At 72.1% G+C, this 56,347-nt stretch carries 52 protein-coding genes, 1 tRNA gene and 1 riboswitch (1 of these 54 cut by a window edge); of the genes, 19 read left to right on the top strand and 34 right to left on the bottom strand.

The window, feature by feature from the left end:
• The 6 genes from AB0D99_RS27485 to AB0D99_RS27460 all read right to left on the bottom strand — a co-directional run.
• Positions 1–212, bottom strand: the 5' portion of a protein-coding gene (locus AB0D99_RS27485) for a glycosyl hydrolase (protein ID WP_362367768.1). Its footprint begins 850 nt before the window's first position; the window shows 212 of its 1,062 coding nt (coding positions 1–212); it begins with the start codon at positions 210–212; the stop codon falls past the left edge of the window.
• Positions 209–625, bottom strand: coding sequence for a hypothetical protein (locus AB0D99_RS27480; RefSeq protein WP_362367765.1), 417 nt, complete (start codon positions 623–625; stop codon positions 209–211). Before AB0D99_RS27480 ends, AB0D99_RS27485 begins: the two co-directional genes overlap by 4 nt.
• A 30-nt stretch (positions 626–655) precedes the next feature.
• The gene (locus AB0D99_RS27475) at positions 656–2,539 is read right to left on the bottom strand and encodes a hypothetical protein (protein WP_362367762.1); all 1,884 of its coding nucleotides are present in this window, start codon (positions 2,537–2,539) and stop codon (positions 656–658) included.
• A gap of 126 nt (positions 2,540–2,665) precedes the next feature.
• Positions 2,666–3,472 carry a polysaccharide deacetylase family protein gene (locus AB0D99_RS27470; protein WP_362367759.1) on the bottom strand — a complete coding sequence of 269 codons (807 nt, stop codon included), beginning with the start codon at positions 3,470–3,472 and terminating at the stop codon, positions 2,666–2,668.
• Entirely contained in the window at positions 3,469–4,860 is a 1,392-nt protein-coding gene (locus AB0D99_RS27465) for a glycosyltransferase (protein WP_362367756.1), read from the bottom strand. Before AB0D99_RS27465 ends, AB0D99_RS27470 begins: the two co-directional genes overlap by 4 nt.
• A gap of 75 nt (positions 4,861–4,935) precedes the next feature.
• Positions 4,936–6,039 carry a GNAT family N-acetyltransferase gene (locus AB0D99_RS27460; protein ID WP_362367753.1) on the bottom strand — a complete coding sequence of 368 codons (1,104 nt, stop codon included), beginning with the start codon at positions 6,037–6,039 and terminating at the stop codon, positions 4,936–4,938.
• A gap of 260 nt (positions 6,040–6,299) precedes the next feature.
• Between AB0D99_RS27460 and AB0D99_RS27455 the strand changes: the two genes are divergently transcribed.
• A complete protein-coding gene (locus AB0D99_RS27455) occupies positions 6,300–6,944 on the top strand; it encodes a phosphotransferase (protein ID WP_362367750.1) in 645 nt (214 codons plus the stop codon).
• Here AB0D99_RS27455 and AB0D99_RS27450 read toward each other — a convergent pair.
• The 5 genes from AB0D99_RS27450 to hutU all read right to left on the bottom strand — a co-directional run bounded on the left by AB0D99_RS27450 (position 6,925) and on the right by hutU (position 13,643).
• On the bottom strand, positions 6,925–7,953 hold the full coding sequence (locus AB0D99_RS27450) for a S66 peptidase family protein (RefSeq protein WP_362367747.1): 1,029 nt from the start codon (positions 7,951–7,953) through the stop codon (positions 6,925–6,927). The genes AB0D99_RS27455 and AB0D99_RS27450 overlap by 20 nt on opposite strands.
• A gap of 185 nt (positions 7,954–8,138) precedes the next feature.
• Positions 8,139–9,386, bottom strand: coding sequence for an imidazolonepropionase (gene hutI, locus AB0D99_RS27445; protein WP_362367744.1), 1,248 nt, complete (start codon positions 9,384–9,386; stop codon positions 8,139–8,141).
• Between the two features lie 26 nt (positions 9,387–9,412).
• A complete protein-coding gene (locus tag AB0D99_RS27440; protein ID WP_362367740.1) occupies positions 9,413–10,780 on the bottom strand; it encodes a formimidoylglutamate deiminase in 1,368 nt (455 codons plus the stop codon).
• Entirely contained in the window at positions 10,771–11,961 is a 1,191-nt protein-coding gene (locus tag AB0D99_RS27435) for an allantoate amidohydrolase (RefSeq protein ID WP_362367825.1), read from the bottom strand. The genes AB0D99_RS27440 and AB0D99_RS27435 overlap by 10 nt, the downstream gene beginning before the upstream one ends.
• A 17-nt stretch (positions 11,962–11,978) precedes the next feature.
• Complete coding sequence (gene hutU / locus AB0D99_RS27430) at positions 11,979–13,643, bottom strand: urocanate hydratase (protein WP_362367737.1); 1,665 nt, start codon at positions 13,641–13,643, stop codon at positions 11,979–11,981.
• 103 nt (positions 13,644–13,746) lie between these two features.
• Between hutU and AB0D99_RS27425 the strand changes: the two genes are divergently transcribed.
• From AB0D99_RS27425 to AB0D99_RS27395, 7 genes are all read left to right on the top strand, one after another.
• Entirely contained in the window at positions 13,747–15,066 is a 1,320-nt protein-coding gene (locus tag AB0D99_RS27425; protein WP_362367734.1) for a diaminopimelate decarboxylase, read from the top strand.
• A 41-nt stretch (positions 15,067–15,107) separates the two neighbouring features.
• Positions 15,108–15,572, top strand: a complete 465-nt coding sequence (locus AB0D99_RS27420; protein WP_362367731.1) for an SRPBCC family protein — start codon at positions 15,108–15,110, stop codon at positions 15,570–15,572.
• A gap of 220 nt (positions 15,573–15,792) precedes the next feature.
• Positions 15,793–17,175 (top strand): APC family permease, encoded by a 1,383-nt coding sequence (locus tag AB0D99_RS27415; protein ID WP_362367727.1) that lies wholly within the window; start codon positions 15,793–15,795, stop codon positions 17,173–17,175.
• Between the two features lie 153 nt (positions 17,176–17,328).
• On the top strand, positions 17,329–17,730 hold the full coding sequence (locus tag AB0D99_RS27410) for a hypothetical protein (RefSeq protein ID WP_362367724.1): 402 nt from the start codon (positions 17,329–17,331) through the stop codon (positions 17,728–17,730).
• Positions 17,731–17,741: 11 nt separating this feature from the next.
• Positions 17,742–18,485: a transcriptional regulator gene (locus tag AB0D99_RS27405; protein WP_362367721.1), complete on the top strand. Its 744-nt coding sequence runs from the start codon at positions 17,742–17,744 to the stop codon at positions 18,483–18,485.
• 41 nt (positions 18,486–18,526) lie between these two features.
• Positions 18,527–18,919: a roadblock/LC7 domain-containing protein gene (locus AB0D99_RS27400; protein WP_362367718.1), complete on the top strand. Its 393-nt coding sequence runs from the start codon at positions 18,527–18,529 to the stop codon at positions 18,917–18,919.
• Positions 18,920–18,955: 36 nt separating this feature from the next.
• The gene (locus AB0D99_RS27395; RefSeq protein WP_362367715.1) at positions 18,956–19,327 is read left to right on the top strand and encodes a hypothetical protein; all 372 of its coding nucleotides are present in this window, start codon (positions 18,956–18,958) and stop codon (positions 19,325–19,327) included.
• A gap of 34 nt (positions 19,328–19,361) precedes the next feature.
• Here AB0D99_RS27395 and AB0D99_RS27390 read toward each other — a convergent pair whose 3' ends face one another.
• A complete protein-coding gene (locus AB0D99_RS27390) occupies positions 19,362–20,201 on the bottom strand; it encodes a MurR/RpiR family transcriptional regulator (RefSeq protein ID WP_362367712.1) in 840 nt (279 codons plus the stop codon).
• A gap of 121 nt (positions 20,202–20,322) precedes the next feature.
• Between AB0D99_RS27390 and AB0D99_RS27385 the strand changes: the two genes are divergently transcribed.
• Positions 20,323–20,739: a hypothetical protein gene (locus AB0D99_RS27385; RefSeq protein ID WP_362367709.1), complete on the top strand. Its 417-nt coding sequence runs from the start codon at positions 20,323–20,325 to the stop codon at positions 20,737–20,739.
• Positions 20,740–20,998: 259 nt separating this feature from the next.
• On the opposite strand, the gene AB0D99_RS27380 is transcribed toward AB0D99_RS27385, so the two are convergent.
• The gene (locus tag AB0D99_RS27380) at positions 20,999–22,396 is read right to left on the bottom strand and encodes a cystathionine beta-synthase (protein WP_362367706.1); all 1,398 of its coding nucleotides are present in this window, start codon (positions 22,394–22,396) and stop codon (positions 20,999–21,001) included.
• Positions 22,397–22,500: 104 nt separating this feature from the next.
• On the opposite strand from AB0D99_RS27380, the gene AB0D99_RS27375 reads away from it, so the two are divergent.
• The 3 genes from AB0D99_RS27375 (at position 22,501) to AB0D99_RS27365 (ending at position 26,057) form a co-directional block, all read left to right on the top strand.
• Entirely contained in the window at positions 22,501–23,529 is a 1,029-nt protein-coding gene (locus AB0D99_RS27375) for an SGNH/GDSL hydrolase family protein (RefSeq protein WP_362367703.1), read from the top strand.
• A gap of 181 nt (positions 23,530–23,710) precedes the next feature.
• Positions 23,711–24,931 carry an acetyl-CoA C-acetyltransferase gene (locus tag AB0D99_RS27370; RefSeq protein WP_362367700.1) on the top strand — a complete coding sequence of 407 codons (1,221 nt, stop codon included), beginning with the start codon at positions 23,711–23,713 and terminating at the stop codon, positions 24,929–24,931.
• Between the two features lie 289 nt (positions 24,932–25,220).
• Positions 25,221–26,057, top strand: coding sequence for a hypothetical protein (locus AB0D99_RS27365; RefSeq protein ID WP_362367697.1), 837 nt, complete (start codon positions 25,221–25,223; stop codon positions 26,055–26,057).
• A 14-nt stretch (positions 26,058–26,071) separates the two neighbouring features.
• Here AB0D99_RS27365 and AB0D99_RS27360 read toward each other — a convergent pair whose 3' ends face one another.
• Positions 26,072–26,401: a hypothetical protein gene (locus AB0D99_RS27360; RefSeq protein ID WP_362367694.1), complete on the bottom strand. Its 330-nt coding sequence runs from the start codon at positions 26,399–26,401 to the stop codon at positions 26,072–26,074.
• 100 nt (positions 26,402–26,501) lie between these two features.
• Between AB0D99_RS27360 and AB0D99_RS27355 the strand changes: the two genes are divergently transcribed.
• Together AB0D99_RS27355 and AB0D99_RS27350 are read left to right on the top strand one after the other, a co-directional pair.
• On the top strand, positions 26,502–26,732 hold the full coding sequence (locus AB0D99_RS27355) for a DUF4287 domain-containing protein (protein ID WP_329119757.1): 231 nt from the start codon (positions 26,502–26,504) through the stop codon (positions 26,730–26,732).
• Between the two features lie 138 nt (positions 26,733–26,870).
• Entirely contained in the window at positions 26,871–27,434 is a 564-nt protein-coding gene (locus tag AB0D99_RS27350) for a TetR/AcrR family transcriptional regulator (protein WP_362367690.1), read from the top strand.
• Between the two features lie 74 nt (positions 27,435–27,508).
• Here the strand turns inward: AB0D99_RS27350 and AB0D99_RS27345 are convergent, their stop codons facing one another.
• Together AB0D99_RS27345 and AB0D99_RS27340 are read right to left on the bottom strand one after the other, a co-directional pair.
• A complete protein-coding gene (locus AB0D99_RS27345; RefSeq protein WP_362367687.1) occupies positions 27,509–28,393 on the bottom strand; it encodes a Bax inhibitor-1/YccA family protein in 885 nt (294 codons plus the stop codon).
• A 131-nt stretch (positions 28,394–28,524) separates the two neighbouring features.
• Positions 28,525–28,606 (bottom strand) — tRNA-Leu (locus tag AB0D99_RS27340).
• 399 nt (positions 28,607–29,005) lie between these two features.
• On the opposite strand from AB0D99_RS27340, the gene AB0D99_RS27335 reads away from it, so the two are divergent.
• On the top strand, positions 29,006–29,776 hold the full coding sequence (locus AB0D99_RS27335; RefSeq protein WP_362367684.1) for an ABC transporter ATP-binding protein: 771 nt from the start codon (positions 29,006–29,008) through the stop codon (positions 29,774–29,776).
• Between the two features lie 147 nt (positions 29,777–29,923).
• Positions 29,924–32,461, top strand: coding sequence for an FtsX-like permease family protein (locus AB0D99_RS27330; protein ID WP_362367681.1), 2,538 nt, complete (start codon positions 29,924–29,926; stop codon positions 32,459–32,461).
• A 73-nt stretch (positions 32,462–32,534) separates the two neighbouring features.
• On the opposite strand, the gene AB0D99_RS27325 is transcribed toward AB0D99_RS27330, so the two are convergent.
• From AB0D99_RS27325 to AB0D99_RS27270, 12 genes are all read right to left on the bottom strand, one after another.
• Entirely contained in the window at positions 32,535–33,845 is a 1,311-nt protein-coding gene (locus AB0D99_RS27325) for a cyclopropane-fatty-acyl-phospholipid synthase family protein (RefSeq protein WP_362367678.1), read from the bottom strand.
• 200 nt (positions 33,846–34,045) lie between these two features.
• Entirely contained in the window at positions 34,046–35,428 is a 1,383-nt protein-coding gene (locus AB0D99_RS27320; RefSeq protein WP_362367676.1) for an NAD(P)/FAD-dependent oxidoreductase, read from the bottom strand.
• 369 nt (positions 35,429–35,797) lie between these two features.
• Positions 35,798–36,712 carry a Ppx/GppA phosphatase family protein gene (locus AB0D99_RS27315; RefSeq protein ID WP_362367673.1) on the bottom strand — a complete coding sequence of 305 codons (915 nt, stop codon included), beginning with the start codon at positions 36,710–36,712 and terminating at the stop codon, positions 35,798–35,800.
• On the bottom strand, positions 36,709–37,248 hold the full coding sequence (locus AB0D99_RS27310; RefSeq protein WP_362367670.1) for a DUF501 domain-containing protein: 540 nt from the start codon (positions 37,246–37,248) through the stop codon (positions 36,709–36,711). Before AB0D99_RS27310 ends, AB0D99_RS27315 begins: the two co-directional genes overlap by 4 nt.
• 151 nt (positions 37,249–37,399) lie before the next feature.
• A complete protein-coding gene (locus AB0D99_RS27305) occupies positions 37,400–37,873 on the bottom strand; it encodes a septum formation initiator family protein (protein WP_362367667.1) in 474 nt (157 codons plus the stop codon).
• Between the two features lie 110 nt (positions 37,874–37,983).
• Positions 37,984–39,270 carry a phosphopyruvate hydratase gene (gene eno / locus AB0D99_RS27300; protein WP_362367665.1) on the bottom strand — a complete coding sequence of 429 codons (1,287 nt, stop codon included), beginning with the start codon at positions 39,268–39,270 and terminating at the stop codon, positions 37,984–37,986.
• Positions 39,271–39,611: 341 nt separating this feature from the next.
• Positions 39,612–40,319, bottom strand: a complete 708-nt coding sequence (locus AB0D99_RS27295; RefSeq protein WP_362367662.1) for a transglycosylase family protein — start codon at positions 40,317–40,319, stop codon at positions 39,612–39,614.
• A gap of 3 nt (positions 40,320–40,322) precedes the next feature.
• Positions 40,323–40,497: riboswitch (cyclic di-AMP (ydaO/yuaA leader) on the bottom strand.
• Between the two features lie 258 nt (positions 40,498–40,755).
• Positions 40,756–41,682, bottom strand: a complete 927-nt coding sequence (locus AB0D99_RS27290) for a transglycosylase family protein (protein WP_362367659.1) — start codon at positions 41,680–41,682, stop codon at positions 40,756–40,758.
• Positions 41,683–41,861: 179 nt separating this feature from the next.
• The gene (locus AB0D99_RS27285) at positions 41,862–43,115 is read right to left on the bottom strand and encodes a cytochrome P450 (protein ID WP_362367656.1); all 1,254 of its coding nucleotides are present in this window, start codon (positions 43,113–43,115) and stop codon (positions 41,862–41,864) included.
• Positions 43,116–43,189: 74 nt separating this feature from the next.
• Entirely contained in the window at positions 43,190–44,167 is a 978-nt protein-coding gene (locus AB0D99_RS27280) for a nucleoside triphosphate pyrophosphohydrolase (RefSeq protein ID WP_362367653.1), read from the bottom strand.
• Between the two features lie 30 nt (positions 44,168–44,197).
• A complete protein-coding gene (locus tag AB0D99_RS27275) occupies positions 44,198–44,839 on the bottom strand; it encodes a SurA N-terminal domain-containing protein (protein WP_362367650.1) in 642 nt (213 codons plus the stop codon).
• A gap of 82 nt (positions 44,840–44,921) precedes the next feature.
• Complete coding sequence (locus AB0D99_RS27270) at positions 44,922–45,917, bottom strand: glycosyltransferase family 2 protein (protein WP_362367822.1); 996 nt, start codon at positions 45,915–45,917, stop codon at positions 44,922–44,924.
• 125 nt (positions 45,918–46,042) lie between these two features.
• On the opposite strand from AB0D99_RS27270, the gene AB0D99_RS27265 reads away from it, so the two are divergent.
• Entirely contained in the window at positions 46,043–48,451 is a 2,409-nt protein-coding gene (locus AB0D99_RS27265; RefSeq protein WP_362367647.1) for a YfhO family protein, read from the top strand.
• On the opposite strand, the gene AB0D99_RS27260 is transcribed toward AB0D99_RS27265, so the two are convergent.
• Entirely contained in the window at positions 48,444–48,971 is a 528-nt protein-coding gene (locus AB0D99_RS27260; protein WP_362367644.1) for a GNAT family N-acetyltransferase, read from the bottom strand. The two genes, AB0D99_RS27265 and AB0D99_RS27260, sit on opposite strands and share 8 nt — an antisense overlap.
• Before the next feature lie 136 nt (positions 48,972–49,107).
• On the opposite strand from AB0D99_RS27260, the gene AB0D99_RS27255 reads away from it, so the two are divergent.
• Complete coding sequence (locus AB0D99_RS27255; protein WP_362367641.1) at positions 49,108–49,989, top strand: NAD(P)-binding domain-containing protein; 882 nt, start codon at positions 49,108–49,110, stop codon at positions 49,987–49,989.
• 55 nt (positions 49,990–50,044) lie between these two features.
• On the opposite strand, the gene AB0D99_RS27250 is transcribed toward AB0D99_RS27255, so the two are convergent.
• The 4 genes from AB0D99_RS27250 to AB0D99_RS27235 all read right to left on the bottom strand — a co-directional run bounded on the left by AB0D99_RS27250 (position 50,045) and on the right by AB0D99_RS27235 (position 54,872).
• Positions 50,045–50,431, bottom strand: coding sequence for a hypothetical protein (locus tag AB0D99_RS27250; protein WP_362367638.1), 387 nt, complete (start codon positions 50,429–50,431; stop codon positions 50,045–50,047).
• 121 nt (positions 50,432–50,552) lie between these two features.
• A complete protein-coding gene (locus tag AB0D99_RS27245) occupies positions 50,553–52,061 on the bottom strand; it encodes a protein kinase (protein ID WP_362367635.1) in 1,509 nt (502 codons plus the stop codon).
• Positions 52,058–52,657 (bottom strand): hypothetical protein, encoded by a 600-nt coding sequence (locus AB0D99_RS27240; RefSeq protein ID WP_362367632.1) that lies wholly within the window; start codon positions 52,655–52,657, stop codon positions 52,058–52,060. Before AB0D99_RS27240 ends, AB0D99_RS27245 begins: the two co-directional genes overlap by 4 nt.
• Positions 52,658–52,802: 145 nt before the next feature.
• Positions 52,803–54,872, bottom strand: coding sequence for an N-6 DNA methylase (locus AB0D99_RS27235; RefSeq protein ID WP_362367629.1), 2,070 nt, complete (start codon positions 54,870–54,872; stop codon positions 52,803–52,805).
• 130 nt (positions 54,873–55,002) lie between these two features.
• Here AB0D99_RS27235 and AB0D99_RS27230 point away from each other — a divergent pair, with 130 nt between their 5' ends.
• Positions 55,003–55,692, top strand: coding sequence for a hypothetical protein (locus tag AB0D99_RS27230; RefSeq protein ID WP_362367626.1), 690 nt, complete (start codon positions 55,003–55,005; stop codon positions 55,690–55,692).
• Positions 55,693–55,783: 91 nt separating this feature from the next.
• Here the strand turns inward: AB0D99_RS27230 and AB0D99_RS27225 are convergent, their stop codons facing one another.
• Positions 55,784–56,107 carry a hypothetical protein gene (locus tag AB0D99_RS27225; protein ID WP_362367623.1) on the bottom strand — a complete coding sequence of 108 codons (324 nt, stop codon included), beginning with the start codon at positions 56,105–56,107 and terminating at the stop codon, positions 55,784–55,786.
• Positions 56,108–56,347: the final 240 nt, after the last annotated feature.

Genomic DNA, 56,347 nt, shown 5'->3' with positions numbered 1-56,347 from the left:
ACGGGCCGGGTGAGCGAGCTGTCGTCGTCGTACGGGATGTAGGCGCCCCACCAGGCTCCGCAGGGCAGGACGAGGTCGGCGTCGGGGGCGCAGGGGTCGTCGCCGTCGGCCTGGGTGGCCCAGACGCCCGTCCCGGCGGCGAGCGCGGCGACGGCGGCCAGGGCGATCGCGGTGTGGGCCCGTCGCCGCGGCTCGGCCCGGCGGCGGTTCACCGCCGGTCACCGGGCTTTCGTTTGGCCCGGGCGCGGCTGCTCCCGCGCTCGGCGGCGCCGCGCGTGGCGGCGGGCAGCGGCACGCCCGGCAGCGCGGCGACGACGGTCACGAAGGCGGCGAGGGCGACCAGGAACGCGGTGGTGGAGAACGCCTCCACCAGGAAGAGCGAGGTCGCGGCGAGCGTGGCGAGCGAGAGGCTGACGGGCGCGGCGAGCGCCAGCGCCTCCAGCCTGGCCCCCGGCCGCAGTCCGCCGCGCTGCGGGTGGAGCAGCGCGAGGCCGGGCGCGAGGGCGACGAAGGCGAGGACGGGGATCCAGCGCAGCGGGGAGCCGCCCGGCAGCGCGGTCGCACCGAGCGCGAGCCAGCCGGAGGCCGCCAGGGCCGCTCTGAGCCGGAGGTGAGGGTGGACCATGGCGTACTCCTGGTGCTCGGGTGCGGTCGGTCAGGACGCGGTGGACGGCGGCCGGTACTCCAGGACCAGCCCGTGCTCGCTCTCCTCCACGACGCGGAAGAGCGGGGAGCGCTTGAGGTCCTCGCGCAGGGTCCGGAAGCTGCCGGGCGGCAGATAGCCCTCGCCGATCACGGCCTTCTCCTGGGTCGGGGTGAGGACGACGAACGCGGGGCGGCCCTCGGGGATGCCCCGGGCGAGATAGCCCGCCGGGTCCTTCAGCATCGTGAGGTTCTCCGGCACTTCCTGCTCGGTGAAGAACCAGCGCTCGTAGTGGTCGTAGCGGTAGTAGGCGCCGGGGAACGAACCGGTGGTGGCGAGGATCAGGGCACCGTCCGGTGCCCGGTCGTAGGCGCGTCGGGTGAGGGCGAGTTCGGCCGGCGGGGCGTAGTGCATCCCCTCCTTGCCGTAGTAGGACGGGAGGAAGCCGGCCAGCAGGGCGGTGACGGCGAGGGGCAGCGCGACGGCGGCGGTACGGCGCGCGAGCACGGCCTTCCGGCCGACGGCGCCCGCCGCGGGGACGAGCGCGGCCGCGGCGAAGAACGCGGTGCCGGGGAGCCCGAAGAGGTAGACGCGGAAGAGCATCTCGCCGCCGTAGTCGTTGACGGCGAACATGGGTACCGGAGCGGCGGCGGCGAGCAGCAGCGGCAGGGCGCTGCGGACGAGTCGGCGGCGCAGCAGGACGGCCGTGCCGGCGAGGGCGGCGAGCGCGAGCACCATGACGATGTTGGCGGTGCCGACCAGCTCGGGTCCGGGTCCGGTGGGCTCTCCCGCGTATCCGGCACGGGAGTTGGAGAGCAGGTCGCCGGCCGAGTCCTTGAGGGTGCTCATGGTCTCCAGGAAGAGCACCCGGCCCATGGTGAGGTCCCAGGCCAGCATGATGAGGCCGGTGACGACGAGCAGCCCGATGTTGCGGTAGCGGCGGGTGAGGCAGAGCGCGAACAGGGTGGCGCAGAGCATCACCGGGGTGAGTTGGTGCGAGGCGTTGACGGTCCCGATGAGCGGGGCGACGATCAGGACGCAGATCGCCCGCTGTCGGAGCGTCGTGGGCGGCGGGACGGCGGCAGCGGCCGGATCGAGCGTGGCGCGGTCGCGCAGCCGTCCGGCCGAGCCGGGCCGGACGAAGTGCCGGACGACGACGGCGAAGACGGTCAGATAGAGCAGGTACGAGAAGCCCTGCGGGGAGAGGTAGTCCTGGCCCACCCAGTTGGCCAGCTGGAAGATCCACACCCCGGTCCACACCAGCCGCCAGTCGTCGGTGAAGGTGCGGTAGATCAGCAGCAGCACGGGGAGGGTCAGCAGGCCGAGGGCGATCGGCGCCCAGTTGATGAACGAGGCCGCCGTCTCCACGCCGAAGGCCCGTACGAGCGCCGCGTCGAGCGAGAAGAAGCCGGGCCACTGGTCGTACGCCGACATGCCGCCGGACAGCTCCCGCCGCGGATACACCGTGCCCTCGGCGAGCAGCCGGCTGATCACGGCGTCGTGCTTGGACGCCCAGGCGTAGCGCACGGAGTCGTAGAGGACCGCCGGGGGCGCCTTGAGGGCCACGAGCATGGCGGCGCTGTAGGCCGCCGGCCACCACGGCGCGGTCCCGGCCCGCCGGAGCGTGACCAGGAAGCCGCAGGTCAGAACGGCCAGCGAGGCGTAGTACGCGAGCGGGAACCGGTCGAGGAGCCCGTAGTCACCGATGTCGCGGAAGCCGATCCGGGGCAGTGCGTACAGCCAGAGCGCGGCGGCCACGGCCAGCGGCAGGGCGCTGAAGACGGTCTGCGGGCCCGGGAGGGAGCGGAGGCGGGCGGGCTCGGCGTCCGGCCGGCGGGCGTCGGGAGGCGACGGCACGCCGCTTCCGGCGGCCGGCGCGGTCACATGTTGCTGCACGGTGGCACTCCCCCCACGAACCTCACGAACCGTCCCCGATGGTGAGGCCCGGGACCGGGTCTCACCCTTCCTTCCACCCAACACCCGTATCGCATAAGCGAGTTGGCGGCCAGATGGCCGTCCTGGTCAGCCTGCGAACCCCGGCCCGTTGAGCAGCGCGCGGGCCCTGCGGTACATCCGCCAGCCGACCGTCGGCAGCGAGTCCGGATACGGCGCCGCCCTGGCTCCGCGCCCCTCCATCCAGTTCTCGACGTCGGCGACGGTGTGGCCGCGGCGCAGGATCAGCCGGGCGATCCGGTACGGCTCGTCGGTCTCGGAGCTGAGGGCGTGCCGGACGGCGGCCGCCGAGACGTATCCCGCGGCGGCGGCGGCCCGGCGCACGGCCGGGCTGTTGTAGCCGTGCGGGTAGGCCAGGTGACGCACCTCGTGCCCGAGCACGTCCTCCAGCACGGCCTTCGACTCGCGCAGCTCGCGCCGGAGCTCCCCCGGCCCCAGGGTGTCGAGCTGCGGGTGCGTGACCGTGTGACCGCCAATCTCCATCCCGTACTGCTCCAGGCGCGGCGCCTGCCTGAGCGTCATCATCGGCGCGGGCGGCAGCAGACAGGCCCGGCCCGGGGTGATCGCCCCGGTGGTCAGATACGCGGTGGCGGGCAGTTCACGGGCGGCGAGCGCCTCGGCGGTCGGGCCGGGCAGATCCGCGAAGCCGTCGTCGAAGGTGAGGACGACGGGCCGGGGCGGCAGTGCGGCGCGGCGGGTGAAGTGGTCGGCGAGGGCGCCGACGGTGACGGGGGTGCGTCCGCTGCCGACGATCGCGTCGAGCTGTGCGCCGAACTCCTTCGGCGTGACGGTGAACTCGGCGATCCAGGCGGGCGGGTCGTCCATGACCGCGTGGTAGAGGAGGACGGGAATCCGGGTGTGGGCGGGCGCGCTCATCTCGCGCCTCGCGTCCGGAGACGGGCCTTGGCGTAGCCGATCGGTCCGTAGATCATTCCGCGTCGCTCCAGTCGGGAGAGGCTGCGAGGCCAGGGGTGGGTGGGGGTGCCGTGGTCGCCGGGGACGGCCTGGTCGGCAAGGCCGGCCGGGTGGGCGTGGCCGGGCGAGTGGGCGTGGTCGGGCGAGTGGGCGTGGTCGGCCGGGACGGCCTGGACGCCGGGCGCGGCGCCCTCGGCGGGGCCGCCGCGGCCTCCGGCGCCGCCCGGGTCCTGGGCGGCCACCCGGTGGGCGGTCATCCTCCTGGCGTGCACCAGCCCGCGGGGCAGCCGGGCGAGGAGCGCGGGCAGCAGCGACGGACGGCGCACGAGGACGGCGGTGAGGTAGGCCGTGAGGCCGGCGCCGTAGCCGTACGCCTGGTTCCGCAGGTCCTGCCAGGTCTCGCGGTGGTGGTGCCACACCAGGGCCTCGGCGGTGTAGCGGAGCCGGAACCCGGCCGCGAGCACGGCCACGAAGGCGTACAGATCGTCCCCTCCCCGGGCGGGCGTACCGGTGCCGGTTGCCGGGTCGAAGCCGCCGACGGCCTCCAGCGCCCGGACCCGGAAGGCCATGTTGGCGCCGGAGCCGAAGCTGCCCGCGGTGAACGGGAAGAGCGGCTCGTCGGCGGGCGGCCGCAGCGGGTCGTACACCCGGGGCGCGAAGCCCTTGGCGAAGCCGCCGTGCGATTCGAGGAGGATCTGGGCCGGGGTGCGCAGCCGGGCGGGCAGGATGAGGCCGGTGACACAGCCGAGCCGCGGGTCGGCCGCGAAGGGCGCGGTAAGGGCGGTGAGCCAGTGCGGATCGGCGACGACGTCGTCGTCCGTGAAGGCGACGACCTCCCCGCGGGCGTGGGCCACGCCGGTGTTGTGGGCGACGGCGAGTCCGGGGGTGTCCTCGCGGACGTAGCGGACGCGGTCGGCGTACTTCCGGGTGACGAGCTCCTCGGTCTCCCGCGTGGTGGGCGCGTTGTCCACGACGAGGAGCTCGTGGTCGGGATGGTCCTGGCCGAGGAGCGAGTCGAGGGCCCGGGCGAGCCGGTCGGCGCGCTCGCGGGTGGCGACGACGACCGTGGTGCGCGGCGGCGCGACCCCGGGCGCCTCACCCTCCTTCGCCCCGTCTCCGTGGTGCACGAGCCGGGGTCGGGCGAGCGCGGCCAGCACCTCGGCCGCGTCGGCTCCCTCGGGGACGTGTCCGAGCACGGTGGCGGCGGGCCGGCCGCGGAGCCGCACGAGCGCGTAGACGCCCCCGGCGACGACGGGCGGGCCGCCGGGGACGGGCCGGAACGAGAGGACGGGCCCGTCGGGCGAGCCGAGATCGAGATCGGCGACGGAGAGCGCCTGCGTGCGGTTCATTCGGGTTCCCCCGCGGAGGTGGGCGGACGGCTCGACGGATCGGCGTGGGCCTGCTCGGGGACCGGGGGCCGCGGGCTATCCACCGGCCCGCAGACGGGCGAGCCGGTTGAGTGTGCGACGGCCCCGCGCGGCGAGCGCCGGCCGGTTCCGTACGAAGCTGTGGGCGCGGCGGAACGGCTCGCGGGAGAGCCAGGAGAGCCCGGCGCGCACCCCCGTGCGGGCCACCGACCCTTCGCACACGGTCAGTTCGCCGGTCTTCAGGGCGTCCTTGTACTCGGCGGCGCCCCGGCCGAGGTCGAGCATCCCGATTCCGGCCGCCGCGGCGGCCTCCGCCATCCGCAGGTGGAGGATCAGCCCGGGCGAGTACTTGGCGAACTCGGGGTCGTAGGAGGGGAACCAGCAGGAGAGCACGGTGCGGGAGCGCAGCCCGAAGTGGGCGGCGACGGCCCGGTCACCGGCGTACAGCACCGACAGGACACCGGAGCAGTCGGGCGTGCGCAGCTCGTGCAGCCCGCGGACCAGCGCGCTGATCCACTCCTTGGCGAAGCGGTCGCGGCGGCCGGTCCTGCGGTACTGCGCGGACTTCCACTCCATGAGGGTGCGCAGGGCGGCCGGGTCGCGCTCGTCGAAGACGAACCGCGTGGCGCCCGCCTGCCGTCCCAGCCTGCGCTCCTTGGCGAGCGTGGTCCTGAGGAACTTCGGCGACCGGGCGCGCAGCACGGCCTCGTAGGCGGCGTAGCCCTCACCGACGTCGATGACGGGGGAGGCGAACGCCTCGGAGGCGGCCCCCTCGAACATCCGCTGCCCGGCTTCGAGGTTGTCGAACTCCCAGGCGGAGAGGCCGCAGACGCGCAGCAGCGCGCGGGCCGACGGCCTCAGTCCGGGCCGTAGGACGGCTCCCTGGCAATCGGAGACCCCGAGCCCGATGGCCCGGCCGCGCCCGAGCGGGCCCTTCTCGTACGGGAAGAAGCCGACGGGCTCACCGTCCTCGCACCAGACGGCCACCCGTGCCCGGGGCCGTACGGCGGCGACGGACCGGGTGAACTCCGGTCCCATGAAGGGATTGTCGGGTGCCCCGGACTTCCCCCTGAGCTCACGCCACGCGTCGGTCTCGCGCGTGGTCAGCTCCCCCGGTTTCACGATCTTCAGGCCGGTGACGGCGTGTGTACGGGATCGCATGCGGCGGACCCGCATGCGGACAGCACTTTTACGGACAGCGCTCAACTCTCCGACCCCCCGGTCTTCCCCCCTGAGTCCTGCCGGTACAGGACGGTACCGGTCGAAAACCCTCCGGGACAGGGCTACTCGTCCTTTCTGTGACCGATCCGTGAAGGAGTGTGCAGGAGGGTAATTCCTGGTGATCAAGAGACCAATGGGGCATGTCAGAAGGGGAGTTCGGCGGATCCGGGCCCGGCGCCGCACCCTCTAGAGTGCGGGGCATGCTGATAGGTACGGGAAGGTCGGCGGACGTCTTCGCGCTGGACGACGCATGGGTGGTGCGCCGCTACCGTGACGGCGAGGACGCGACGCACGAGGCGGCGGCGATGGAGCATCTGGCCGGCCACGGCTTTCCGGTGCCGCGGGTCCGTTCCGCAGCGGGGCCCGAGCTCGTCATGCGGCGCCTGACCGGCCCCTCCCTGCTGGACGCGCTGCTCGCGGGCACGGTCACGCCCGAGGAGGCGGGGACGATCCTGGCCGGTCTGCTGCACCGGCTCCACGGCGTTCCGTCCGCGTCCTCCGCCCCGCTCCTCCACCTCGACCTGCACCCGGGCAACGTGATGCTGACCCCCGAGGGGCCGTACGTGATCGACTGGTCCACGGCGGAGGAGGGCGATCCGGCGCTGGACTGGGCGATGTCGGCCCTCATCCTGGCGGAGGTCGCGGTGGCGCCGGTCCCGTACGCCGACGGGGCGCGCGCGGGCCTGGCGACCCTGCTGTCGCTCGCGGACACGGGCCCCCTGCCGCTGGAGAGGGCCCGGCACCGGCGGGCGCTGGACCCGCACCTGGACGCGTCCGAACTCGCCCGTCTGGACGAGGCGACGGCGCTGGTGGCGTCGTTGGAGGTCAGTCCAGCGTCTGGATGATCTCGCTGCGCGTGCCGGTGTGCACGACGCGGCCGCGCGCCCCGTTGACGAGGGGCAGGTACGGCGGGACGTGGCCGCACTCGACGTCGGCGATGATCGGCACGTTCAGGGAGCCGAGGGCGTCCATGACTGCTTCGTGCTGGGTGAGGGAGGCGGCGTCGGGCGCGGAGGTCCGGCCGACGAGAACGGCGTTCGCCCGCTCGAAGAAGCCGGCGAGCCGCATCCCGTGCAGGTACCGGCAGATGCTGAGGGCGCCGTCGCCGCACGACTCGACGTACACGATGAGCCCTTCCGGCGCGTGCTCCCGGGCGAAGGCCGGGACGTCGAGGTACGGCGTACCGGCGGCGTTGCACACCGTCTCGATGCAGCCCCCGATCAGACGGCCCTCCACGTCCACGTCGCCGTCACCGTCCAGGCGCGTCCACGTGCCGGGCGTGTCGAGGCTGAACTCGCTGATGTCGGGCCGGAGTTCCCAGTCGTCCCAGCCGGAGGAGCGATGCCGGCCGGGCGGCACCTGCGTGAAGGGACGCCCCTGCGGAGCGGCGGCGATGTCGAGCCACGTGAGCAGCCCCTCGGGCGCCCGGTAGGGGGTGTCCATCAGGTTGTTGCCGTGCAGGGTCGCCACCCCGGTGAGCAGGGTGAGCGGTGTCATGAGGGTCGACATGTCCGAGTAGCCGACGAGCCAGGTCGGCTCCGCATCGCGCAGCCGCCCCCAGTCGAGCAGCGGCAGCAGGTCGATCGCGGTCTCCCCGCCCCACGGCGGCACGACGGCCCTGATGCCGGGATCGGTCAGCATCTCCGTCAACTCGGCCGCCCGCGCGGCGGCGGAGGCGCTCACGTGTCCCGTACCGTCCATGCAGGCCCCGACGACGACCTCGTACCCGCGCGCCTCGACGTGCCGGATCGCCGCGTCGAGACGCTTGCCCAGCTCCTTCGAGACCCCGCTGGAAGGGGAGGTGACGCCGATGCGGTCACCGGGACGGAGGGGGCGCGGATATCGAACAGTCATACGCCGGATTCTGACACGGCCCGCCCCGACGGCTCGACGGGATTCCGCCGGGGCTCTACGGCCGTCCCCGACGGGCCCACGGCCGCCTCGTGCGGGCCGTCGGGCGCGGGCCGTCGGGCGCGGGCCGTCGGGCGCGGGCCGTCGGGCGCGGGCCGTCGGGCGCGGCCGGGCGGGTACGAGGGTGATCAGACCACGCGGACTCCGCGGCGCCAGACCTGGGTCACCAGGGGGACGCCGGGGCGGTAGGCCAGGTGGACGTGGGACGGGGCGTCCAGGAAGGTCAGGTCGGCGAAGGCGCCCGGGGTGAGGCGGCCGACGTCCGTGCGGCGGAGGGCCGCCGCACCGCCCGCCGTGGCCGACCAGACGGCTTCGTCCGGGGTCATCCTCATGTCCCGTACCGCGAGGGCGATGCAGAACGGCACCGACGAGGTGAAGGAGGAGCCCGGGTTGCAGTCCGTCGACAGGGCCACCGTCGCGCCCGCGTCCAGGAGGCGGCGGGCGTTCGGCCACTCGGCCCGGGTGGAGAACTCCGCGCCCGGGAGGAGGGTGGCGACCGTCGACGAATGGGCCAGCGCGTCCACGTCGTCGTCGGTCAGGTGCGTGCAGTGGTCGGCGCTCGCCGCGTCCAGCTCCACGGCGAGCTGGACGCCCGGGCCGTAGGAGAGCTGGTTCGCGTGCACCCGCGGGTGCAGGCCCTTCGCCATGCCCGCGGTGAGGATCGCCCGCGCCTGGTCCCCGTCGAACGCCCCCTTCTCGCAGAAGACGTCCACCCAACGGGCGTACGGCGCACAGGCGTCGAGCATCTCGCCGGTCACCAGGGCCACGTACGCGGCCGGGTCGTCGGCGTAGTCCGGGGAGACGATGTGGGCGCCCAGGTAGGTGACCTCGTCCGTGTGCGCGGCCGCGATGCGCAGCGCGCGGGCCTCGTCCTCGACCGTGAGGCCGTAGCCCGACTTGGTCTCGAAGGTGGTCGTTCCCTGGGTGAGGGCCTCCCGCAGGTAGCGGGCGACGTTCGCCGACAGGGCCTCGTCGGAGGCGGCGCGGGTCGCCGCCACCGTCGTGCGGATGCCGCCCGCCGCGTACGCCTGGCCGGACATCCGCGCGTTGAACTCCGCCGTGCGGTCGCCGGCGAAGACGAGGTGCGAGTGGGAGTCCACGAAGCCGGGGATCACCGCCCGTCCCCCGGCGTCGACCCGGTTGTCAGTGGCCGGTGCTTTGCTGGATTCACCGACCCAGACGACGCGGTCGCCGTCCATGACGACGGCCGCGTCCTGGATCAGACCCAGGGGACTTCCATCACCGAGGGAGGGATCGTTCGTGACCAGGCTGGCGATGTTGACGATGGCGGTGGCCGCCGTGGCCACGGCGCTGTTCGCGCTCGTGGGGGCGGAGCTCGCCGCCGTGCTGTTCGTCTCCGCGGGGCCCGTGTTCATGGTGAGGGGTGTCTCCTTCAGGCGCTTCAGCCGCGCAGTGCGGCGATCGATTCCGCGAGGGCGCGGGGCACGTCCGGCACGGACTGGTGGACCCCGTCCCGTACGACATGGCGGCCGCCCACGACGGTGTGCCGCACATCCGCGGCCGACGCTGCGAATACCGCCGTCTCGGCTGCCAGACGCGGCACCGGTCCCGCTGTCCTGACCGAGTCCAGGGCGATCGTCGTGAAGTCGGCGAGCGCCCCGGTCTCCAGGGTGCCCGCGTCGCCCCAGCCGAGCGAGGCGTGACCGTCCGCGGTCGCGGCCCGCAGCAGGGCCGCCGCCGTCCAGTGACCGCGGGTGCGGGAGCGGAGGCGCTCGTTCAGCTCCATCGCCCGGGCCTCCTCCAGGAGGTCGATCACGGCGTGGCTGTCGCTGCCCAGCGAGAGCGGAGAGCCCGCGCGCTGGAGGGCGACGGCCGGGCCGATGCCGTCGGCGAGGTCGCGTTCGGTCGTCGGGCACATGCAGGTGCCGGTGGTGGAGGAGCCGATGAGCGCGATGTCCGCGTCGGTGAGGTGGGTGTTGTGGACACCGGTCGTCAGCGGGCCGAGCACCCCGTGGTCCGCGAGGAGTTGGGTGGGGGTGCGGCCGTGGGCGGCGAGGCAGGCGTCGTTCTCGGCCGTCTGCTCCGAGAGGTGGACGTGCAGCGGGGCGCCCCGTTCGCGCGCCCAGTCCGCCACGGTCGACAGCTGGTCCGCCGGGACCGCGCGGACGGAGTGGATCGCCGCCCCGATCCGTACGCCGTCCCCGCCCTCGCGCTCCTTGAGCAGCGAGACGCGCTCCGCCCAGGCGTCGGCCGTGCCGTCGGAGAAGCGGAGCTGGTGCCGGTCGGGGGCGGCGCCGAAGCCGGAGGAGAGGTAGGCGGTGTCGAGGAGCGTGATCCGGATGCCCGCGTCGGCGGCCGCCTGGATCAGGGCCTCGCCCATCGCGTTGGGGTCGGCGTAGGGGGTGCCGCCCGGCGCGTGGTGGAGATAGTGGAACTCGCCCACGGCCGTGATGCCGGCGAGCGCCATCTCCGCGTACACGGCGCGGGCGAGGGCGTGGTAGCTCTCCGGGGTGAGCCGGGACGCCACCTGGTACATCACCTCGCGCCACGTCCAGAAGGTGCCGGAGCCGACCTGGACGGTCCCGCGCAGGGCGCGGTGGAAGGCGTGCGAGTGGGCGTTGGCGAGGCCCGGGATCGTCAGGCCGCGCAGGACGACGGCGCCCGGCGGCGGGGTCTCCACCCCGGTGCGTACGGCGGTGACGCGACCGTCGCTCCCCGCGGCGGCTCCGCCGGTCGACACCGTGAGCGCCACGCCCGGCTCGACGTTCGTGTCGAGCCAGGCGTACTCCAGCCAGTACGTCACCTGCACGCGAGACCCTCCAGTACGTCGGCCAGTGCGAGGACCCCGGCGACGCAGTCGTCCTCGGCCGCGAATTCGGCCGGGGAGTGCGAGACGCCCGTGGGGTTCCGTACGAACAGCATGGCGGTCGGGATCGACTCGGACAAAATGCCCGCGTCGTGTCCGGCACCCGTACCGAGGACCGGGGTCTTCTCCCCCAGCACGGAGGCGATCTCGTCCCGCAGCGCGTGGGCGAACTCCACGACCGGCGTGAAGGACTCCCGTACGACCGTGAGGTCGATGCCGTGCCGGTCCGCGTAGTCGCGGGCGGCGGTCTCGACGCCCGCGACGACCGTGTCCAGGGAGCCCTGGTCGGCGGCGCGCGCGTCCAGCCAGCCGCGGACGAGGGAGGGGATGGCGTTGACGCCGTTCGGCTCGACCGCGATCTTGCCGAAGGTGGCGACGGCGCCCGCGAGTTCGGCCTCGCGGCGGGCGGCGAGGACGGTCTCCGCGTAGGTGAGCATCGGGTCGCGGCGGTCGACGAGGCGGGTGGTGCCCGCGTGGTTGGCCTCGCCGGCGAAGTCGTACCGCCAGCGGCCGTGCGGCCAGATCGCGGAGGCGATGCCGACGGAGTCGCCGCTCAGGTCGAGCGCCCGGCCCTGTTCGACGTGGAGCTCGACGAAGGCGCCGATGCGGGCGAGCCGCTCCTGGTCCGGGCCGATGGTCTCGGGGTCGTACCCCGCCGCCTCCATCGCCTGGGGGAGGGTGGTGCCGTCGGCGTCGCGGAGCTCGTACGCCTGCTCCTTCGTCAGCCGGCCGGCGGTGAGGCGGGAGCCCACGCAGGCGAGCCCGAAGCGGGCGCCCTCCTCGTCACCGAAGTTGGTGATCGCGAGGGGTCGCTCGAACACGACGCCGCGGGAGCGCAGTTCGTCGAGCGCGGCGAAGGCGGAGACGACGCCGAGGGGGCCGTCGAAGGCGCCGCCGTCCGGCACGGAGTCCAGGTGCGAGCCGGTGACGACCGCGTCCCCGGCCGCCGGGTCGCCCAGCCAGGCCCACTGGTTGCCGTTGCGGTCGACCTCGTAGTTCAGCCGGCGGGCCTCGGCCTGCATCTGGAACCAGAGCCGGCAGTCGGCGTCGGCCGCGGTCCAGGCGTAGCGGCGGTAGCCGCCGGTGGCGGCGCTGCGGCCGATGGGCCGCAGCGACCGCCACATGGCGTGGAAGCTCTCGCTCACGCGTCGTCGCCCTCGCGCATCGGGACGCGGACGCCCTTCTCGTCCGCGACGCGCTCCGCGATGTCGTAGCCCGCGTCGACGTGGCGGATGACGCCCATGCCGGGGTCGTTCGTCAGGACGCGGCGGATCTTCTCGCCCGCGAGCTTCGTGCCGTCCGCCACGGAGACCTGGCCCGCGTGGATGGAGCGGCCCATGCCGACGCCGCCGCCGTGGTGGAGGGAGACCCAGGACGCGCCGGAGGCGACGTTGACCATGGCGTTCAGGAGCGGCCAGTCCGCGATCGCGTCGGAGCCGTCGAGCATGGCCTCGGTCTCGCGGTACGGGGAGGCCACCGAGCCGCAGTCGAGGTGGTCACGGCCGATCGCGAGGGGCGCGGCGAGGGTGCCGTCGGCGACCATGTCGTTGAACATGGCGCCCGCCTTGTCCCGCTCGCCCTGGCCGAGCCAGCAGATGCGGGCGGGCAGGCCCTGGAAGTGGACGCGCTCGCCGGCCATCTTGATCCAACGGTGGAGGGACTCGTTCTCCGGGAAGAGCTCCAGGATCGCCTTGTCCGTCTTGTGGATGTCCGACGCCTCGCCGGAGAGGGCGGCCCAGCGGAAGGGGCCCTTGCCCTCGCAGAACAGCGGGCGGATGTACGCCGGCACGAAGCCGGGGAAGGCGAACGCGCGGTCGTAGCCGGCCAGCTGGGCCTCGCCGCGGATGGAGTTGCCGTAGTCGAAGACCTCGGCACCGGCGTCCATGAAGCCGACCATCGCCTCGACGTGCTTCGCCATCGACTCGCGGGCGCGCGTGGTGAAGCCGGCCGGGTCCTTGGCGGCCGCGTCGGCCATGTCCTCGAAGGCCACGCCGACCGGAAGGTAGGAGAGCGGGTCGTGGGCCGAGGTCTGGTCGGTGACGATGTCGATCGGGGCGCCCTCGGCGAGCATCTGCGGCAGCAGCTCCGCCGCGTTGCCGAGCAGGCCGATGGAGAGCGGGCGGCGGGCGTCCCGGGCCTCGGTCGCGAGCTGCAGGGCGTGGGCCAGATTGTCGGCCTTCACGTCGAGGTAGCGGTGCTCGATGCGGCGCTCGATGGCGCGCGGGTCGACGTCGACGCAGATCGCCACGCCGTCGTTCATCGTCACGGCGAGCGGCTGGGCGCCGCCCATGCCGCCGAGACCCGCGGTCAGGGTGATCGTGCCGGCCAGGGTCCCGCCGAACTTCTTCGCCGCGACGGCGGCGAAGGTCTCGTAGGTGCCCTGGAGGATGCCCTGGGTGCCGATGTAGATCCAGGAGCCGGCCGTCATCTGGCCGTACATGGTGAGGCCCAGCTGCTCCAGGCGCCGGAACTCCTCCCAGTTCGCCCAGTCGCCGACCAGGTTGGAGTTGGCGATGAGGACGCGCGGGGCCCACTCGTGGGTCTGCATGACGCCGACCGGGCGGCCGGACTGGACGAGCATCGTCTCGTCCTGCTTGAGGGTGCGCAGCGTGCGCACCATCGCGTCGAAGGACCGCCAGTCGCGGGCGGCCTTCCCGGTCCCGCCGTAGACGACGAGCTTGTCGGGGTGCTCGGCGACCTCGGGGTCCAGGTTGTTCTGCAGCATCCGGAGGGCGGCCTCCTGCTGCCATCCCAGGGCGCTCAGTTCCGTACCGCGCGGGGCCCGTACGGGGCGGGGTCCTGACATGGGGCGGCCTCCTCCGATGTGAATCAGTTATTCACATCTTGGACCTCTGAATACTTGTAGTCAACAGCTGCGCCGCCACCCGTCCCGGTGGTCCCATGGACACATGGCTTCCCACCGTCGCGATCAGGCCGTCCGCGCCGCCGTCGAGCAGGGCCTCCTCTCCCCCGCCGAACCCGTCGTCGCCCTCCTCGACACCGCCGGCGTCCGCGCCTCCGCCGCCGCCCTCGTCTCCGCATTCGCCGCCGTCACCGACGCACCCGTCCTGCATGCCTTCGCCGTGAAGGCGTGCCCGCTCGTGCCCGTCCTGCGCCTGGTGTACGACTGCGGGCTGGGCGTCGAGGTCGCGAGCCCCGGCGAGCTGGCCCTCGCCCGCGCCGCGGGCGTCCCGCCCTCCCGCACGGTGCTCGACTCGCCCGCCAAGACGCCCGCCGAGCTGCGCCAGGCCCTGGCCCTCGGGATCGCCGTCAACGCCGACAACCTCCAGGAACTGGCCAGGATCGACGCGCTCGTCACCTCCGCGCCGACCGCGAGCCCGATCGGCCTGCGGGTCAACCCCCAGATCGGGGCGGGCCGGATCGGCGCGCTCTCCACCGCGACCGCCACCTCCAAGTTCGGGGTCGCGCTGCGCGACGTGGGCGCCCGGGAGGCCGTGATCCAGGCGTACCTGGACCGGCCGTGGATGCGCCGGGTGCACACGCACACCGGCTCCCAGGGCGTACCGCCGGCGCTGATGGCCGAGGGCGTCGCGGCGGCCTACGACCTGGCCGAGGAGATCAACGCCAAGGCCGGGCGGCAGCAGATCGACACCGTGGACATCGGCGGCGGCCTGCCGGTGAACTTCGCCTCCGACGAGGAAACGCCGACCTACGCGGAGTACGCCGAGCTGCTCGCCGCGTCCGTCCCCGGCCTGCTCGACGGGCGCTACGGGCTCGTCACGGAGTTCGGGCGCTCCCTGCTCGCCAAGCACGGCACGATCCTGGCCCGCGTCGAGTACACCAAGACCTCGGGCGCCCGCCCCATCGCCGTGACCCACGCCGGGGTCCAGGTGGCCACCCGCACCGTCTACGACCCCGCCTCGTGGCCGCTGCGCGTCCTCGCGTACGACTCCGGGGGCCGGCCGCGCGACGGGGAGGAGACCGTCCAGGACGTGGCCGGACCCGCCTGCTTCGCCGGCGACCTGCTGGCCACCGCCCGCCCGCTGCCCCTGCTGCGGCCCGACGACATCGTCGCGGTGCCGGACACCGGCGCGTACTACTTCGCCCACCACTACGCGTACAACAGCCTGCCGCGGCCCGCCGTGCACGGCTTCACCGTGACGGACGACGAGGGGACGGTGTCGTTCGCGACGGTGCGCGCGGCGCAGCGCCTCGACGAGATCGTCGCCGAGGCGGGCGGGGACCGGGCGGACGCACTCCTGGGCTGACAGCGCGGGCGCGTGTCGGTGGCCGGTGCTTCCATGGAGCCATGGCCATGAAGAGCATCGTCGTCGAACGCCGGATGCAGGCGCCCCCGGGGCCGGTCTGGGAAGCGATCACCGACCTGAAGGGCATGGAGCGGATGCTCAGCGGCGTGGACAAGGTCGAGGTCCTCACCGAGGGCGGCTTCGGGGTCGGCACGCGCTGGCGCGAGACGCGGACGATGTTCGGCAAGCAGGCCACGGAGGAGATGACCGTGACCGAGGCCGAGCCGCCGGACCGCTATGTGACGGTGGCCGACTCGCACGGCATGCACTACGTCTCCGAGATCACGCTCCGGCCGGACGGGGCCGAGGCGACCATGGTGCGGATGACGTTCTCGGGCGGCCCGGCCGAGGGCAACCGCCTGGGCTTCGTCGCCCGACTCCTCAGCGGCCTGGGCGCCAGGGCCGCGAGCCGCGCGCTCGCGAAGGACCTGGACGACGTGGCGGCGTCCGTCGAGCGCCGCCACTGACCCGCCGCGTCGGACCGCCGGCGCCCCCTCCCGCGACGCCCGCCCGTCCGCCCCGACACGCGCTCGGCACGCGACGCCCACCCCAGCGCGCGCCGCAGCCGTGTCCACCCCGCACCCCCACGTCCGCACACGTGTTCGCTCGTACGAGTGACAGCGCGGCGGGCATCACGTGACGGACACGGGGCAGGCACTCTCCTGACGCCGCAGGGGAGGTCGCCTCATGACGACAGCACCACGATCCGAACAGCCCGCATCCGGGGAGTCCGCGCCGAGCGACGACGCCGCGCAGCCCGCGCTGAAACGCGCCATCGGGCCCAAGCTGCTCATCCTGTTCGTGATCGGCGACATCCTGGGCACCGGGATCTACGCGACGACCGGCAAGGTCGCGGGCAAGGTCGGCGGCGCCCTCTGGCTGCCCTTCGTGATCGGCTTCGTCGTCGCGCTGCTGACCGCCGCCTCCTACGTGGAGCTGGTCGGCAAGTACCCGAAGGCCGCGGGCGCCGCCCTCTACACCCAGAGGGCGTTCAAGGTCCCCTTCCTCACCTTCATCGTCGCCTTCATGGTCATGTGCTCGGGGCTCTCCTCGGCGAGCGCCGCGGCCCGCGCCTTCAGCGGGGACTACTTCCAGGAGTTCACCGACGCGATCCCGGCCACGCTCATCGCCGTCGTCTTCGTCCTCGCCCTCGCCTGCCTCGCGCTGCGCGGAGTGTCGGAGTCCGTGAGGACCAACGTCGTCCTCACCCTCGTCGAGCTCACCGGCCTGCTGATCATCCTCGGGATCGGCGCCTGGGCCGTCCTCGGCGGCGAGGGAGAGCCGTCGCGGCTCGGCGAGTTCGAGGCGTCGGGCAGCGGATACGCGCTGATGACCAGCGTGCTGGGGGCGACCGCGCTCGGCTTCTTCGCCTTCGTCGGCTTCGAGGACTCGGTCAACATGGCGGAGGAGACCCGGGACCCGGTCCGCACCTTCCCCCGCGCCATCTTCACCGGCGTCGCCGTCACCGGCACCGTCTACGTCCTGGTCGCGCTCGTCTCCTCGCTCCTCGTCGACCACGAGACGCTGGAGAAGTCCAGCGGGCCGCTCCTGGAGGTGGTGAAGGCCGGCGGGGTCGACTTCCCGCCCAAACTCTTCGCGCTGATCGCCCTGTTCGCGGTCACGAACTCCGCGCTCATCAACATCATGATGGCCTCCCGGCTCTGCTACGGCCTCGCCAACGAGCGGGTCCTGCCCCGCGTGATGGGCAAGGTCCTGAAGAACCGCCGCACCCCGCTCACCGGAATCGTCTTCGCGACCGTCCTCACCATCGGCCTGGTCACCACCGGCGAGATCGAGGGGCTCGGCGACACCACGGCCTTCCTCCTGCTCTGCGTCTTCGCCGTGGTCAACATCGCCGTCCTGGTGCTCCGCAAGGACCGGGTGGAGCACGCCCACTTCCGTACGCCGACGGCGCTCCCGGTCCTCGGAGCGATCACCGCGCTGATCCTGGCCGGCCCGCTCGCGGACCGCTCGGCGGACGTGTACGTCCGGGCCGGAGTGCTGCTCGCCATCGGAATCGGGCTGTGGGGGATCAACAAGGCCGTCCTGCGCGCACGCGGGGAGGACTGAACCGACCAGGAAACGGAACGCGAAGGGCGAATTCAAGCAAGCCGACGGCATGTTCCGATGGAAAATGCCAGAACTCCTCCCCCCGGCCGGAACGTTGAGTAACGTCTCCGTCACTGCCGTACGCCCGCACGCCGCATCGGGAGGGGAACCCGCGTGCCCGGAATCGACGAGTGCCTGCTGGAGGCCATGAGCCTGCCGGGCGCACGCGGGGCCTGGCTGGTCGACTGGACCAGCGGACTCGCCCTCGGCGCGGCGGGCGACTCGCCGGTCGGCGACCACGAGACGACCGCGGCGGAGGCGGCCGAACTGGCGCGGGCGGCGGCGGAGTACGACTCCTTCGCCCACGCCCCGGTGCACGACGAGACGTTACCGAAAGGGCCGCCCGTCGAGGACCTGATCGTCACAGCCCGCGCCGGCTATCACATCATCCGCTTCGTCGAGACGGCCTTCGACAGCAGCGTGTTCCTGCACCTGTGGATCGACCGCGACACCGGAAACCTCGCCATGGCCCGTATCCGCTTGCGCGACCTCGCCGAAAGGCTGGTCCTCGGATGACGGTCTCGCCGATGCTCACCCGCCTGGCCGCCGAGCGCGCCACCGGTGCCCTGCTCCGCGACCACGGCACCCTCTACCTCGTCGACGGTCGCGTGGTGCACGCCGAGAGCCCCGCCGCGCCCGGCCTCGACGTCCTGCTGACGACCGGCGGACGACTGCCCCGCGAGGGCTGGGACGAGGCCGTCAACCGCGCCGGGGCGCGCCGCGAGGTCGGCCGGTTCCTGGTGGACAGCGGCCGGCTGCACGACGGCGAGCTCCAGATATGCCACCTCGGCGCCGTCTTCGACGCGGCGTTCTTCGCACTCGCCCCCGCCAGCGGTCCCACCCGCTTCCGCTACGGGGTCGCCCACTGGTTCGGGCCGGTGCGGCCGGTCTCCACCGAGGCGGTCGAACGCGAGACCGTGCGCCGCCGCGAACTGCTCGACAGCGTCTGGCCGTACGGGGCCGTGGACACCGCCCCCGTCGTACCCCGCGCCCCCGCCCCCGGGCAGACGGTGAGCCTGCGCCAGCGGGCCCTGCTGGCCGCCGCCGACGGGACCCGCACCCCGGCGGACATCGCCCGGCTGCTCGGCCGCCCGGCCTTCCACACCCTGCTCGACATCCGCCGCCTGGCGGCCGCGGGCCTCGTCACGACCCCGCTCGAATCCTTACCGGCCGCCCAACCCGTCGTTCCCGCCTGGGTCGGCGAGGTCGCGGTGGATCCGGACATCACCCTGCTGCGCCGGCTCCGTGACGCCCTGGAGGCAAGCCTGTGATGAGGCGTGCCCTGCGCATGCGCGCCGAGAGGAGACAACTGATGTCGGCAGAGGCCGAGGTGCTCGGCGAGCTGAGACGGCTGCGGGCCCGACTGCCCCAGCTCACCGGGGCGCTCGCGGCGAGCGCAGACGGCCTGGTCCTGGCCCAGGACACGGTCGACACCGAGGCCGAGGCGGTCGCCGCGCTCACGGCGGCGGCGCTCGGTGTCGGGCAGCGACTGGCCGACACCACGGGCCAGGGCGGCTTCCGCGAGCTGCTGGTGCGCGGCGAGAACGGCTACGTCGCCACGTACGCGGCCGGCGGCTCCGCCGTCCTCACCCTGCTCGCCGAGCCCCGGATCAACGTGGGACGGCTCCATCTGGAGGCGCGGCGGTCGAGTGCCCGGATAGGCGAGCTCGTCGACGGGGCCCTGGAACGCAAAGACCTGAACTGATCCCCACCACAGATAAGAAAAGGAAGTGCGACACCCATGGCGAACACCGAGACCTCCCTGAAGGAAACGATGGCCATCGAGGGCGCCGTCGGCGCGGCACTGGTCGACTACACCAGCGGCATGGCCCTCGGCACGATCGGAAGTACCAAGGAGTTCGATCTCAACGTGGCCGCGGCGGGCAACACGGACGTGGTCCGCGCCAAGGTCAGGACGATGGAGATGCTCGGCCTCAAGGATGAGATCGAGGACATCCTGATCACGCTCGGCGGCCAGTACCACCTGCTGCGGCTGCTCAAGGGACGCGGCACCAACGGCCTGTTCCTGTACCTGGCGCTGGACAAGGAACGCTCGAACCTGGCGATGGCACGCCACCACCTGAAGCGGATCGAGGCCGAGCTGGAGGTCTGATCCCGGCAGCGGGACAGCGGTCCGCGGACCGCCCCTACTCCACGAACAGTCCCCGCTCCGCCGCCTTCGCGTCGAACTCCTCGAGCCGCGCCTGGGCGTCCGGCAGCTCGTCCGCCATCGCCTCCAGGAGCACCCGGCCGAGCAACATCGGTGCGCAGGCCGTGTCGAAGGCGAGGCCGGTGCCGACGGCGGCGGGGATGAGCAGGTCGCTGTGGGCGGCGACGGGCGCGAACGCCGATTCGGCGACCGTCACGACGGTCAGTCCGGCCGCCCGCGCGTACTCCAGGGCCTCCACGACCTCCCGGGGGTGGCGCGGCAGCGCGAAGCACAGCAGGGCCGTCGCCCCGGCCCGCACGGCCGCGTCGACGCGGTCCGTGAGCATCGAGCCGCCCTCGTCCAGGAGGCGGATGTCGGGGTGGACCTTGGCGGCGAAGTACGCGAAGCCGCGCGCCTGGGAGGAGGCGGCCCGCAGACCGAGGACGGGCAGCGGCCTGGAGGCGGCGAGCAGCCGGCCGGCGCGCTCGACGGGCGTGGGGTCGGCGAGCAGCTCGGCGAGATGACGGAGGTTCTCGATCTCGGCGAGGACGGCCTGCTGGTACTCGTTGTGCTCGCTGGTCTCCCCCGCGGGCTTCCGCTCCGGGGCGACCTCGCGCAGATGGCGGCGCAGGGCGGGGTAGCCGTCGAAGCCGAGAGCCACGGCGAAGCGGGTGACGGAGGGCTGGCTGACACCCGCGAGCTCGGCCAGCTCCACGCTGGACAGGAAGGGCACGTCGCCGGCCCGGCGCACCATGCAGTGCGCGATGCGCCGCTGTGTCGGTGTCAGCCGGTGCCCTTCGAAGAGCGCCTGAAGCCGTCCGGCCGGGCTGTCGCTCACGCCGTCCCCCTTTTCCCTATTCATCCTCCTCGAACTCTGCATGAAGATATGCAGCAGGGCAAGAAGAATGCGGGGGATAGCCCCACCGACACGAGGGGCCGGGCTCACTACGGTGACGAGCATGGATACGCGCGACCCCGACCGCACCGCGGAGTTCAAGAGCGAGCTGGACGCCACCCTGCACGCCAGACGAGAGCTGGGCACCGAGTACGAGGCGGCCCTGATCGAGTCCTTCCTCGGCAAGGTGGAACAGAGCCTCGACACCACGGTCGAGCGCCAGGTACGGCGCCGGCTGGCCGAGCAGCAGGTGGCGACCGCCCGCGGGGACCGGCCGCCCGGCTCGGGCGTGGAGGGCTTCGGCGAGCGCTACGGCTTCGGGATCATCTCCCTGGTCCTGGCGGTCCCGCTCTCGGCGATCGCCGTCACCCAGGCGAACCTGGAGGGCCTGATCGCCGCCTGGCTGGGCATCGTGGGCGTGAACTTCGTGCACGCGTTCCGGGGCCGGCTGCCGAAGCGCGGCGACACCGGGGACCTCTAGAGAGCCTCCGGGGAAGTCTGCGCGGGGACCGCCGCACCCCCGTTGCCGGGGGGCGGGACGACGGCGGTCCCCGCGGGGGACACGGGCCCGGGTCAGGGCCGGTCTCCGCGTCCGGCGGCGTCTTCAGGAGTCCGGGAGCCGCTCCGTAGTCCTTGACGCCGACAACCACCAATGTGCCGGACGCGTGTTAAGCGGGTGCTGCGGGTACGTGTCGCGCTCGTACCGTTTGCGCGAACGCCCGCCCGACGGGTGGTCCGGGCTACTTCGCGGCGCCCTTGGTCCCGCCGTTCGCCAGGAAGGCCAGCAGGTCCTGGCGGCTCACCACGCCCGTCGGCTTGCCCTCGACCAGCACGATCGCCGCGTCCGCCTCACCGAGCACGGACATCAGGTCCGCGACCGGCTCGCCGGAGCCGACCTGCGGCAGCGGCGCGCTCATGTGACGCTCCAGCGGGTCCTCCAGGGAGGCGCGCTTGGTGAACAGCGCGTCGAGGAGTTCGCGTTCGACGACCGAGCCGACGACCTCCGCGGCCATGACGTCCGGGTGGCCGGCGCCGGGCTTGACGATCGGCATCTGGGAGACGCCGTACTCCCGCAGCACCTCGATGGCCTGACCGACCGTCTCCTCCGGGTGCATGTGGACGAGGGAGGGCAGTCCGCCCTCCTTGTGACGCAGCACGTCGGAGACGGTGGCGGAGGAGGTGTCCTCCAGGAAGCCGTAGTCGGCCATCCACTCGTCGTTGAAGATCTTGGAGAGGTAGCCGCGGCCGGAGTCCGGAAGGATCACGACGACGATGTCGTCCGGGCCCAGGTCCTTGGCGACCTCGAGCGCGGCGACGACCGCCATGCCGCAGGAGCCGCCCACCAGGAGTCCCTCCTCCTTGGCGAGGCGGCGGGTCATCTGGAAGGAGTCCTTGTCGGAGACGGCGACGACCCGGTCGGTGCCGTCACGGTCGTAGGCGGTGGGCCAGAAGTCCTCGCCGACACCCTCGACGAGGTACGGCCGGCCGGAGCCGCCGGAGTAGACCGAGCCCTCGGGGTCGGCGCCGACGATCTGGACCTCGCCGCCGCTGACCTCCTTCAGGTACTTGCCCGTGCCGGAGATGGTGCCGCCGGTGCCGATGCCCGCGACGAAGTGGGTGATCTTCCCGTCCGTCTGCTCCCACAGCTCGGGACCGGTGGTCTCGTAGTGCGAGCGGGGGTTGTTCGGGTTGGAGTACTGGTCGGGCTTCCAGGCTCCGGGCGTCTCGGTGACGAGCCGGTCCGACACGTTGTAGTACGAGTCCGGGTGCTCGGGGTCGACGGCGGTGGGGCAGACCACGACCTCGGCTCCATAGGCCCGCAGCACGTTGATCTTGTCCGTGGACACCTTGTCGGGGCAGACGAAGATGCACTTGTAGCCCTTCTGCTGGGCCACGATGGCGAGCCCGACGCCGGTGTTGCCGGACGTGGGCTCGACGATGGTTCCGCCGGGCTTGAGAGCACCGCTCTCCTCGGCCGCCTCGATCATCCGCAGGGCGATGCGGTCCTTGACCGAGCCGCCCGGGTTGAAGTACTCGACCTTGGCCAGGACGGTGGCCTGAATGCCGGCTGTCACATTGTTGAGCTTCACCAGCGGGGTGTTGCCGACGAGGCTGATCATCGAGTCGTGGAATTGCACCGTAATCTCCGGGGTCTCCGTAATGGTGCAGCCAGCGTATGCGTAGTCGGAGCGGGTTACGGGGCAGTTAGATCCTGAACGGCTTGAAGGAGGTGACTGCCCCCATGTCGAGGGCGAGGGTGGCACGGCGGATCGCGGCGGGCGCGGCGTACGGCGGTGGGAGCATCGGGCTGCTCGGTGCGGCGGCGGTGGGAGTACTCCTGGCCGAGGTACAGCTCGCGAAGAGGACGGTCGGGGGCGGGGTGGCGCCGCTGCCGCCGGGGGCGGACGGGCTGTACGGCCGTTCCTTCCGGACCAACGACCCGGACTCGCCCCCGCTGCGACTGGCCCTTCTGGGTGATTCGACGGCGGCGGGGCAGGGGGTCCGCCGGGTGGGTCAGACGCCGGGGGCGCTGCTGGCCTCGGGACTCGCGGCGGTCGCGGAGCGTCCGGTGAACCTGCGGAACGTGGCGCTGCCGGGAGCGCGCTCGGACGACCTGGAGCGTCAGGTGTCCTTGCTGCTGTCGGCCCCGGCGGGCCCGCCGGACGTGTGCGTGATCATGATCGGGGCGAACGACGTCACGCACCGGATGTCGGCGACGGAGTCGGTGCGGCTCCTCTCGGCGGCGGTCCGGCGGCTGCGGACGGCGGGGGCGGAGGTGGTCGTCGGGACCTGCCCGGATCTGGGGACGATCGAGCCGGTGTACCAGCCGCTGCGGTGGCTGGCGCGGCGGGTGTCGCGGCAGCTGGCGGCGGCGCAGACGATCGTGGTGGTCGAGCAGGGCGGGCGGACGGTGTCGCTGGGGGACCTGCTGGGTCCCGAGTTCGCGGCGAATCCGCGGGAGATGTTCGGGGCGGACAACTACCACCCGTCGGCGGAGGGGTACGCGACGGCGGCGATGGCGGTCCTGCCGACGGTCTGCGCGGTGCTGGGCGTGTGGCCGGAAACGGACCGCCTGGAGCCGGACCGTCACGAGAACATGCTGCCGGTGGCGAAGGCGGCCGCGGAGGCGGCGAAGGAGGCGGGTACGGAGGTCACGGGGGCCCGGGCCCCGTGGGCGCTGCTCAAGCACCGCCGCCGCCGTCGCCTCGCGGAACCGCCTCCGGGCACGCCGGCCCCGGCGCCTTCCCCGGAGGACGCCCACCGCCCCTGACACCGAGGCGCCGCCCCCCGGCGCGCCGCCCGCGGCGCCCCCGCGGGCGGCCGACCGAGCGCCCGACTGAGCGCTCGCTTAGAAAAGAGGTCCGCGTCACACCGTCTGGGCGGTGACCCGTGCCGTACGTGCAGGTAGCTTCGCTTTCAGTCCGTCCACCCCGCATCCTCCTGGAGCCGTGATGCCCGAAGCCGTCATCGTCTCGACCGCCCGCTCCCCCATCGGCCGGGCCTTCAAGGGCTCCCTGAAGGACCTGCGGCCCGACGACCTCACCGCGACCATCGTGCAGGCCGCGCTCGCCAAGGTCCCCGAGCTGGACCCGCGGGACATCGACGACCTGATGCTCGGCTGCGGTCTCCCCGGTGGCGAGCAGGGCAACAACCTGGGCCGGATCGTCGCCGTCCAGATGGGGATGGACCACCTCCCCGGCTGCACGATCACCCGCTACTGCTCCTCCTCGCTGCAGACCTCCCGCATGGCGCTGCACGCCATCAAGGCCGGCGAGGGCGACGTCTTCATCTCGGCCGGTGTCGAGATGGTCTCCAGCTTCGCGAAGGGCAACTCCGACTCCTGGCCGGACACGCACAACCCGCTCTTCGCCGACGCCGAGGCCCGCACCGCCGCCGTCGCCGCGTCCGAGGGCTCCACCTGGCACGACCCGCGCGAGGACGGCCTCGTCCCCGACGCGTACATCGCCATGGGCCAGACCGCCGAGAACCTGGCCCGCCTCAAGGGCATCAGCCGCCAGGAGATGGACGAGTTCGGCGTACGGTCGCAGAACCTCGCCGAGCAGGCCATCAAGAACGGCTTCTGGGAGCGCGAGATCACCCCGGTGACGACCCCGGACGGCACCGTGGTCTCCGCCGACGACGGCCCGCGCGCCGGCGTCACCCTGGAGGGCGTGCAGGGCCTCAAGCCGGTCTTCCGCCCCGACGGCCTGGTGACCGCCGGCAACTGCTGCCCGCTCAACGACGGCGCCGCCGCGCTCGTGATCATGTCGGACACGAAGGCCCGCGAGCTCGGCCTGACGCCGCTCGCCCGCATCGTCTCCACCGGCGTCTCGGGCCTCTCCCCCGAGATCATGGGCCTCGGCCCGGTCGAGGCGTCCAAGCAGGCCCTCCAGCGCGCCGGCCTGACCATCGGCGACATCGACCTCGCCGAGATCAACGAGGCCTTCGCCGCCCAGGTCATCCCGTCCTACCAGGACCTGGGTCTGGACCTGGACAAGGTGAACGTCAACGGCGGCGCGATCGCCGTCGGCCACCCCTTCGGCATGACCGGCGCCCGCATCACCGGCACCCTGATCAACAGCCTCCAGTTCCACGACAAGCAGTTCGGCCTGGAGACCATGTGCGTCGGCGGCGGCCAGGGCATGGCCATGGTCATCGAGCGGCTGAGCTGAGTCGCAGCGGAGGGTGGGGGGCGCGGGCCGAGCCCCCTGCTCCCAGCCCAGAAGACGCCTCGGCTAACCCCGTCGCGTCCTAGCCGTGACCGAATCTCCCCCAGGATGTGACCTACGTCCCGGGGGAGAGTCGTTCCCGCAGGTCACAACCACATCGGGACTAAACACCCGGCCCAAATACCTGTCCATTTCGTGACGTAATGCACTGACAGGGGGCGCACTCCCACGACAAGCTGATGTAGGAAGTCGGGGGGATCGACTCGGAATCGGGAGTACGTCAGTGAGCGCCATGTCTCTTGCCCTGCTGGTGACCACGGCCGCCGCCACGGCCGTGGGTGCCGCCGCCCTGCACGCTGCCCACGGTCTCCGTAAGCAGGTCGCCGCTCTGCGTAGCGAACTCGCCACCGCCCACGGGGTGTCCGTGCCCGCCGCGCGCCAGTCGCCCGCGTCCGAGATACGGGCCGCGGTCGCCGAGGCGCTGGCCGAGGAGCGCGAGCGCGAGCTCGCCGAGGCGCGGGCGTTCTGGGCCGCACAGGAGGCCCGTGACGCGGCCGACGCCCCGTCGCTCCTCGGCGGCCTGGGCGGATCTGCCGAGGACGGCCCCTTCTACGTGCCGCGCCAGGCCGATTTCGTGGGCCTGGAGGCCATGGCCCTGGAGGCGATGGAGGCCGAGGCCGCCGCGCTGGACGGCGCCGACGGCGTCCTGGACGAGTTCCCCGAGCTGAACGAGTACCCCGAGGACTCGCCGGAGCTCGCCGCGGCCCGCCGCCGCCACCCCTCGCACCCGGACTTCGTGCCGGTCCAGACGCCCGTGGTCACCGATCACGAGCGCACGGTGGCCCGCCTGGAGGAGCTCGCCGAGACGCGCACCGCGCTGACCGACGTGCGCCCCGGGCCGCTCGGCACGCTGGACGTGTACGTCTTCGCCGACGGCACCACGCTCTGCATGACCCCCGGCCACCGGGAGACCGCGGAGCGGCTCGCGAACGCGCTGCACGCCGGCCGTACGCCGGTCCTGCTCGGTGGTTCGGGCGTCTCGGGCGCGTACGCCCTGACGTTCTCCTTCGGGGCCGCGGACGACGAGAACGTCTACATCCTCGCCGACCGCGTGATCGCCTCGCTGTAGCCGTCCCGGAGCCGTCAGAGCGCCGAGCGCTCGGCGGCCTCCCGCACCAGCCTCACGGCCTCGTCCCGTTCCCCCTCCAGGGAGCCGGCCGGGGCCGTTCGCAGAATCTCCGCCAGATCGTTTCCGGCCACGACGAGTTGGTCGGCGACCGCGAACACGCCGGCGTCCGGCATGATCCGCCGATCGCCCTCCGGCTCCTCGATCCGCTGGGTCAGGAGCGCCAAATCCCTGGCCAGCGCGAGCCCTTCGGCGGCCGCGCCGCGCTGGAGGCGGCTCTGCGGGGCCGCCCGCAACCGGTCGGCGAACCGTTCGACGACGGCGGTCAGTTCAGTCGTATCAACCACGGCGCGACCCTACGCGCCCTCCGGGGACTGTTGCCAACGGCCCCGCACTCAGGCACGGTGACGGGAAGGAGCACACGGCAACACGCGTCCGGAGGCGCCGATGTCCCACGCATTCTCCGAAGAGACCCATCGCAACCTGCTCGCCCGCATCCCCCATTGCACCGGTCGTGAAGTCTCCGACTGGCTTCGCACCGTCGAGGAAGGCCCCTCCCTCATCCGCTTCGAGGAGAAGGTGAGCTGGCTCCGGGGCGAGCACGACCTGGCGTACGGCCACGCGAAGGCGATCATCCACGAGTACGACCTTCGGCGAGCGGCCCGTCGGCTGCTCTGACACTCCGCACGGGGGCCCGCCCGCACGGGCCCCCGGCGCGGCTCGCCCCGGCAGGGCGGAGCGCCGGGGAGAACCCTCGTTCCCCATCCTCGGTACAGTGGGAGAACGATGATTCTCCACTGATGGGGTGATCGGGCGATGGACACGGAATCCGCCGAGCTACGGCTTCTGGAGGCCGCCGAGGCCCTCTTCGACGAGCGAGGGGTGCAGGCGGTCGGCATGGACGCCATCCGCACCGCGTCCGGCGTCTCCCTCAAGCGCCTGTACCAGCTGTACCCGTCCAAGGACCATCTGGTCTGGGCCGTCCTCAACCGCCGCGACGCGGCCGTACGGGAGGCCATCGCCGCTCACGGGGCGGCGCACGCCGGCACGCCGTACGAGCGCGCGCTGGCGGTCTTCGACTACCTCGGCGACTGGTTCGCCGACCCCGGCTTCCGGGGCTGCGCCTTCATCAACACCTTCGGCGAGATGGGCGGCATCTCGGCGGACGTCGCCGACATCGCCCGCGGGCACAAACAGGCCCTGCGGGGCTACTTCGCCGAGCAGACGAACGCCCTCGGCGCGCCCTCGGAACTCGCCGACCAGCTGGCGCTGCTCGCCAACGGCGCCATGGCCGTCGCCGGCATCAACGGCTCCCCCGAGCCGGCCACCCAGGCGAAGCAGGCGGCCCGGGTCCTCCTGGACTCGGCGCTCAAGGGCTGAGGACGACGCGGAAGGGCCCGCCCGGCGGAAGCCGGACGGGCCCTTCGTCACACCCGAGTCACACGGGAGGTGCGTCAGTCGTCGCCCTGCAGGATCGACAGCAGGCGCAGCATCTCCAGGTAGATCCACACCAGGGTCAGGGTGAGGCCGAAGGCCGCCAGCCAGGACTCCTCGCGCGGAGCGCCGTACGTCACGCCGTCCTCGACCTGCTTGAAGTCGAGGGCGAGGAAGCAGGCGCCGAGGATGATGCCGATGACACCGAAGAGGATGCCGAGGCCGCCGCTGCGGAAGCCCAGGCCGTCACCGGCGCCGTCGAAGAGCGAGAAGATCGCGTTGACCGCCATCAGCAGGATGAAGCCGATCGCGGCCGCGATCACGAAGCCGTAGAAGCGGCGGGTCACACGGATCCAGCGCATCTTGTAGGCGATCAGCACGCCGGCGAAGACCGCCATCGTGCCGAGGACCGCCTGCGCGACCACACCGGGAGAGATGTAGGTCGAGACCGTGGCCGAGATCACGCCGAGGAAGACACCCTCGAACGCGGCGTAGGCCAGGATCAGCGCGGGCGACGCCTTGCGCTTGAAGGACTGCACCATCGCCAGGACGAAGGCCACCAGGGCGGCGCCGATGGCGATGCCGTAGGACTTGCCGAGGTTCGCCTCGTCGACCGGCAGCAGGAACCACGCGAGGGCGGCGGTGACCACGACCGTGCCGAGCGTCATGGCCGTACGGCTCACGACGTCGTCGATCGTCATCACGTCGCCGCGCGTCTGCTGCGGGGCGCCGAGCTGGGTGTCCTGGGCGTACGGGTTGGTCGCGTACGGGTTCGCCGCGTCCTGGGCGTACGGGTTGGTTCCGACGGCGGGGCCCCCGGCCTGCGGCTGCTGCGCGTTGAAGCCGGCGTAGCCGTTGTCGCGGCTGAACCCCCGTCGCGAGAAGACCGGGTTACTGCTCCTCATCTCACTCCTCCATGGCCGCACTGCGCGGCCTTGAGTCAAGAGTAATGCGGAAGCAAAAGAAACTCCCTAGTGCTCGGGGAGGATCTTTCCGAGATCGTTAGGGAGACCCGTGATCGACAAGGGGTGAGCTGTGCCCGGAACCGGACTCGAACCGGTACGGCCCGAAGGCCAGCGAGGTTTAAGCTCGCCGTGTCTGCATTCCACCACCCGGGCATGGCGCGCGGCTCCGCGTTGGCACAGGAGCCTATCGGGACGCTTCCCCCGTTCAGCGGAACGCCGACCCGATGTTGTCTTATTTTATTGAGGTCTGAGGGTGCGTCAGTGCAGGTGGGGCCCCATCTGACGAACTGTGACAGGGGTCGCAGGAGCAAATCCCGGTACGCCGGAATGACGAAAACTCGCCGCATCTATGTCACATCGCCCACGCGGCGCGGGCCCGGCCGGCGCTCCGGCGGGCGTCTCAGGGTCCTGTCATACCTCAGGAGGAGGGGCGCACCCCCCGGTCCGACTCCAGGCTGCCCCAGGAACGGGCACGTGGACGGACGCTCCGGGCCTCAACGCTCGACACGATGGAGTGGTTCCCGAACATCGGCAGTGACAGGAGTCCCCCTCGTGACCACCACCCCCACCGTGTCCCGCGCCACCGCGGTGGCCGCCCGCGCCACGGATCTCTCGAAGGTCTACGGACAGGGCGAGACCCAGGTGGTCGCCCTCGACCGGGTCAGCGTGGACTTCCGCCAGGGAGAGTTCACCGCGATCATGGGCCCCTCCGGCTCCGGCAAGTCCACCCTGATGCACTGCGTCGCCGGCCTGGACTCCTTCAGCTCCGGTTCGGTCCGCCTCGGCGAGACCGAGTTGAGCACCCTGAAGGACAAGCAGCTCACGCAGCTGCGCCGGGACAAGATCGGCTTCATCTTCCAGGCGTTCAACCTGCTGCCGACGCTGACGGCGCTGGAGAACATCACGCTGCCGATGGACATCGCGGGCCGCAAGCCCGACAAGCAGTGGGTGGAGAAGGTCATCGACATGATCGGCCTGTCCGGCCGGCTGAGCCACCGTCCCGCGCAGCTCTCCGGCGGCCAGCAGCAGCGCGTCGCCGTGGCGCGCGCGCTCGCCTCCCGCCCCGAGATCATCTTCGGTGACGAGCCGACCGGAAACCTGGACTCGCGCTCGGGCGCCGAGGTGCTGGGCTTCCTGCGCAATTCGGTACGGGAGCTGGGCCAGACGGTCGTCATGGTCACCCACGACCCGGTCGCCGCGTCCTACGCCGACCGGGTGATCTTCCTCGCGGACGGCCGGATCGTCGACGAGATGATCGCCCCGTCGGCGGACGGCGTGCTGGACCGCATGAAGGCCTTCGACGCCAAGGGCCGCACGAGCTGAGGCCGGGGCGCCCGACGCGCCCTCCCGGAGCCCCGCCCACGCGGGGACCGCGACGGCGCCCGGCCACGAGCCGTGCGCGCCCCCCTTCTCCCCGCCCTCTCCCTTCCCGGCCCGCCGCTGGCGCCGGCCCCACTCCAGGACACACACATGTTCCGTACCGCCTTGCGCAACGTGCTCGCGCACAAGGCCCGGCTGCTGATGACCGTGCTCGCCGTCATGCTCGGCGTGGCCTTCGTCTCCGGCACCCTGGTCTTCACCGACACCCTGAACCAGGCTTTCCGCAACCAGTCGGCCAAGAGCTACGACGACGTCGCCGTCGCCGCCACCCTGTACCCGACCCCCGAGCAGGCCAAGAAGACCCCCGGCATCTCCGAGCAGGTGCTGGCGAAGGTCGGGCAGGTCGACGGGGTCGCCTCCGCCACCGGCCGGGTCTCCGGCTTCGCCGGCGTGCCCGACAAGGAGGGCAGGCTGATCGGCGGCGGCTGGTCCAACAAGGGCACCAACTTCGCGCCCGGCAAGGACGGCGAGGACCGGGCGTACGCCTTCACCTCCGGCACCGGCCCGGTCCAGGACGACCAGATCGCCCTCGACAAGGAGACCGCAGCCAAGGGCGGCTACCAGGTCGGCGACCGCGTCCGCGTCGCCACGAACGGCCCGGTGCAGCCGTACACCCTCTCCGGTGTCTTCACCACCGAGGACGGCGCGGTCAACGCCGGCGGCAGCCTGATCCTCTTCGACACCGACGTGGCCCAGAAGCTCTACCTGAAGCCGGGCTTCTACTCGGACATGACCGTCACGGCGACGCCGGGCACCGACGACGCCAAGCTGCTCGACGCCGTGCTGAAGGTCATGCCGAAGGAGGCCCAGGCGGAGACCGGCCAGGAGCTGGCGGACCGGCAGGCCCGTGACATCGAGGCCGGTCTCGGCGCCTTCAAGCAGGTGCTGCTCGGCTTCGCCGGCATCGCGCTCTTCGTCGGCGTCTTCCTGATCTCCAACACCTTCACGATGCTGGTCGCCCAGCGCACCAAGGAACTCGCCCTGATGCGGGCCGTGGGCGCCTCGCGCAAGCAGATCACCCGCTCGGTGCTGGCCGAGGCCGGACTCGTCGGCCTCGTCGCCTCCGTCGTCGGATACGCGCTCGGCGTCGGCCTCGCCGTCGGACTGCGCGCGGGCATGGCCGCCTTCGAACTGAAGATGCCGGACGGCCCGCTGGTCCTGGGCGCCACCCCGGTGGTCTCCGCGCTCGCCGTGGGCGTCCTGATCACGATGCTGGCCGCCTGGCTGCCCGGCCGCCGGGCCGCGAAGATCCCGCCGGTGGCGGCGATGAGCAGCGTCCACGCGGTGGCCACCACCAAGTCGCTGGTCGTCCGGAACTCCATCGGCAGCGCGATCACCGCGCTCGGCGCCGTCCTGATCGTCCTCGGCGCCGGCAAGGGCGGCGAGACGGGCCGGATGTTCATCGGCGGCGGCGCGTTCCTCGCCCTCATCGGCGTGATCGTGCTCATCCCGCTGCTGTCCCGCCCGGTCATCGCCCTCATCCGGCCGCTGATCGTCGGGGTGTTCGGGGTCTCCGGCAAGCTCGCCGGGCAGAACGCGGTCCGCAACCCCCGCCGTACCGGGGCCACCGCCTCCGCGCTGGCCATCGGACTGACGCTGGTCACCGGCCTGTCGGTGCTCGGCACCACGGTGGGCTCGGCCATCGACAGGATGACGGTCGACTACTTCAAGGCCGACTACATGGTCACCATGGCCGAGGGCGCGGGCGACGGTCTCGACGAGAGCGCGCTGACCGCCCTGGAGAAGGCGCCCGGTGTCGTCGCGGTCTCCCCGCAGCAGGCCGGCTACCTGAAGATCGGGGGCGAGTTCCGGTCCGCGTCCGGCGTCACCCCGGGCGACATCGAGCAGGTGCTGAACCTCAAGGTCGTCAAGGGCTCGCTGGACGCGCTCGGCAAGGGCCAGATCGCGGTGGAGCAGAAGACCGCGGAGAAGCAGGGCTGGAAGGTCGGCGACTCCCTGCCGGTCACCTTCGAGGACGAGAAGCAGGGCAAGCTGACCGTCGGCGCGGTCTACGAGAGGAACGAGTTCGTCTCTCCCGTGCTGATGGACACCAAGATCGTCAACGCCCACACCGAGAAGCCCTACATCAGGGAGATCCTGGTGAAGATGGACGGCGGTGAGTCGGCCGCCGGCGAGGGCGCCCTGATCAAGGCCCTCGGCGAGAACCCGGCCATCTCGGTGATGGACCAGAAGGACATCCGCGACGCCTTCGGCGGCCCCATCAACATCCTGCTCAACATCATGTACGGCCTGCTGGCCATGGCCCTGATCATCGCCGTGCTCGGTGTCGTGAACACCCTCGCCATGTCGGTGTTCGAGCGGCAGCAGGAGATCGGGATGCTGCGGGCGATCGGTCTCGACCGTCGCCGGGTGAAGCGGATGGTCCGCTTGGAGGCCGTGGTCATCTCGGTCTTCGGCGCGGTCGTCGGCATCGGACTCGGCGCGTTCCTCGGCTGGGCGATCGGCGAGACGATCAAGGCCAGTCTGCCGGGCTACGCCCTGGTGCTGCCCTGGGACCGGATCGGCTTCTTCCTGATCGCCGCCGCGCTGGTCGGCGTGCTGGCCTCGCTGTGGCCGGCCCGGAGCGCCGCGAAGCTGAACATGCTCACGGCGATCAAGGCCGAGTAGCACGACAGGCGGTACGGACAGAGGAAGGGCCGGGCTCCCCGAACGGGAGCCCGGCCCTTCGCCGTTCGGCCTGTCAGGACGCTCCCCCGCGCTTCTCGTCCCACACCCGCGGCCGCAGCGCCACGCCCGAGGTGCCCGCCTCCGGTGTCTTCACCGCGAGGAACTGGTTCACGCCGATCCTGTTGCGCTCGAAGGAGACCGCGGAGGCGGCCATGTAGAGCCGCCAGATCCTCGCCCGGCCGGGCGAGGTGTTCCGTACGGCACGCGCCCAGTCGGACTCCAGGTTGGCCACCCAGCGGCGCAGCGTCAGGGCGTAGTGCTCGCGGATCGCCTCCACGTCACGGACCTCGAAGCCGGCGTCCTCCAGCGTGCTGAGCGTGCGGCCCATCGGGGCCAGTTCGCCGTCCGGGAAGACGTAGGCGTCGATGAACTCGTCGACCTGGTAGGCGGTCTCGTCCCGTTCGGGGCGGCGGGAGATCTGGTGGTTGAGCAGCCGGCCGCCCGTCTTGAGCAGGGCGTGCAGTATGTCGGCGTACTCGCGGTAGCGGACCTCGCCGACGTGCTCGGCCATCCCGATGGACGAAATGGCGTCGAACGGACCGTCCTCGACGTCCCGGTAGTCCTGGACGCGGATCTCGATCCGGTCGGTCAGCCCCTCCTCGGCGATCCGCTTGCGGGCGAAGGCGGCCTGCTCGCGGGAGAGGGTGATGCCGACGACCTGGGCGCCGTACTCACGGGCCGCGTGGATGGCCATGGAACCCCAGCCGCAGCCGACGTCCAGCAGCCGGTCGCCCTCCCCCAGGTTCAGCTTGCGGGCGACGAGGTCCAGTTTGTCGCGCTGGGCCTCCTCCAGGGTCCCGGCCTCCGTCCAGTACGCGCACGAGTAGACCATCGAGGGTCCGAGGACCAGCTCGTAGAAGTCGTTGCCCACGTCGTAGTGGTGACTGATCGCCTGCTTGTCGCGGCGCTTGGTGTGACGCGAGCCGGTGCGCCGGCGCATCTCCTCGGCGGGCGGCGCGGGCGGCGGGAACGGCCCGGCGAGCTTCAGCAGGGCGCCCGCGGCGGCGCGCAGCCGCGGATCGCGTACGGCCTCCAGGGCGCTCCTGGTCTCCTCCCCGCGCTCCCAGATCAGTCCCGCGAGCCGGTCGAGGACCTCGTAGAGGTCTCCCTCGACGTCGATCTCACCGGCCACCCAGGCGCGGGCGAGCCCCAGTTCGCCGGGCTTCCACAGCAGCCGCCGCAGGGCGCGGCGCTGCCGGACGACCAGGACGGGGCCGTCCGCGGGGCCGGCTTCACTGCCGTCCCAGGCACGCAGACGTACCGGGAGCGGGACCCCCAGGAGATCCTCCGCGAGAGTGGTGAGCCGCGATGCGGCGTCGGCCATGGTGCACACCTCCGTGATGTCGTGCCCCAGAAATGCTCGTCACCACGTAAACACCCTCCGTAGGCGAATTTCGTCCCGTCGGCGCGCAACGTCTCGGCAAAACACCCGGGCGGGCTCGGCGGAGCCTGCCGCGGGCATGCCGAAGGGCCGTCCGCACCACGGATGGCGGACGGCCCTTGCGGGGGTGTACTGCGGTGGAACTAGGAGGCCTTGGCCTTCTCCTGGCTCACGGCGGCGGCCGGGGCGGGAGCGGGCTTGGCGGCCTCGTAGAACTCCTCGCGCGGGGTCTCCATCGCACCGAGGGAGACGACCTCGCGCTTGAGGAACATCGCGAGGGTCCAGTCGGCGAAGACGCGGATCTTGCGGTTCCAGGTCGGCACGGCCATGCCGTGGTAACCACGGTGCATGTACCAGGCGAGACGGCCCTTGAGCTTGATCTTCATCTTGCCCATGACGATCATCGCGACGCCCTTGTGGAGGCCGAGGCCCGCCACGGCACCCTTGTTGGAGTGCGAGTACTCCTTCTGCGGGAAGCCCCGCATACCGGAGACCACGTTGTCGCCGAGGACCTTCGCCTGGCGCAGCGCGTGCTGGGCGTTCGGCGGGCACCAGGCGTTCTCCACGCCGGCCTTGCGGGCGGCGAGGTCCGGCACCTGGGCGTTGTCGCCGGCGGTCCAGATGTAGTCGGTGCCGGTGACCTGGAGGGTCGGCTGGGCGTCCACGTGACCGCGCGGGCCGAGCGGGAGGCCGAAGCGGGCGAGCGCCGGGTTGGGCTTGACGCCCGCGGTCCACACGATCGTGTTGGAGTCGACCTCGAGGCCGTTCTTCAGCACGACGTGACCGTCGACGCAGGAGTCCATCGACGTCGAGAGGTAGATCTCGACACCGCGGCCCTCGAGGTGCTCCTTGCCCCAGCGGCCCAGCTCGGGACCGACCTCGGGAAGGATCTTGTCGGCGGCGTCGACCAGGATGAAGCGCATGTCCTCGCGCTTCACGTTGGTGTAGTACTTCGCCGCGTCGCGGGCCATGTCCTCGACCTCGCCGATGGTCTCCGCGCCGGCGAAGCCGCCGCCCACGAAGACGAAGGTCAGCGCCTTGCGGCGGACGTCCTCGTCGGTCGTCGAGTCGGCCTTGTCCAGCTGCTCCAGGACGTGGTTGCGAAGGCCGATGGCCTCCTCCACGCCCTTCATGCCGATGCCCTGCTCGGCGAGGCCGGGGATCGGGAAGGTGCGGGAGACCGCGCCCATGGCGATGACCAGGTAGTCGAACGGCAGGTCGTAGGCCTCGCCGACGAGCGGCGCGACCGTGGCGACCTTGCGGTCCTGATCGATGGTGGTGACGCGACCGGTGAGCACCTCGGCTCCACGCACGACGCGTCGCAGCGGGACGACGACATGGCGCGGCGAGATGCTGCCTGCGGCGGCTTCGGGGAGGAAGGGCTGGTACGTCATGTACGAGCGCGGGTCGACGACCGTGACGGTCGCTTCCGCATAACGCATCTTCTTCAGAATGCGTCGTGCTGCGTACAGGCCTACGTACCCACCGCCTACTACGAGGATCCTGGGACGCTCCGTGGTGCTCATGCATCCGAGTATCCACCCCTCCCTGGGGGGTCGCTCGTGCGCCCCTTCACAAGGTCTCGGGGGACCTCTGCTACACTCCGCCGCCCACGTGACCTAGGTCATGGTCGTGCAAAGGAACCAGGGTGCGGGGGTGAACGTTGTTCACCCCTACTGAACTGGCCCGGAGAGCTGTCGTTAACGCTGAACCACAGGGCCCGTTCACGCGATGGAAACATCGAGCGAACAACGCTCCCCGCCTACGAAAGAGCCCCGACAGGGGTGTTGGAGGCCCTGAACGGCCCCCTCGGCCCCCATCAGGGCCCTTTTCCTTGTGAAGAACTTCACGAACTTTCTCGACGGACCGTTTCCGGACGTGCCGCCGGGTGCCCGTTATGCCACGGACAGTGCGATTCCGTCGAGGATGTCGTGCTCGCTGACGACGACCTCACGAGCCCCCGTCCGCTCCATGATCTCCAGCAGGACGAGCGCCCCGGAGATGATCACGTCGACCCGCCCGGGGTGCATCACGGAGATCGCGGCGCGCTCGGCGTGGGTGGAGCCGACCAGCGACCTGACGATCTCGTCGACCTTCTCGTACGAGATCCGGGAGTGGTGGATCTTCTCGGACTCGTACTCCTGGAGACCCAGCGCGATCGCGGCGACGGTGGTCACGGAGCCGGCGAGCCCGACCAGGGTCTCCGCCTCCCGGATCGGGACGCTCTCCTCGGCCAGGTCGAGGGCGGCGCGGATGTCGGCACGGATCGCGGCGATCTCGGCGGCGGCCGGCGGGTCGCTGCGGACGTGCCGCTCGGTCAGCCGGACGCAGCCGATGTCGACGGACCGGGCGGCCTCGACGTGCCGGTTGCCCACGACGAACTCGGTCGAGCCGCCGCCGATGTCCACGACGAGGTACTTCTCCGTGCCGTGCAGCTCGGCGGTGGCGCCGGTGAAGGAGAACTCGGCCTCCTGGTCACCGGAGATCACCTCGGGCTCGACGCCCAGGATGTCGAGGACGCCGGAGACGAAGTCGTCGCGGTTCTCGGCGTCGCGGGAGGCGGAGGTCGCCACGAAGCGGAGCTTCTCGGCGCCGAGCTCCTTGATGACGGCCGCGTACTCGCGGCAGGCCGCGAAGGTCCGCTCCAGCGCCTCGGGCGCGAGCCTTCCGGTCTTGTCGACGCCCTGGCCGAGACGGACGATCGTCATCCGGCGGTCCAGCTCGATCAGTTCGCCCGACTCGGGGTGCACATCGGCGACGAGGAGGCGGATGGAGTTCGTGCCGCAGTCGATTCCGGCGACCCTGGTCACTGGGCGGACTCCTTCTCGTCCCCGCACGGCGTGACGCACGGGCCCTTGGCCCACCACTCCGGCAGCATCGCCAGCGCCTCGTCGCCCAGCGGGTTCACGCCCGGGCCCGCGGCCAGCGAGTGGCCGACGAGGACGTGCAGGCACTTGACCCGGTCCGGCATCCCGCCGGCGCTCGGGAAGCCCTCCAGGACGTCGATGGCGTCACGCCGGGCGATGTAGTCCTCGTGCGCGGCCCGGTAGGCGGCGGCCAGCTCCGGGTCGGTGCCGAGCCGGGCCTGCATCTCCTTCATGACCCCGTTGGCCTCCAGCGTGCCGATCGCCGAGGCGGCGCGGGGGCAGGTCAGGTAGTACGTGGTGGGGAACGGCGTGCCGTCCGGGAGCCGCGGCGCGGTCTCGACGACGTCCGGGTTGCCGCAGGGGCAGCGGTGCGCGATGGCGCGCAGCCCCCGGGGCGGGCGGCCGAGCTGTGCCTCGAAGGCGGCGACGTCCGCGTCGGTGGGCTCGGTGCGTGCGGTCTGCGGAGGGGGCGTTTCCATGCCTGCGTCTGTCTTCTCGTCGGGGGCGGTCTGCGGCCGGGCGGTCGGCTCCGGTCGCGGGGGACGGCCCGGCCCGCGAGGGGGCCGGCCCGGGCCCGGGTGTGGGCCCATCATCTCGCGCCGAGGCGCCCAGGGGGTCCGGCGGACACCCCTAGCGGTTCGCGTCGGCCTGGTCGACGCCGTCCCAGAGGTCGGAGTACCACGGGCGGTCGGCGGCGCTCTGCTCCTCGCGCCGGGCGCGCTCGGCCTCGGGGTCGTTCACGGTGAAGCCGGTCTCGCCGGGCAGCACGTAGTGCAGGTGCTCGCGGGCGAGCCGACGGACGTAGGCCGGGTCCTGGAGTCGGGCCTTCTCGTCGCGCAGCTCCTCGACCCGGGCGGCGGCCTCGGCGGCCTGGCGCTCCTGCTCGGCGATCTCTCCGCGCTGGGAGACGTACTGCCGCATCGGGTAGGCGAGCGCCACCACCAGCGAGCAGACGACCAGGGCGAGGAAGGCCGCGCGGCCGGTGAGCCGTGAGCGGCGGGCCTGGCGGCGGGTCTGGGAGCGGTAGACACGGGCGGCGGTCTGCTCACCGAGCAGCCTGATCCGGGTCGCGGTCGAGAACCGGTCCCGGTCCTTGGCGGCCATGTCGTGACGCCTCCCCTTCTCCTGCGCCGTAAACCGTGCGTCCCCGCACACGGTACGGGACCGGGTGCGGGGACGTATGTACGACGGGCTGGACGGCCCTTGAGCCGGTGTCAGCCCTTGAAGCGCGGGAACGCGCTGCGGCCGGCGTAGACCGCGGCGTCGTCGAGGATCTCCTCGATGCGCAGGAGCTGGTTGTACTTGGCGACGCGCTCGGAGCGGGCCGGGGCACCGGTCTTGATCTGGCCGCAGTTCGTGGCGACGGCCAGGTCGGCGATGGTGACGTCCTCGGTCTCGCCGGAGCGGTGGGACATCATGCACTTGAAGCCGTTGCGCTGGGCCAGCTCGACGGCGTCCAGGGTCTCGGTCAGCGAACCGATCTGGTTGACCTTGACGAGCAGGGCGTTGGCGGTGCCCTCCTCGATGCCGCGGGCCAGGCGCTCCGGGTTGGTGACGAACAGGTCGTCGCCGACGATCTGGACCTTGGTGCCCAGCTTGTCGGTGAGGACCTTCCAGCCGGCCCAGTCGTCCTCGAACAGCGGGTCCTCGATGGAGACCAGCGGGTACGCGGCGACGAGCTCCTCGTAGTACTCGGTCATCTCGGCGGCCGAGCGGGACTTGCCCTCGAACTCGTACGAGCCGTCCTTGTAGAACTCGGACGCGGCGACGTCGAGCGCCAGGGCGATGTCCTTGCCCGGGACGTAACCGGCCTGCTTGATGGCCTCCAGGATGAGGTCGAGCGCCTCGCGGTTGGAGTCCAGGTTCGGGGCGAAGCCGCCCTCGTCGCCGAGGCCGGTGGACAGGCCCTTGGTCTTCAGGACGGCCTTGAGGGTGTGGTAGACCTCGGTGCCCCAGCGCAGGGCCTCGGAGAAGGACTCCGCGCCGATCGGCGCGATCATGAACTCCTGGATGTCCACGTTGGAGTCGGCGTGCGAGCCGCCGTTCAGGATGTTCATCATCGGAACGGGCAGCAGGTGCGCGTTCGGGCCGCCGAGGTAGCGGAAGAGCGGGAGGTCGGAGGCCTCGGACGCGGCGTGCGCGACGGCGAGGGAGACGCCGAGGATGGCGTTGGCGCCGAGCGATGCCTTGTTGTCGGTGGCGTCCAGGTCGAACATGGCCTGGTCGATCAGGCGCTGCTCGGTGGCGTCGTAGCCGACGAGCTCCGGGCCGATCTGCTCGATCACGGCGAGGACGGCCTTCTCGACGCCCTTGCCCTGGTAGCGGTTCTTGTCTCCGTCGCGGAGCTCAATGGCCTCGAAGGCACCGGTGGAGGCGCCGGACGGAACAGCAGCACGACCGGTGCTGCCGTCGTCGAGGCCGACCTCGACCTCGACCGTGGGGTTGCCTCGGGAGTCCAGGATTTCCCGGGCTACGACGACGTCGATGGACGGCACGAGCATCTCCTTCTGGGATGTGACGCTGGTTGTGACGCTTGCTGTGCAGGGTCGCTTTGGCCTTGCGCCAAGAGCCTAACCGGCTCCGGGGCCCGGGCCTGCCCGGCGCCCGCCCCCTGGGACGAAAAAGGACCCGAGGGCAGGTATCCCGGGGCAAAACACCCCAGACCTACTCACGAGTAACGACGGGGAGCGCCCCCGGAAGGACGACGGGGACCCGGCAAGGAGTCCGGGAACGCGGAACCCCGGCCCGGAACACACGGGGGAGGGTGTGCCGGGCCGGGGTGGTCACCGCGGGAGGGTCGGAGGGGCCGCGTGAGCCGCCGGACTCACGCGAACCGCCGGGCTCACTTCAGGTGAAGCTGCTGGCCCGGGTGGATCAGGTCGGCGTCCTCGACGACGTCCTTGTTCAGCTCGAAGAGCTTCTTCCAGCCACCCTCGACGTTCTGGGCGGCGGCGATCTTGCTCAGGGTGTCGCCGGCGACGACCTTGTACTCGCCGTCACCCTTCGCGACCTTCTTGCCGGTGGGGGTGGTGACGGTGGCCTTCGGCGCGGTCCGCTGCTCGCTGCGGGTCGTCGGCTGCTCGGCCTTGCGCTCGGGCTTGGCCGGGGCGGCCTTGGCCGGCGCGGGCTTGGCCGGGGCGGCCTTGGCCGGCGCGGCCTCCGCGGCACCCGTGTAGGCGGCGCTGGAGAGGCCCACGCCACAGCTCGGCCAGGCACCCTTGCCCTGGCCGGCCAGGACCTTCTCGGCGATCTGGATCTGCTGCGACTTCGTGGCCTGGTCGGCGGTGGCGGCGAACGCGGTACCACCGAAGGCGGCCCAGGTGGAGGCGGAGAACTGCAGGCCGCCGTAGTAGCCGTTGCCGGTGTTGATGGCCCAGTCGCCGCCGGACTCGCACTGGGCGACGACGTCCCACTCGGAGGCGGTCGCCGCCGAGGCGGAACCGGCGGTCATCAGCGGCGCGGCCACGGCGACACCGGCGATGCCGGCGAGGGCGACGGCGCGGGTGGCCTTGGCGGCGCGACGGTGTTTGCCCTTGGCGGAAAACAGCATGGGGAATCTCCTCACCGACGCCTGCGAGGTGAGCTGTCGGGTTCGGGCCATGTGAGTTGCCCGGCCGCGCGACCCAGCGCGCGGCTTCACCCCGAGCCGCTCCTCGGCCGCCTGTCTCAACGGCCGGGGGCGGCACTTACCTTGGGTCCCCCGCTCCTGCCTTCGGCGCATGACGCGACGACTGTCCCGTCGGCCGACGGCAGGATTCGGCGTTTCGGTCGACGGAGCCCGCGGTGGCGAGCGGTGCTGACCGTAGACACACACCCCTCCGAAGTTCAAAGACGCCCAAGGGGGAAATATCGCCCGTACCCACTTCAGGGCGAAGGGTGTTTACGCAGGTGAGAGGTGACGGAAGCAAACTTTGCGGACGCGATATGCCAGTTAAGACAAAGAGACCCATGTCTCAGTTGCACAGAACCGGACATACGACCCTGAACTACCCCTTCGCCGGGAGGAGATCGACCGTCAGATCGAGGCTCTGGCCAGGGACGATGTGGTCGGGGTCGGCACCCACGGTCGAACGGTTGGCGTCGTACAGGGCGCCCCAGCCGCCCGGGAGTTCGTTCTCCCGTGCAATGTCGGTGAGGTTGTCGCCCGGCTGGACGGTGTATTCGTCCGAACTGCCCTTGGTGTCCGTAACGTCCTTACCACCCTCGATGCCCTCAGCACCCTCGCCGTTCGATTCACCCGAACTGTCCGAGTTGGGCACATTGTCACCAGGCGTCGCGTCGCCTGTCGGCGCGTCAGTCACCGTGTCCGTCGGTGCGGCATGTCGACCCTTTTCGTCGCCGTTGCCCGGATTGCCCGTCTCTTCCGCGGCCGCGTCGCCGCGGTGCTTGCCGGTGCCCGGCGCCGTCGGCGTGGCGGGCGGGGTGGCCGCCTCGGGGGTGGCGCTCGGGTCCGACGTCGCGGGCGGGGTGGTCCCGGGGGTGGCGGTCTCGGGCTCGGTGGCCCCGGGGGTGGCGGGAAGGCCCGCCGTGCGGTTCGACTCCGCGACGGGGCCCGTGGGCTCCTCGGGGGTGACCGCCGGCCCCGGGTCGACGCCCGGCGTGACACCGTCGTTCTTCAGTCCGGCGATCGGGGCGCAGGTGGCCCACTGGGTGGAGCCCGCCGCGAGCGCCTTGTCGGCCACCGCGATCTGCTGGGCCCGGCTGGCGAGATCCGCGCTGGACGCGTAGGCGAGACCGCCGTACGCCTCCCAGGTCTCCTGCGTGAACTGGAGTCCGCCGTAGAGACCGTTGCCGAAGTGTGCGCTCCACAGGCCGCCCGTCTCGCACTCGGCCACCCGGTCCCAGGTGGCGGCGTCGGCGGCGGAGGCGGAACCCGCGGCGAGCAGCGGCAGCGCCAGCGCGGATCCGGTCACGCCTGCGGCGACGACTATGGCGGGGGCCTGGCGGGGTCTGCGGTGTCGTCCGTTCCCGGAGCGCATACGGAGAGCCTTTCGCGTGACTGCTGAGATGACGGTGAACGTAGCGGCATTCGAACGTCAGTAACAAGTCGATGCAGCGGAGATCACGTAAAAGTCACAGTCTTGACGATCCGTCAGTTCACAACTCGGGTGAACTCGACCGGAAGCGTGCGCAATCCACGCATGATGAGCCCACCGCGCCACCGCAGATCGGCCGGATCGGCGGCAAGTCGGAGGTCCGGCAGGCGAGTCAGGAGCGTCGCGAGGGCGATCTGTCCCTCCAACCGGGCGAGCGGGGCGCCGATGCAGTAGTGGATGCCGTGCCCGTACCCCAGGTGCTGGTTGTCGCGCCGGGAGAGGTCGAGGGTGTCCGGCCCGTCGAAGCGGGCCGGGTCACGGTCGGCGGCGGCGAGGACGACGAGGACCGGGTCGCCGGCCGGGATCTCCTGCCCTCCGATGCTCAGCGGCTCCATGGCGTACCGCCAGGTCGCCAGCTCCACCGGCCCGTCGTACCGCAGCAGCTCCTCGACACCCGTCTCGAGCAGCCCCCGCTCCCCCGCGGCGAGCGAGGTCTGGAGCCGCTCGCGCTCGCCCGGGTTGCGCAGCAGGGCGTAGACCCCGTTGCCGACCAGGTTGACCGTGGTCTCGAAGCCCGCGAAGAGAAGGATGAAGGCCATGGCTGCGGCCTCGTTCTCGGTGAGGTGCTCGCCGTGGTCGGACGCCCTGATGAGCCCCGAGATCAGATCGTCGCCCGGGTCGAGCCGCTTGCGGTGGATCAGCTCCGCGAGATAGCCGCGCATCTTCTTGACCGACCGCGCCACACCGCCGCGCGGCCCTCCGCCGTGCCGGATCATCATCCCGGCCCAGTCCCGGAAGTCGTCCTGGTCCTCGCGCGGGACGCCGAGCAGATCGCAGATGGCGTAGATGGGCAGCGGGAACGCGAACTCGTGGATGAGGTCCGCCTCGCCCTTCTCCGCGAACGAGTCGATCAGCCGGTCCGTCAGCTCCTGCACCCGCGGTGCGAACTCCGCGACCCGGCGCGGGGTGAACGCCTTCGAGACCAGCCGCCGCAGCCGGGTGTGGTCGGGCGGGTCGATGTTGAGCAGATGCGTCATCAGCTCGGCCTTGCGCTCCCCGGGGATCCCCGTCTTCCCCTTGGCGTGCGCGGGCTCGTCGTGGTGCGCCGGGTTCTTCGACAGCCGCTGGTCGGCGAGCGCCTGCCGGGCGTCCGCGTACCGCGTCACCAGCCATGCCTCGACCCCGCTGGGCAGCTTCGCCCGATGGACCGGCGCGTGCTCGCGCAGCCAGGCGTAGGCGGGGTACGGATCGGTGGCGAACTCCCAGGTGAAGAGCTCGGGGGCGGGGGATTCGGCGGGGGGCTTGCTCACCCTGAGACGGTACAAGGTCGCCGGCCGCGGGGCGGGAGGACGGCGGTCCGCCCCCGCCCCGGGCCGCGCGGAGCTCAGCCGGCCGGGACGCCCTCGGCCGCGCGGATCGTGTCGCGGTAGGTGCGGGCGGCGGCTCGCAGCGCCGCCTCGGGGTCGACGCCGGACGCCTCCGCGCGGGCGGCGAGGGCGAGCAGTTCGTAGCCGATGCCCTCCCCCTTCGGCAGGTCCACGTCCAGGCCGGCCGTGCGCACCCGGCCCGCCAGCTTGGCGGCGAGCGCGAGCCCGGGCTGGCCGAGCGGCACCCCGTCGGTGACCGACGCGCGCTGCTTCTCGATCGCCTTCGTGCGCAGCCAGTGCGCCTTGACCTCCTCCGGGGTCTCGGCGGTCGCGTCACCGAAGACGTGCGGGTGGCGGTGGATCAGCTTCTCCACGATCGCCCCCGCCACGTCGTCGACGGAGAAGGGCTCCTCCTCGTCGTCCTCGGCGATCCGGGCGTGGAAGACGACCTGGAGGAGGACGTCCCCGAGCTCCTCGCGCAGTGCGTCGCGATCGTCGTCCTCGATCGCCTCGACGAGTTCGTACGCCTCCTCGATGCCGTACTTGGCGAGCCCCTTGTGCGTCTGCCGCGAGGACCACGGGCACTCCCGGCGGATGCGGTCCATGACCTGCACCAGGTCGAGCAGGCGGGCACCCGGCAGGTCGTACGAGCCGGGCAGCAGCTCCAGGTCGGGCATGGTGACGCGGCCGGAGCCGGCCAGCCGGGCGAGCCCGTCCGTCAGGGCCCGGTCGCCCTCCCCGGACGGCAGGACCACCACGGTCCGTCCCCCGGCGCAGGCGTCGACCAGCTCCTGCGCGGCGGGGCGGGCCTGCTCGACGGCGACGCCCGCCTCGCGGAGGTACGGCAGCTGGGGGTGGTGCTCGTCACCGCACAGGACCCGGTCGGCGCCGTGCAGCGCCTGCCACGCGGGCCAGGACAGCAGTCCGGGCGCCACGCGGTGGCTGGCGGTGAGCAGGACGATACGGCCGGGCTCGACGGGTGCTTCAGCGTTCACCCTTCGACCTTACGCGGCGCCGGACGCCCCCTACGCACCCGCTTCCGCGGCCGGGTCGGGGGTGATGGGGCGTACCCAGGACGGGGTGTACGTGCCCAGCTGGATCTTCTTGTCGTCCCAGGCGCCGAAGCGCGGGTTCACGTCGATGTCGAGCTCCTTCGACGCCGCGGTGAAGACCTCGGTGAGCTTCTGCTGGCCCTCGGGGGTGTTCGCGATGCCGAGCTTCTCGGCGATCTTGTTCATGAGGACCGTGCGGCGGACGACCGTGTCGATCTGGTCGGGCGCGACGCCCTGCTGCTGGAGCAGCATCGCGGCGAGCTGGGTCTCGCCGCCGCTCTGCTGGGTGAACTCGTCGCGCGCCTTCTGGATCTCCCCGCGGGACGCGGTGATCCCGTTGTCGGCGGCGACCTTGTCCACGACCTTGTCGAAGATCATCACGTTGAGCTTCTCGCGGCTGAGGTCGCCGGTCGCCTGGATCAGCTGCGCCGACTGCGGCGACGCCTCCTGAGCGGTCCGTACGTCGCGCACCTGCGCCTGGAGGCTGGACACCTCGATCCGTTCGCCGCCGACGACCGCCGCCGCCCCTGGGTGGGGCTCACCTCCGCAGGCTGCGAGGAGCGGGGCCGCGGCGAGGAGCGCGGCGGAGACGGAGAGCGCAGTGCGGCGGTGCAAAGGAGCCTCCCAGCGTGGGTCGTGCCTCAGTTTGAACGACCTTGCGGTGATCGATGTTAGGCAGTCGCCGTGGCCTGGGCCACTACTTCGACGCGACTGCCTCGATCAACGACTCACGTGTTCGGGTGGTGGCGGTCTCCGGCCCGATCGGCCCGGGAACGTCCGCGTTCGTGGCCTTGACCAGGAAATGCGGGCGGCGCTTCACCTCGTAGTAGATCCGGCCCACGTACTCCCCGACCAGCCCGAGCATCACCATCTGGACCCCGGCCAGCGCCGTGACGATGACGAGCAGGGTGACATACCCGGGCGTGTCCACCCCCTTCACCAGGGCGACGCCGACGATCCACGCCGCGTACGCCAGGGCCACCGACACCAGGATCATTCCCATGTACACGGCGGCGCGGAGCGGCTTGTTGTTGAAGGAGAGCAGCCCGTCGAGTCCGTAGTTGAGCAGCTTTCCGAAGGTCCATTTCGAGCGGCCCTCCTCGCGCACCGCATTCTCGTACTCGAATGTGGTGGTGCGGAATCCGACCCAGGCGAAAAGACCCTTGGAGAAGCGGTTGTACTCGGTGAGTTCGAGGATCGCGTCGACGGTCCGGCGGGAGAGCAGCCGGAAATCGCCGACCCCGTCCACCAGCTCGACGTCCACCAGCCGGTTGATCGCCCAGTAGTAGGCGCGCGCGGTCATGGTGCGGGTCACCCGGTCGCCCTTGCGGGTGCGCCGGGCGATGACCTGGTCGTACCCCTCGGAGTGCAGGCCGACCATGCGGTGCACGAGCTCCGGCGGGTGCTGGAGGTCCGCGTCCATGATGACGACGGCGTCCCCCAGCGCGTGCTGGAGGCCGGCCAGCATCGCGGCCTCCTTGCCGAAGTTGCGGCTGAAGGAGACGTAGCGGGCGCGCGGGTCGGCGGCGGCGATCTCCTCGAGGAGCGGGAGCGTACGGTCGTGGCTTCCGTCGTCCACATAGACCAGCTCGAATTCACCGTCGAAACGGGACAGTTCGGCCGTCACATGGTCGTGAAAGCGACCGATGATCTCTTCTTCGTTGAAACACGGGACCACGATCGAGAGCAGCACACGGGCCACGACAACCCACCCGGATGTCGTCGGCCGATTCGACACATGACGACGAGGCGACCATTGAGTGAACTGGCCCCGGGGGAACACAATTCCGCGTTCCGTACTGGCATATTCGCACCACCATGCCTGATCAGACGACACCGGCCGTGGGCCGTGCCGCCGGCCTCGCCGCGTTCCTCACCGCGCTCGCCGTCTGCGCGGGGGACGCCGTCGCCCGCACCTTTCCGTTCGGACCCGAGCGGCGCGGCGTCAACGACCTGGCCAACCAGTTCGTCCCGTACCACGCCCGTCTGTGGGACCTGCTGCACGGCAGGGCCGACGGAGGGCTGCTGCTCAACTGGCAGTCCGGCTGGGGCACCAGCTTCCTGCCGGACCTCGGGACGTATCTGGGCAGCCCGTTCGCCTGCCTCGTCGCTCTCTTCCCGCGCGCGGACATCGAGTACGCGGTCTACGCCGTCACCCTCCTGAAGATGGCCGCCGCGGCCGCCGCCATGACCGTGGCGCTGCTGCGCCTGCGGCCCGGACCCCGGTGGGCGGCGGGGGTCCTGGGCGCCTCGTACGGACTGTGCGGCTGGTCCGTCATGGAGGCCACGTACAACCCGATGTGGCTGGACGGTCTGATCACCTTCCCGCTGCTGTGCCTGGTCGGCGACTGGGTGCGGGAGGGACGTCGGCCGCTGCTCGGGCCGGCCGTCGTCGCCCTGTGCTGGGTCGCCAACTTCTACACCGCGTACATGGCCACGATCGGCGCCGCCCTGGTGCTCCTGGTCCGTCTCGTCCTGGCGCACGAGCTCCGGCTCCGCGTCCTGGTGCGGGCGGTGGTGACCGTGCTGCTCGGGATCGGCCTCGCCGCGCCGGTCCTCGTACCGGTCTTCCTCGGCTCCACGCTCGCGTACCCCGGCGTGATCAGGCGGTTCCAGCCGGTGGACTGGACGGACTTCCTCGCGCGGCTGCTTCCGGCGACGTACAGCTTCTCCTCCCCCGCCGCGTTCCTCGGCACGGGAACCCTGCTGCTCGCGGCGGCGCTGCCGCTCCACCGGAAGGCGCCGAGGCGGGACCGTCTGGTCTGGGCCGGGTTCGTCGTCGCCGTCGCCGTGTCGATGCAGTGGGGGCCCACCCATCTGGTGTGGCATGTCTTCGCCACGCCCAATGGCAGTCCGTACCGGCAGACCTTCGTCCTCTGCGGCGTGCTGGTCCTCGTCGCCTGGCTCGCCCTCTCCCACGGCCGGCCGGGGCGGCGGGAACTGCTCGGCGGAGCGGGCGTGGTGGCGGCGGTCGCCGCGGGCGCGAGCGTCAGCGACCTGGTGACCGGCTGGACGTACCCGCTGCTCGTCCTCGGCCTCGCGACGGCGGGCGGGGCGCTGTGGCCGGCCGTGAGGGGGCGGCGCCGGTCCGGGGTCGTGGCGGCGGTGCTCCTCGCCGGGTCGCTCGTGGGGCAGGCGGCCGCGACGACGGCGTACGCGGACCGGGAGCGGCTGTCGCGGCTCGACGACTACCCGGCCTGGGGCGCGGAGCAGGACCGGCGGACGGCGGCGCTCGCCGGGGCGGACGGCTGGCCGGAGTACCGCACCGACTCCGGCGGTCCGCGCATCACCGGCAACGAGCCGCTGCTCCTGGGCGGTCAGGGCGCCGCGTACTACAGCAGCCACACCCCGGACGTGCTGACGAGGACGCTGGCCGCGCTCGGCGGCGGGTGGACCTCGCGCGGCCGCAATCTGCAGAGCCTCGACAACCCGGTGACGGACGCGCTGTTCGGGGTCGGCGCCCGGTGGCGGGACGACCGGGTGGTGCGGACGGATGCCGTGCTGCCGCTGGTGACGACGCGCCCGGAGGGTGCCGGCGCCCCTCGGTACGGGTCCTCGCCGTTCCGGAACCAGGAGCTGCTGCTGGGCTCCTCCGTGTACACGCTGCCCTCCGACGGGGTCTGCCCGGTGGGCAGCGAGGTCTTTCTCTGGGCGCCCGACATGCGAGGGACCGCGCGGCTCGGACCCGGCGGCCGGGCGGTACCGCTCGCGGGCGGCATGCCGAAGTGGCGGGCCGCGCTCGCCTCGCTGGGCGTCCAGGAGACGGCGGGCACGAGGCCGGTCCTGGCGGGCGGCGGCACCCGCGGTCACCAGGTCGGCTGTCTGGACCGCGGGCGGCTGGCGGCGGCGGTGGAGGGCCTGCGGGCGAGGACGGTGGCCTCGGTCCTCTCGGTCCGGATCACCGACTCCGGCTTCCGCGCGGAACTCCGGCCGGGAACGAAAGGGACGTTGGTGCTCGCCGCCCCGCGCATCGCGGGCTGGTCGTGCGACGGCCGCGAAGCCGACTCCTACGGCGGTCTGGTGGCGGCGAGGGCGGACGGCCGGACGTCGGTGACCTGTGACTTCCGCCCGCCGGGGCTCCGGGCGGGCCTGGCCGCCGGGGCGGCGGCACTGCTCCTGACGGCGGCGCCGGCGGTCTGGAGGCGACGGACGCGGACCCCGGCCCCTGGTGCCGACGGCCCCCACGAGCACGGAGCGGTCAAGCAGTCGGCCGGGGCGCTCAGCTGAGTGACGGCGGGCCCGACGGCGCCTGGAGCCGCCAGCGGATCTCGCCGTCGTGCCACTCGCCGGTGGGGGCGAGCCCGGCGGCGGAGGCGACGGCGGCGGAGGCGGCGTGGTCGGGGTGGATGTGCGCGACGAAGCTCCGTACCCCTCGCGCGGTGAGCCATCCGACGAGTCCCCGCACCGCCTCGACGGCGATCCCGCGGCCCTGCCACGGGGTCCCCACGATCCAGGCGATCTCGGCGGCCTCCCCGCCGTCGACGGTCGCCTGCACCGTTCCGACGAGAGGGCCCTCGTCCCCGAGCCGGACGACCCAGTTGCACCAGGAGACCCCGGTCTCGGGCGAACCGGCGACGAGCCGCTCGTAGCGGGCGCGCAGGGCCGGCGGGGTGGGCGGGGTGCCTCCGATGAAGCCGTAGAGCGAGGGATCGCCGAGCACGCCGGCCATCTCCTGGGCGTGCTCGACGGCGAGCGGGAGCAGGGCGAGCCGGTCGGTGGGGACGGTCTCGGGCTGAAGGGTGGTCACGCGGCCTCCGGGGTGGGCTCGTCGGTCGGGTGTCGTGGTGGGGGTCCCACTGACAAATTTGTAAGTACTTGTCCGGCTGCCGCCGCCCCCGCAGCATGGATCACATCCCACCACCCCTCCGGACAGGAGCACACCCATGTCAGGCCACCGTCCCGTCCCCGTGACCGTCCTCGGGCTGGGCTCGATGGGGAGCGCGCTCGCCGACGCGTTCCTCCGCGCCGGGCATCCGACCACCGTGTGGAACCGCACCGCCTCGAAGGCCGCACCCCTCGTCGCCCAGGGGGCCGTGCACGCGCGGACGGTGGGCGAGGCCACCGCCGCGAGCGGACTCGTCATCGCCTGCCTGACCACGTACGAGGACACCGTCGCCGCTCTCGAACCGGCCGCCGACGTGCTGGAGGGTCGGGCGCTGGTGACGCTCAACAGCGGGTCGCCCGCCGGGGCGCGCCGGATGGCGGCATGGGCGGGCGGGCACGGAGCGCGGTTCCTCGACGGGGCCGTCAAGAACGTGCCGGCCGCCGTCGGCGCCGAGACCACGCTCCTCTACTACGGCGGCGACCGGGCCGTCTTCGAGGAGTACGAGGCGACGCTGCGGGTGCTGGGCGGCGACACCGTCCACCTCGGCGCGGACCCGGACCTCGCCGCCCTGTACGAGATGGCGGTCGGCGGGACGCTGCTGCCCGCGCTCGTCGGCTTCTTCCAGGGCGCGGCCGCGCTGCGGGCCCGCGGGCTCGACGCCGCCTCGATGGTGCGGTTCAGCGTCAAGTGGTTCGAGATGATCAATTCCGTACTGCCCAGGTTCGCCGAGGAGATCGACAGCGGCGACTACGCCGAACCGGCCTCCTCGGTGGGCATGTTCCTCGCCGGGGCCGACCACGACGAGGAGTTCGCGAGGGAGGCGGGGCTCGACGTGGGGTGGCACAGGCCCTTCCGCGAGCTCCTGGAGCGCGCCGTCGAGGCCGGCCACGGTGAGCACAGCGTCTCCGCCCTGACGGAGGTGCTCGCCGAGCCGCGGTGAACATGCCGAAGGGCCGGACCCCCCGTGGGTCCGGCCCTTCGTCGTGAGCCCGGCGTCAGTTCTTGACGGGGTTCAGGCAGAGCACGAACTTGTACGACTCCAGCTGCTGCGCCAGCGCGACCTCGCTGACGTCGCCGCACTTCTCGACGTCGAAGGTGTCGTCGACGACCTTCACGACCTTGTAGAGGTCGGGCACCTTCTCGCCGCACGGCTTGGTGTTGACCTCGGGGTCGTTGTCCGGACCGGTGACCGTCACGCACTCGCCGACCTTGGCGGACACGGGCGCCTCGCCCGTCAGGTACGGAAGGCCGAGCTTCCAGAACAGGACCGCCGCGATGGCCACGACGATGCTGAGGATCGTCTTGCCTATGCTGCGCTTCTTCTTCGCCGGCTCGACGGGGGCGTCGAGCGGCTGGTCCGGGGTGGCGGGCGGCGTCGTCATGAAAGCTTCCTTGGGGACGTGAGCATGATCAGACGCGAACGCTACATCGCACGGAACTCGCAAAAAGGACACAAAAGATCCACTTCTCCATCAGTTGTGGACTCGTGATTCTGGCGCCCCGTCAGGCGAAGCGGCCCATCTGCTGCTGACGCGCCAGCGCCCGCCTCAGATCCGCCGGAAGCGCGTGGTACGGGCCGTATGTCCGCTCCGTGTCGTACAGCAGCGCCTGGAGCTGCTGGTGACCCGCCGTGTGGTCGCCCATCGCCAGGAGCAGCATCCCGATCCGCCGCCTGATGTCGAAGAACCGGGCCTGGTCCGCGCCGTGTTCGTGGAACGGCAGGAGCGCCCGGTACTCCGCCAGCGCGGCCGCCGTCTCCCCCAGCTGTTCCAGACACTGCGCCGCCTCGTAGCGGAACTGCAGGGTCTGCGGGTCGGCGGGGCCCGCCTCGGCCGCCCGGTCGTCGGCGAGGCGGCGCAGCTCCGGCAGGGCGCGGCGGTACTGGCCGTCGTCCATGAGGGTCGTCGCGTACTGCTTGCGCAGGATGCGGACGACGGGCGAGTGCTCGCCGTGCTCGGCGGCGGCCGCCGGCAGGATCGAGCCGAGGAGGTCGACGGCCCGGGTGAGGGAGCCCTCGCCGAGCAGCCGCTTGACCTCGTCGACGGTGGCGGCCACATCGGGGCGGACGACCGGCGGCGCGACCGGCTGCGGGGGGACGGACGCCCGGTCGGGCCACGGCGCGTGCGGCCGCAGGAAGGGGCGCGTCGGGTCGAGCGGCCCGGCGGGGGCGCCGCGCGCGGGCAGCAGCGGCAGCAGCGCCTCGTACACCTCGTGCGCACCGGAGGGGCGGTGCTGGGGGTCCTTGGCGAGCAGCCGCAGGACCAGCGCCTCCAGGGCCTCCGGCACCTCGGGGCGCAGCCGGCGGACCGGGAGCGGGGGCTCATAGAGATGGCGGTGCAGGACGCCGAGCGCGGTCGAGCCGGCGAACGGCACGTTCCCGCTGAGGAGTTCGTGGAGCAGGATGCCGAGCGCGTACAGGTCGGTGTACGGGCCGACAGCGCCGCCCATCGCCTGCTCGGGCGCCATGTAGGCGGGGCTGCCGATCGGCGAACCGGTGTGGGTGAGGCGGGTGGTGTCGGTGTCCAGGACGGAGGCGACGCCGAGGTCGAGGACGGTCACGGTGCCGTCGGGCCGCACCATCACGTTGCGGGGCTTGAGGTCGCGGTGGACGATCGGGACCGCGTGCACGGCGGCGAGCACCGCGCACAGCTGCGCGGCGACGGAGACGGCCCACTCCCAGGGGTACGGGTCGTGCTCGGCGAGATGGTCGGAGAGGTCCGCGCCGTCGAGGTACTGCATGACGAGGTAGAGGTCGTCGCCGTCGCTGCCGGCGTCGTGGACGGTGACCAGGCCGGGGTGGTCGACCTGGGCCGTGACCCGGCACTCGCGCACGAAGCGGCGCCGGAGCTCCTCCGCCGCGGTGGCGGGCCCGGTGATGGTGGCGGGGCGGAGCAGCTTGACGGCGACGCGGCGGTCGAGCCGCCCGTCGTACGCCGTCCAGACCTGGCCCATGCCGCCCTGGCCGATGACCGTGGAGAGTTCGTACCGGCCACCGATGACGCGTCCGTTCACCGACCGCCCTCTCGCGGGTCCTTCGGCTCCTTGCGGAGGAGGTCACTGAGCTCGTCCAGCTCGGCCCTGACCTGGTCGGCGCGGGACGGCGTGGGACGGTCGGCAGGGGGCGCGGCCTGGGCGGCGTTCGCCCCGGGCGGGACGTACGGCTGAGGCGCGGGGTACGACGGGGCCGATCCGTACGGCTGCTGGGGCGCCGTCGTGGACGTCACGGGATACCCGTACCCGTAGCCGCCTCCGTACGGCCCCGGGGGGACGGGCGTGGCCGGCCTCTGGTGGTGCCTGATGTCGACCACGAGGTAGTACGCCGTCACGGCGGCCATCTGCACCAGCAGTCCGGCCATGCCCACGTCCGAGATCCAGTGGTCGGCGAGGCGCTGCTCCAGCGTGGACAGACAGGCGACGTTGAGCACGAGCTGTCCCCAGAAGAGCACCCAGTCCCTGGCGGTGCGTCGCATGATCGCGATCCGCAGCATCCCGATCCACGCGAAGAAGCCGAAGGAGAGCACGATCAGCACGCAGATGATCACACGCACGGCGATCGCGCCGCCCGAAGGGCCGGGGCGCGGTGGCGTCATGGGCGCGTGACCGTGCATGGTGCAGCTCCTCGGGTGAAGACGGGGCGAGGCGGAGTACGAGCGTATAAGGCGACGCCCGTGCCCGGCCCAGGGTTGTACGGAAGCGATGTCGCACCCGTCACTGCCGCGCCGTCACCTTCCGCCCACCCGTGGGATCACGCCGTCACTCCGGCTGGACCGTCCCGTCCGCGAGTCCGTCGTACAGCCCCTGCACCAGCTGCCCGCCGAGTCTGCCCGCCAGGCGCAGCGCGTCCTCGAACGCGCCGAGCGCGCGGAAGCGTTCGCCGTATCGCCGCTGCTCGGTGAGGGGCAGCCGGGGCAGTTGGAGGCGGCGGACGTCGAGGCGGGTGGCGGTGGAGGCGAAGCTGCTGGCCTGCCGGTTGTTCGCGGTGCCGCGCAGGAAGCCGGCGAGGAACCACGGGTCGACGGCGGCCGGATCGGGGCGCAGGAGCTGGAGGTTGCGGCCGAGGGCGGCGCCGGCGGTGGCGGCGTCGACGACCCGGGCGACGGAGCCTCCGCCGAGGACGGGGACGACCACGTCGCCCTCCTCGACGAGGACGGGCTCCTCGGCCGGTCCGTCGGGGAGCGTCCCGGAGGGCGCGGCTCCGGAGAGGACGTCGTGCTCGGTGAGGACGGGGCCACCGGCCGCGGAGGTGCCGGCGCCGCCGGACCGGAGCTGGAGGGCTCCGGCGCGGGCGAGTTCGCCGACCGTGGTGAGGGTGCGGGCCGCCGACCTGGCGGGGGCGGCCGGGGTGGGGGCAAGGCTCAGGGTGCGGCGCAGGGTCTCGTCGAGACGCGCGCGGACGGCTTCGAGTTCGGCGGCGGTACCGCCGGCGGCGGGGCCCGCGAGGTGGCGGGCGGGGGCGAGGTCGACGTCGTCGTCGAGGAGTTCGATGACGGGGACGGAGCGGCTGACTCCGGGGTCGTGCCGGCCGCCCCAGGCGTCCAGCACCGCCCCCTGCACGGTCTGCCAGGGCAGCTTGTCCCGCCCGCCGTCCGGCACGAGGGAGGTGGTGTCGACGAGGAGCAGTTCGGGAGCGGGCCGGTGGTCGCGGCCGGGGCGGTTCAGCACCCACAGGTGCAGGGGGATGCCGTACGGGGGTGCGGCGCCGGCCGGCAGGGCGATCACGGCGCGCAGGGCCCCGCGGCGCAGCAGGTCGGCGCGGATGCGGCGGCCCGAGCGGCGGGAGGCGACGGCGGGGGGCATGAGCAGGACGGCGGTGCCGCCGTCGCGGAGCCGGGCGAGCGCGTGCTGGACCCAGGCGAGCTCGGACTCGGTGCGGGCCGGGAAGCCGTACTCCCAGCGGGGGTCGTAGGCGAGTTCGTCGTGGCCCCAGCCGCGTTCGTTGAACGGGGGGTGGCACAGGACGGCGTCGGCCGAGAGCGTGGGGAAGGCGTCGGCCCGCAGGGTGTCGGCGGCGGCGGAGCGGATGTCGGCGTCGCCGTGGAGGGCGAGGCGCAGGGCGGTGAGGGCCGCGAGTTCGGGGTCGGCGTCCTGTGCGTAGAGCGCGGTGGGGCGGGGGACGGCGCGGAGCAGCCCACCGGTGCCGGAGGCGGGGTCGAGGACGGTGTGCGCGGGGCCGGTGCCGCCCGCTTCCGCGGCCAGCGTGGCCATCAGTTCGGCCAGGCCGGGCGGGGTGAGCGTGTACTGACGCGGGTTGGCGTCGAGGTGGCGGCCGAGGAGGAACTCGAAGGTCTGGCGTGCGCCGAGCTCGCCGGCGAGTTCGGCGGCCCCGCGCATCAGGGGCACGGAGGGGGCGAGTTCGCCGGGCGTGGGGGTCCGCACGGCGCGGTCGAGCCCGAAGCGGGCGGTCAGGAGCTCTTCGAGCGCGGACGGCAGGACGTCCGCCAGGCGCTCGTCGGAGAGTCCGGTGGCATCGAGCAGGCCGGTGGGCCGGTCCCGCACGAGCAGCAGCGCGCACCCCGTGTGGACGAGGGCGGTGACGGTCCCGGCCGGGTGGGCGGCGAGCTGCTGCCAGACGCGCTCGCGGAGCGGGACCTCGACGAGCTTCCCCTGGTCGCGCAGCCACTGCTCGACGTCCGCGAGGGCGAAGGAGGGGCTGGTCTCGGTGCCCCCCACGGGCTTGGGGAAGTCCTCGTGGCGGCGCCGCCAGTTGCTGACGGCGGCCCGGCCGACGCCGGCGAGCCGGGCGATTCCGGCGGCGGTGACCTCTGCTGCGTGCTCGTCCGGCACCTGACCGTCTCCCCTCGTGTGTCCGTGGACATCGAGCATACCGATGACACCGGTTCACAGTGTGAGTCGACTCAAAATCTGTGAACCGTGTTGACTCGGTTCACAGGCTCTGCTGTGATTGACCCATCGCAAACGGAGTTCCCTCAGCGCCCCGGAAGGTGCCACAGCCATGTCTCAGCAGCAGCACAACTGGTTCGCCCGCCACAAGACCCTCACCGCCACCGCCGCGATCGTCGCGCTCGTCGCGATCGGAGCCACCGGGTGCGAGGGCGGCGACACCTCGACGTCGAAGGGCTCGGCCGCGCAGGAACAGCCGGCCAAGCAGGGCGGCGACAGCAAGGCGCCGGCGGAGAAGAAGGCCGTCACGATCGCGGGCGACGGCGACTTCGAGGTCGGCAAGGACGTGAAGCCGGGCCTCTACCGCACGAGCGGGAACGAGGACGCCATGTGCTACTGGGAGCGCGCCAAGGACTCGTCGGGCGACACCGACTCGATCCTCGCCAACGACAACGTCACGGGCACGAGCTATGTGGAGGTGAAGCCCTCGGACAAGCTCTTCAAGTCCTCGGGCTGCAAGGAGTGGGAGGCCGTGGACGCGAAGTCCACCGGCTCCCCGAAGGCCGCCCCCAAGGGCGACGGCGGCATGTACAAGGTGGGACTCGACATCGCCCCGGGCACGTACAAGTCGACGGGCAACACGGACGACAGCTGCTACTGGGAGCGGGCGAAGGACGCGAGCCACGGCACGGACTCGATCCTGGCGAACAACAACGTGTCGGGCACGGCGATCGTGAAGGTCTCGAAGTCGGACGCCTACTTCAAGACGTCGGGCTGCGGCGACTGGGTCAAGACGGGCTGACGCGACGGCCCATGAAAGAGAGAACGGCCCGCCGGGCCGGAAAAAGGGAGAGCCCCGCCGAGCGACTCGGCGGGGCTCTCCCGTACGCGTATCAGGCCGGATCCGCGACGAAGTCACAGTCGTGGGCGTAGTCGGGATCCCCGACCTGCCAACGCAGGACCAGTTTGTCCTCATCACCGCGGACCGGCAGGTCGTGCGAGGCGTCCCGCAGATTCAGGACCAGCTGTTGCGGTCGTACGTCCTTGATGGCACGGGCCAGGCGCCAGTCCCCACTGCCCGTGGCCAGCCGCGGCTTGGTCCCGACCCCGTCGAAGGCGACGGGGAAGTCCTTGGCCGTGAACGTGTGGTCCTTCTTCACCTCGACGACGGCTCCGCAATCGCCGACCCAGCGGCCGATCATTTGATCTTCGGTCACGTGGGGCGTTTTCTCCGTACCGGAGAGCCCACAGGCCGTCGTGGCGAGCAGCAGGGCACACACACCGTAGATCCCGATTCCTCGCCCGCCGGCCATCGCATTCGACATTCTCAACGTCTCGCCCTTCACAGGGGGTGGGGGGGGGGGGGGGCCGGGGGGGGGCCCCCCCGGCGGGGGTTTGACCGGGGAAGAAAAAACAGATAGGAGGGGGGGGGATAGGGGGGGGTGTGGTGGGTGTAG

Origin of the sequence: Streptomyces sp. NPDC047971 (assembly GCF_040653355.1) — a bacterium.
GTDB lineage: Bacteria > Actinomycetota > Actinomycetes > Streptomycetales > Streptomycetaceae > Streptomyces.
The sequence above is the reverse complement of the archived record's forward strand: the minus strand, read 5'-3'. Positions and strand labels throughout refer to the sequence as shown.

Excerpts from the sequence above, each read along its gene's own strand:
- AB0D99_RS27480 (WP_362367765.1), bottom strand. The coding sequence starts at position 625 with ATGGTCCACCCTCACCTCCGGCTCAGAGCGGCCCTGGCGGCCTCCGGC.
- AB0D99_RS27345 (WP_362367687.1), bottom strand. The coding sequence starts at position 28,393 with ATGAGGAGCAGTAACCCGGTCTTCTCGCGACGGGGGTTCAGCCGCGAC.
- hutU (WP_362367737.1), bottom strand. The coding sequence starts at position 13,643 with ATGTCAGGACCCCGCCCCGTACGGGCCCCGCGCGGTACGGAACTGAGC.
- AB0D99_RS27405 (WP_362367721.1), top strand. The coding sequence starts at position 17,742 with ATGCTCACCCGCCTGGCCGCCGAGCGCGCCACCGGTGCCCTGCTCCGC.
- AB0D99_RS27265 (WP_362367647.1), top strand. The coding sequence starts at position 46,043 with ATGCCTGATCAGACGACACCGGCCGTGGGCCGTGCCGCCGGCCTCGCC.
- AB0D99_RS27330 (WP_362367681.1), top strand. The coding sequence starts at position 29,924 with ATGTTCCGTACCGCCTTGCGCAACGTGCTCGCGCACAAGGCCCGGCTG.
- AB0D99_RS27240 (WP_362367632.1), bottom strand. The coding sequence starts at position 52,657 with ATGCACGGTCACGCGCCCATGACGCCACCGCGCCCCGGCCCTTCGGGC.
- AB0D99_RS27365 (WP_362367697.1), top strand. The coding sequence starts at position 25,221 with ATGTCTCTTGCCCTGCTGGTGACCACGGCCGCCGCCACGGCCGTGGGT.
- AB0D99_RS27355 (WP_329119757.1), top strand. The coding sequence starts at position 26,502 with ATGTCCCACGCATTCTCCGAAGAGACCCATCGCAACCTGCTCGCCCGC.
- AB0D99_RS27325 (WP_362367678.1), bottom strand. The coding sequence starts at position 33,845 with ATGGCCGACGCCGCATCGCGGCTCACCACTCTCGCGGAGGATCTCCTG.
- AB0D99_RS27230 (WP_362367626.1), top strand. The coding sequence starts at position 55,003 with ATGTCTCAGCAGCAGCACAACTGGTTCGCCCGCCACAAGACCCTCACC.
- AB0D99_RS27415 (WP_362367727.1), top strand. The coding sequence starts at position 15,793 with ATGACGACAGCACCACGATCCGAACAGCCCGCATCCGGGGAGTCCGCG.
- AB0D99_RS27255 (WP_362367641.1), top strand. The coding sequence starts at position 49,108 with ATGTCAGGCCACCGTCCCGTCCCCGTGACCGTCCTCGGGCTGGGCTCG.
- AB0D99_RS27235 (WP_362367629.1), bottom strand. The coding sequence starts at position 54,872 with ATGCTCGATGTCCACGGACACACGAGGGGAGACGGTCAGGTGCCGGAC.
- AB0D99_RS27250 (WP_362367638.1), bottom strand. The coding sequence starts at position 50,431 with ATGACGACGCCGCCCGCCACCCCGGACCAGCCGCTCGACGCCCCCGTC.
- AB0D99_RS27460 (WP_362367753.1), bottom strand. The coding sequence starts at position 6,039 with ATGCGATCCCGTACACACGCCGTCACCGGCCTGAAGATCGTGAAACCG.
- AB0D99_RS27470 (WP_362367759.1), bottom strand. The coding sequence starts at position 3,472 with ATGAGCGCGCCCGCCCACACCCGGATTCCCGTCCTCCTCTACCACGCG.
- AB0D99_RS27370 (WP_362367700.1), top strand. The coding sequence starts at position 23,711 with ATGCCCGAAGCCGTCATCGTCTCGACCGCCCGCTCCCCCATCGGCCGG.
- AB0D99_RS27455 (WP_362367750.1), top strand. The coding sequence starts at position 6,300 with ATGCTGATAGGTACGGGAAGGTCGGCGGACGTCTTCGCGCTGGACGAC.
- AB0D99_RS27435 (WP_362367825.1), bottom strand. The coding sequence starts at position 11,961 with ATGTGGCGGTCGCTGCGGCCCATCGGCCGCAGCGCCGCCACCGGCGGC.
- AB0D99_RS27375 (WP_362367703.1), top strand. The coding sequence starts at position 22,501 with ATGTCGAGGGCGAGGGTGGCACGGCGGATCGCGGCGGGCGCGGCGTAC.
- eno (WP_362367665.1), bottom strand. The coding sequence starts at position 39,270 with ATGCTCGTGCCGTCCATCGACGTCGTCGTAGCCCGGGAAATCCTGGAC.
- AB0D99_RS27425 (WP_362367734.1), top strand. The coding sequence starts at position 13,747 with ATGGCTTCCCACCGTCGCGATCAGGCCGTCCGCGCCGCCGTCGAGCAG.
- hutI (WP_362367744.1), bottom strand. The coding sequence starts at position 9,386 with ATGAACACGGGCCCCGCGGAGACGAACAGCACGGCGGCGAGCTCCGCC.
- AB0D99_RS27320 (WP_362367676.1), bottom strand. The coding sequence starts at position 35,428 with ATGAGCACCACGGAGCGTCCCAGGATCCTCGTAGTAGGCGGTGGGTAC.
- AB0D99_RS27395 (WP_362367715.1), top strand. The coding sequence starts at position 18,956 with ATGGCGAACACCGAGACCTCCCTGAAGGAAACGATGGCCATCGAGGGC.
- AB0D99_RS27350 (WP_362367690.1), top strand. The coding sequence starts at position 26,871 with ATGGACACGGAATCCGCCGAGCTACGGCTTCTGGAGGCCGCCGAGGCC.
- AB0D99_RS27385 (WP_362367709.1), top strand. The coding sequence starts at position 20,323 with ATGGATACGCGCGACCCCGACCGCACCGCGGAGTTCAAGAGCGAGCTG.
- AB0D99_RS27465 (WP_362367756.1), bottom strand. The coding sequence starts at position 4,860 with ATGAACCGCACGCAGGCGCTCTCCGTCGCCGATCTCGATCTCGGCTCG.
- AB0D99_RS27420 (WP_362367731.1), top strand. The coding sequence starts at position 15,108 with ATGGCCATGAAGAGCATCGTCGTCGAACGCCGGATGCAGGCGCCCCCG.
- AB0D99_RS27310 (WP_362367670.1), bottom strand. The coding sequence starts at position 37,248 with ATGGAAACGCCCCCTCCGCAGACCGCACGCACCGAGCCCACCGACGCG.
- AB0D99_RS27295 (WP_362367662.1), bottom strand. The coding sequence starts at position 40,319 with ATGCTGTTTTCCGCCAAGGGCAAACACCGTCGCGCCGCCAAGGCCACC.
- AB0D99_RS27450 (WP_362367747.1), bottom strand. The coding sequence starts at position 7,953 with ATGACTGTTCGATATCCGCGCCCCCTCCGTCCCGGTGACCGCATCGGC.
- AB0D99_RS27400 (WP_362367718.1), top strand. The coding sequence starts at position 18,527 with ATGTCGGCAGAGGCCGAGGTGCTCGGCGAGCTGAGACGGCTGCGGGCC.
- AB0D99_RS27305 (WP_362367667.1), bottom strand. The coding sequence starts at position 37,873 with ATGGCCGCCAAGGACCGGGACCGGTTCTCGACCGCGACCCGGATCAGG.